Annotated in this window: 51 protein-coding genes and 1 tRNA gene (1 of these 52 cut by a window edge); 26 read left to right on the top strand and 26 right to left on the bottom strand. The window is 70.3% G+C overall.

All coding sequences use genetic code 11. The features are described 5' to 3' along the window. Positions 1-37 precede the first annotated feature (37 nt). From C5E07_RS16195 to serS, 6 genes are all read right to left on the bottom strand, one after another. A complete protein-coding gene (locus C5E07_RS16195) occupies positions 38-1,327 on the bottom strand; it encodes an LCP family protein (RefSeq protein ID WP_104300595.1) in 1,290 nt (429 codons plus the stop codon). A gap of 117 nt (positions 1,328-1,444) precedes the next feature. Then, positions 1,445-2,794, bottom strand: coding sequence for an LCP family protein (locus tag C5E07_RS16190; RefSeq protein ID WP_104300593.1), 1,350 nt, complete (start codon positions 2,792-2,794; stop codon positions 1,445-1,447). Between the two features lie 29 nt (positions 2,795-2,823). Further along, positions 2,824-2,911, bottom strand: a tRNA-Ser gene (locus C5E07_RS16185). A gap of 100 nt (positions 2,912-3,011) precedes the next feature. Next, positions 3,012-4,469: an LssY C-terminal domain-containing protein gene (locus C5E07_RS19235; RefSeq protein ID WP_104342092.1), complete on the bottom strand. Its 1,458-nt coding sequence runs from the start codon at positions 4,467-4,469 to the stop codon at positions 3,012-3,014. Between the two features lie 8 nt (positions 4,470-4,477). Continuing rightward, complete coding sequence (locus C5E07_RS16175; protein ID WP_194686498.1) at positions 4,478-5,314, bottom strand: HAD family hydrolase; 837 nt, start codon at positions 5,312-5,314, stop codon at positions 4,478-4,480. Further along, complete coding sequence (serS, locus tag C5E07_RS16170; RefSeq protein ID WP_104300591.1) at positions 5,311-6,576, bottom strand: serine--tRNA ligase; 1,266 nt, start codon at positions 6,574-6,576, stop codon at positions 5,311-5,313. Before serS ends, C5E07_RS16175 begins: the two co-directional genes overlap by 4 nt. Before the next feature lie 85 nt (positions 6,577-6,661). Between serS and C5E07_RS16165 the strand changes: the two genes are divergently transcribed. From C5E07_RS16165 to C5E07_RS16155, 3 genes are all read left to right on the top strand, one after another. Beyond that, on the top strand, positions 6,662-7,828 hold the full coding sequence (locus tag C5E07_RS16165; protein WP_104244317.1) for a diacylglycerol kinase family protein: 1,167 nt from the start codon (positions 6,662-6,664) through the stop codon (positions 7,826-7,828). Positions 7,829-7,992: 164 nt separating this feature from the next. Next, a complete protein-coding gene (locus C5E07_RS16160; protein WP_104244315.1) occupies positions 7,993-8,241 on the top strand; it encodes a helix-turn-helix domain-containing protein in 249 nt (82 codons plus the stop codon). Between the two features lie 67 nt (positions 8,242-8,308). Next, complete coding sequence (locus C5E07_RS16155) at positions 8,309-8,623, top strand: DUF6907 domain-containing protein (protein ID WP_104300589.1); 315 nt, start codon at positions 8,309-8,311, stop codon at positions 8,621-8,623. Here C5E07_RS16155 and C5E07_RS16150 read toward each other — a convergent pair. Continuing rightward, positions 8,620-8,946 (bottom strand): hypothetical protein, encoded by a 327-nt coding sequence (locus C5E07_RS16150; RefSeq protein WP_104300587.1) that lies wholly within the window; start codon positions 8,944-8,946, stop codon positions 8,620-8,622. The genes C5E07_RS16155 and C5E07_RS16150 overlap by 4 nt on opposite strands. Positions 8,947-9,191: 245 nt before the next feature. Here C5E07_RS16150 and C5E07_RS16145 point away from each other — a divergent pair, with 245 nt between their 5' ends. After that, on the top strand, positions 9,192-9,515 hold the full coding sequence (locus C5E07_RS16145; protein ID WP_104300585.1) for a DUF6907 domain-containing protein: 324 nt from the start codon (positions 9,192-9,194) through the stop codon (positions 9,513-9,515). On the opposite strand, the gene pheA is transcribed toward C5E07_RS16145, so the two are convergent. Further along, the gene (gene pheA / locus C5E07_RS16140; protein ID WP_104300583.1) at positions 9,512-10,459 is read right to left on the bottom strand and encodes a prephenate dehydratase; all 948 of its coding nucleotides are present in this window, start codon (positions 10,457-10,459) and stop codon (positions 9,512-9,514) included. The two genes, C5E07_RS16145 and pheA, sit on opposite strands and share 4 nt — an antisense overlap. 67 nt (positions 10,460-10,526) lie before the next feature. Here pheA and pgm point away from each other — a divergent pair, with 67 nt between their 5' ends. Next, positions 10,527-12,155 carry a phosphoglucomutase (alpha-D-glucose-1,6-bisphosphate-dependent) gene (pgm, locus tag C5E07_RS16135; RefSeq protein WP_104300670.1) on the top strand — a complete coding sequence of 543 codons (1,629 nt, stop codon included), beginning with the start codon at positions 10,527-10,529 and terminating at the stop codon, positions 12,153-12,155. 102 nt (positions 12,156-12,257) lie between these two features. Here pgm and C5E07_RS16130 read toward each other — a convergent pair whose 3' ends face one another. Continuing rightward, complete coding sequence (locus tag C5E07_RS16130) at positions 12,258-14,582, bottom strand: hypothetical protein (RefSeq protein ID WP_104300580.1); 2,325 nt, start codon at positions 14,580-14,582, stop codon at positions 12,258-12,260. Between the two features lie 267 nt (positions 14,583-14,849). Next, positions 14,850-15,782, bottom strand: a complete 933-nt coding sequence (locus C5E07_RS16125; protein WP_104300578.1) for a M15 family metallopeptidase — start codon at positions 15,780-15,782, stop codon at positions 14,850-14,852. A 147-nt stretch (positions 15,783-15,929) separates the two neighbouring features. Here C5E07_RS16125 and C5E07_RS16120 point away from each other — a divergent pair, with 147 nt between their 5' ends. Continuing rightward, the gene (locus C5E07_RS16120; RefSeq protein ID WP_104244301.1) at positions 15,930-16,217 is read left to right on the top strand and encodes a GNAT family N-acetyltransferase; all 288 of its coding nucleotides are present in this window, start codon (positions 15,930-15,932) and stop codon (positions 16,215-16,217) included. Positions 16,218-16,246: 29 nt separating this feature from the next. On the opposite strand, the gene eccCa is transcribed toward C5E07_RS16120, so the two are convergent. The 5 genes from eccCa to C5E07_RS16095 are packed head-to-tail and all read right to left on the bottom strand — an operon-like array spanning position 16,247 to position 23,724. After that, positions 16,247-20,218 (bottom strand): type VII secretion protein EccCa, encoded by a 3,972-nt coding sequence (gene eccCa / locus C5E07_RS16115; RefSeq protein ID WP_104300576.1) that lies wholly within the window; start codon positions 20,216-20,218, stop codon positions 16,247-16,249. Then, positions 20,215-21,111 carry a hypothetical protein gene (locus C5E07_RS19670; protein ID WP_104300574.1) on the bottom strand — a complete coding sequence of 299 codons (897 nt, stop codon included), beginning with the start codon at positions 21,109-21,111 and terminating at the stop codon, positions 20,215-20,217. Before C5E07_RS19670 ends, eccCa begins: the two co-directional genes overlap by 4 nt. Continuing rightward, positions 21,108-22,442 (bottom strand): EsaB/YukD family protein, encoded by a 1,335-nt coding sequence (locus C5E07_RS16105; RefSeq protein ID WP_104300572.1) that lies wholly within the window; start codon positions 22,440-22,442, stop codon positions 21,108-21,110. The genes C5E07_RS19670 and C5E07_RS16105 overlap by 4 nt, the downstream gene beginning before the upstream one ends. A 47-nt stretch (positions 22,443-22,489) precedes the next feature. Next, a complete protein-coding gene (locus tag C5E07_RS16100; RefSeq protein WP_104244293.1) occupies positions 22,490-22,990 on the bottom strand; it encodes a hypothetical protein in 501 nt (166 codons plus the stop codon). Continuing rightward, positions 22,987-23,724, bottom strand: coding sequence for an FHA domain-containing protein (locus C5E07_RS16095; RefSeq protein WP_104308671.1), 738 nt, complete (start codon positions 23,722-23,724; stop codon positions 22,987-22,989). Before C5E07_RS16095 ends, C5E07_RS16100 begins: the two co-directional genes overlap by 4 nt. 141 nt (positions 23,725-23,865) lie before the next feature. On the opposite strand from C5E07_RS16095, the gene C5E07_RS16090 reads away from it, so the two are divergent. Together C5E07_RS16090 and C5E07_RS16085 are read left to right on the top strand one after the other, a co-directional pair. Next, complete coding sequence (locus C5E07_RS16090; protein WP_104244289.1) at positions 23,866-24,213, top strand: hypothetical protein; 348 nt, start codon at positions 23,866-23,868, stop codon at positions 24,211-24,213. Positions 24,214-24,238: 25 nt separating this feature from the next. Continuing rightward, entirely contained in the window at positions 24,239-24,547 is a 309-nt protein-coding gene (locus C5E07_RS16085; protein ID WP_104244287.1) for a hypothetical protein, read from the top strand. Positions 24,548-24,679: 132 nt separating this feature from the next. Here the strand turns inward: C5E07_RS16085 and C5E07_RS16080 are convergent, their stop codons facing one another. From C5E07_RS16080 to C5E07_RS16060, 5 genes are read right to left on the bottom strand one after another with little or no spacing between them, the layout of a single operon-like run. Next, on the bottom strand, positions 24,680-25,186 hold the full coding sequence (locus tag C5E07_RS16080) for a DUF6301 family protein (RefSeq protein ID WP_104300568.1): 507 nt from the start codon (positions 25,184-25,186) through the stop codon (positions 24,680-24,682). Positions 25,187-25,195: 9 nt separating this feature from the next. Beyond that, positions 25,196-27,637, bottom strand: a complete 2,442-nt coding sequence (locus C5E07_RS19565; RefSeq protein ID WP_181058093.1) for a hypothetical protein — start codon at positions 27,635-27,637, stop codon at positions 25,196-25,198. After that, complete coding sequence (locus tag C5E07_RS16070; RefSeq protein ID WP_104244283.1) at positions 27,634-28,002, bottom strand: DUF6507 family protein; 369 nt, start codon at positions 28,000-28,002, stop codon at positions 27,634-27,636. Before C5E07_RS16070 ends, C5E07_RS19565 begins: the two co-directional genes overlap by 4 nt. Position 28,003: 1 nt before the next feature. Then, complete coding sequence (locus C5E07_RS16065) at positions 28,004-28,339, bottom strand: hypothetical protein (RefSeq protein WP_104300566.1); 336 nt, start codon at positions 28,337-28,339, stop codon at positions 28,004-28,006. A 2-nt stretch (positions 28,340-28,341) separates the two neighbouring features. Then, positions 28,342-29,439 carry a DUF6177 family protein gene (locus tag C5E07_RS16060; RefSeq protein ID WP_104300564.1) on the bottom strand — a complete coding sequence of 366 codons (1,098 nt, stop codon included), beginning with the start codon at positions 29,437-29,439 and terminating at the stop codon, positions 28,342-28,344. Between the two features lie 311 nt (positions 29,440-29,750). On the opposite strand from C5E07_RS16060, the gene C5E07_RS16055 reads away from it, so the two are divergent. From C5E07_RS16055 to C5E07_RS15970, 18 genes are read left to right on the top strand one after another with little or no spacing between them, the layout of a single operon-like run. Continuing rightward, the gene (locus C5E07_RS16055) at positions 29,751-30,050 is read left to right on the top strand and encodes a phosphopantetheine-binding protein (RefSeq protein ID WP_104300562.1); all 300 of its coding nucleotides are present in this window, start codon (positions 29,751-29,753) and stop codon (positions 30,048-30,050) included. 28 nt (positions 30,051-30,078) lie between these two features. Further along, a complete protein-coding gene (locus C5E07_RS16050; RefSeq protein ID WP_104300560.1) occupies positions 30,079-31,293 on the top strand; it encodes a beta-ketoacyl-[acyl-carrier-protein] synthase family protein in 1,215 nt (404 codons plus the stop codon). Continuing rightward, positions 31,290-32,243 (top strand): hypothetical protein, encoded by a 954-nt coding sequence (locus tag C5E07_RS16045; protein ID WP_146080621.1) that lies wholly within the window; start codon positions 31,290-31,292, stop codon positions 32,241-32,243. Before C5E07_RS16050 ends, C5E07_RS16045 begins: the two co-directional genes overlap by 4 nt. Beyond that, a complete protein-coding gene (locus tag C5E07_RS16040) occupies positions 32,240-33,298 on the top strand; it encodes a DUF4872 domain-containing protein (protein WP_104300556.1) in 1,059 nt (352 codons plus the stop codon). Before C5E07_RS16045 ends, C5E07_RS16040 begins: the two co-directional genes overlap by 4 nt. Next, positions 33,295-33,921, top strand: coding sequence for a 4'-phosphopantetheinyl transferase superfamily protein (locus C5E07_RS16035; RefSeq protein WP_104300554.1), 627 nt, complete (start codon positions 33,295-33,297; stop codon positions 33,919-33,921). The genes C5E07_RS16040 and C5E07_RS16035 overlap by 4 nt, the downstream gene beginning before the upstream one ends. After that, complete coding sequence (locus tag C5E07_RS16030) at positions 33,918-35,108, top strand: FtsX-like permease family protein (RefSeq protein WP_104300552.1); 1,191 nt, start codon at positions 33,918-33,920, stop codon at positions 35,106-35,108. The genes C5E07_RS16035 and C5E07_RS16030 overlap by 4 nt, the downstream gene beginning before the upstream one ends. Beyond that, on the top strand, positions 35,105-35,578 hold the full coding sequence (locus C5E07_RS16025) for a thioesterase family protein (RefSeq protein ID WP_104300550.1): 474 nt from the start codon (positions 35,105-35,107) through the stop codon (positions 35,576-35,578). Before C5E07_RS16030 ends, C5E07_RS16025 begins: the two co-directional genes overlap by 4 nt. Beyond that, the gene (locus tag C5E07_RS16020; RefSeq protein WP_104300548.1) at positions 35,565-37,004 is read left to right on the top strand and encodes an NAD(P)/FAD-dependent oxidoreductase; all 1,440 of its coding nucleotides are present in this window, start codon (positions 35,565-35,567) and stop codon (positions 37,002-37,004) included. The genes C5E07_RS16025 and C5E07_RS16020 overlap by 14 nt, the downstream gene beginning before the upstream one ends. Then, on the top strand, positions 37,001-38,122 hold the full coding sequence (locus C5E07_RS16015; protein WP_104300546.1) for a beta-ketoacyl synthase N-terminal-like domain-containing protein: 1,122 nt from the start codon (positions 37,001-37,003) through the stop codon (positions 38,120-38,122). The genes C5E07_RS16020 and C5E07_RS16015 overlap by 4 nt, the downstream gene beginning before the upstream one ends. Further along, positions 38,119-38,880 (top strand): 3-oxoacyl-ACP reductase FabG, encoded by a 762-nt coding sequence (gene fabG, locus C5E07_RS16010; protein WP_104300544.1) that lies wholly within the window; start codon positions 38,119-38,121, stop codon positions 38,878-38,880. Before C5E07_RS16015 ends, fabG begins: the two co-directional genes overlap by 4 nt. Positions 38,881-38,915: 35 nt before the next feature. Beyond that, positions 38,916-39,320, top strand: a complete 405-nt coding sequence (fabZ, locus tag C5E07_RS16005) for a 3-hydroxyacyl-ACP dehydratase FabZ (RefSeq protein WP_374953207.1) — start codon at positions 38,916-38,918, stop codon at positions 39,318-39,320. Beyond that, entirely contained in the window at positions 39,317-39,982 is a 666-nt protein-coding gene (locus tag C5E07_RS16000; protein ID WP_104300540.1) for an ABC transporter ATP-binding protein, read from the top strand. The genes fabZ and C5E07_RS16000 overlap by 4 nt, the downstream gene beginning before the upstream one ends. After that, the gene (locus C5E07_RS15995) at positions 39,979-40,695 is read left to right on the top strand and encodes a flavodoxin family protein (protein WP_104300538.1); all 717 of its coding nucleotides are present in this window, start codon (positions 39,979-39,981) and stop codon (positions 40,693-40,695) included. The genes C5E07_RS16000 and C5E07_RS15995 overlap by 4 nt, the downstream gene beginning before the upstream one ends. After that, positions 40,679-41,965, top strand: a complete 1,287-nt coding sequence (locus C5E07_RS15990; protein ID WP_104300536.1) for an ABC transporter permease — start codon at positions 40,679-40,681, stop codon at positions 41,963-41,965. Before C5E07_RS15995 ends, C5E07_RS15990 begins: the two co-directional genes overlap by 17 nt. Further along, a complete protein-coding gene (locus tag C5E07_RS15985; protein WP_104300534.1) occupies positions 41,962-43,437 on the top strand; it encodes a carotenoid oxygenase family protein in 1,476 nt (491 codons plus the stop codon). The genes C5E07_RS15990 and C5E07_RS15985 overlap by 4 nt, the downstream gene beginning before the upstream one ends. Next, entirely contained in the window at positions 43,428-44,327 is a 900-nt protein-coding gene (locus tag C5E07_RS15980; protein WP_104300532.1) for an ABC transporter ATP-binding protein, read from the top strand. The genes C5E07_RS15985 and C5E07_RS15980 overlap by 10 nt, the downstream gene beginning before the upstream one ends. Further along, the gene (locus C5E07_RS15975) at positions 44,324-45,202 is read left to right on the top strand and encodes an ABC transporter permease (protein ID WP_104300530.1); all 879 of its coding nucleotides are present in this window, start codon (positions 44,324-44,326) and stop codon (positions 45,200-45,202) included. Before C5E07_RS15980 ends, C5E07_RS15975 begins: the two co-directional genes overlap by 4 nt. After that, positions 45,199-47,256, top strand: a complete 2,058-nt coding sequence (locus tag C5E07_RS15970) for a GNAT family N-acetyltransferase (RefSeq protein ID WP_104300528.1) — start codon at positions 45,199-45,201, stop codon at positions 47,254-47,256. Before C5E07_RS15975 ends, C5E07_RS15970 begins: the two co-directional genes overlap by 4 nt. A 19-nt stretch (positions 47,257-47,275) precedes the next feature. Here C5E07_RS15970 and C5E07_RS15965 read toward each other — a convergent pair whose 3' ends face one another. The 6 genes from C5E07_RS15965 to C5E07_RS15940 form a co-directional block, all read right to left on the bottom strand. Beyond that, positions 47,276-48,325, bottom strand: a complete 1,050-nt coding sequence (locus C5E07_RS15965; protein WP_104300526.1) for a lipoate--protein ligase family protein — start codon at positions 48,323-48,325, stop codon at positions 47,276-47,278. A 385-nt stretch (positions 48,326-48,710) separates the two neighbouring features. Beyond that, positions 48,711-49,676: an alpha/beta fold hydrolase gene (locus C5E07_RS15960; RefSeq protein ID WP_104300524.1), complete on the bottom strand. Its 966-nt coding sequence runs from the start codon at positions 49,674-49,676 to the stop codon at positions 48,711-48,713. Positions 49,677-49,678: 2 nt separating this feature from the next. Further along, positions 49,679-50,527, bottom strand: a complete 849-nt coding sequence (locus C5E07_RS15955; RefSeq protein WP_104300522.1) for a transglutaminase family protein — start codon at positions 50,525-50,527, stop codon at positions 49,679-49,681. Further along, positions 50,524-51,465 carry an alpha-E domain-containing protein gene (locus tag C5E07_RS15950; RefSeq protein WP_104244235.1) on the bottom strand — a complete coding sequence of 314 codons (942 nt, stop codon included), beginning with the start codon at positions 51,463-51,465 and terminating at the stop codon, positions 50,524-50,526. Before C5E07_RS15950 ends, C5E07_RS15955 begins: the two co-directional genes overlap by 4 nt. Then, entirely contained in the window at positions 51,459-53,249 is a 1,791-nt protein-coding gene (locus C5E07_RS15945) for a circularly permuted type 2 ATP-grasp protein (RefSeq protein ID WP_104244233.1), read from the bottom strand. Before C5E07_RS15945 ends, C5E07_RS15950 begins: the two co-directional genes overlap by 7 nt. 397 nt (positions 53,250-53,646) lie before the next feature. Beyond that, positions 53,647-53,698 carry the final stretch of an FAD-binding oxidoreductase gene (locus tag C5E07_RS15940; RefSeq protein ID WP_104300520.1) on the bottom strand. The gene runs 1,346 nt beyond the window's last position, so 52 of the gene's 1,398 nt are visible here — the last part of the coding sequence; the start codon falls outside the window, past its right edge; it ends in the stop codon at positions 53,647-53,649.

The following is a 53,698-nucleotide window of genomic DNA, read 5'->3' as shown; positions in this document are numbered from 1 at the left end:
GAGGGGGGCGGGCGGAGGGCGCGGGCGCGGGCGCTAGCTAGCCGAAGAGGGTCGTCGGGTTCGAGCAGGACTCCTGGTCGGCGGCCTGGCCCGCGAAGGTGGGCGCGGGGGTCGCGACGGGGGCGTTCGGGTCGACGGGCGCATCCGTCGATGCGTCCTCGCCGGTCGTGCCATCGCCGGCGGTCCCGTCGTCGGCGACCGCGCCCTCATCGCCCGGCGCGCCCGCCACGGACAGCGGCTGGTCTGCCGCCAGCAGCTCCCACATGGCCGTCGCATCCGGCTCCAGCGGAATGACCCGCGAACCGTCGTAGTCGCCTGTCGGCAGCTGCACGAACGAGATCTTCGACAGGTCGACCTTGTTGAGCGCCGTAGCCATGCCCATGAGGGTCGGCACGTCCGCGAGCGACTTCGTCATCTTCATGTTCTGCGTCGCCGCGACCCCGAGTCCGTACAGCTTGGTCGGGTTCGCGAGCGTGCCAGCGCTCTTCACCTCGCGGATGAGGGACGAGAGGAACACCTGCTGGTTCGCGATGCGCTGCAGGTCGCTGCCACCCACGCCGTGGCGGGTGCGGAGGAACTTCAGCGCATCCTCGCCCTGCAGCGAGTAGTTGCCCGGCTGCAGGTAGAGGCCGACGTAGTCGTCGCTGATCTCGTTCGCCACGCACACGTCGACGCCGCCGACGGCGTTCGACATCTCGATGACCCCGAGGAACTGCACCATCGCGGCGTACGGGATGTCGAGGCCGCTCATCGCCTCGACGGTCTCGACGACGCAGCCCATGCCGCCCTCGCCGAGGATGCTGTTCATGGGGACCTCGTAGCGCTCCTCCATCTGCACCCCCTCGTCGTTGGTGCACGCCGGCTGGTCGACCATCGTGTCGCGAGGGATGCTGACGACGGAGGCGTGCGTGCGGTCCGCCGAGACGTGCAGCAGCATGTTCACGTCGTTGAGCACCCCGGAGGCCGCCTCGTCGCCTTCCCCGTACTCGGCGCCCTGACCCGTGCGGTCGTCGCTGCCGACGAGGAGGATGTTGAAGCCGCCCTCGATCTCGTCGAACGCGACGGGCGGCTCATCCCCGCCCGGGTCCGGCAGCAGCTGCAGGTTGCCGCCGAGGTTCGCCGCTGCGATCCCGCCGATCGCGAGCACGCTCACGAGCGCCGCGGAGAGCGCGACGAGCAGCCCCTTGCCGAGCGAGCGAGCGGCGGAGGTGACGGGCAGGCGGCCATGCTGGGCGACCCCACCCCGCGCATCCGGGTGCAGGATGCCATCGTCACCGGCACGGTCGAAGCGCTGGGCGCTGCTTCCCCGTCGTCGAGAAGTCGTCACAGGTGCGGGCCTCCCCCGGAGCGTACGTCGAGTTCGTCAGCATAGAGCGCGCGAACATGGATCTCCTGACCCCGCGCAGGATGCCAGCAGACGCGGGTGGTCAGGAAGCGTCGATGATCAGAACAGCGACGAGCTCGCGTTGGAGCATGACTCCTCGTCGGCCCGCTGGCCCGCGAGCGTGGGCTGCGGCACGGCGCTCGTCGGCGGCGTCTCGACCGGCAGCCCCGTGGCGGGGTCGACGGGGATACCCGTCGCCGGGTCGATGGGGAAGCCGGTCGTCGGGTCGATCTCCCAGCCCGTGGCCGGGTCGATGGAGACCGTCGCGCTCGGGTCAGCCGGCGTCTCGGTGGGCTCTGGCGCGCCCGCGACCTCCAGCGACTGGTCGGTGCGCAGCAGCTCCCACATCGCGGAGGCGTCCGGCTCGAGTGGCTGCACGCGCGCCGAGTCGTACGCCGCGGTCGGCAGCTGCACGAAGGTGATCTTGTCGAGGGGCACCTGCGAGAGCGCCATCGCCATGCTGACGAGCGTGTTCGGGTCGGTCAGCGAGCTCGACATGGTCATGTTCTGCGTCGCCGCGACGCCCAGGCCGTACAGCTTGACGGGGTTCGTGAGCGTTCCAGCGCTCTTCACCTCGCGGATGAGCGCTGACAGGAACACCTGCTGGTTCGCGATGCGGGTCAGGTCGCTGCCGTCGCCCACGCCGTGGCGGGTGCGGAGGAACTTCAGCGCATCCTCGCCCTGCAGCGTGTAGTCGCCCGGCTGCAGGTACAGGCCGACGTAGTCGTCGCTGATCTCGTTCGCGACGCACACGTCGACGCCGCCGACGGCGTTCGACATCTCGATGACGCCGCGGAACTTCACCATCGCCGCGTAGGGGATCTCGATGCCGCTCATCGCCTCGACCGTCGACACGACGCAGTTCATGCCGCCCTCGCCGAGGATGCTGTTCATGGGGACCTCGGAGGCCTCTTCCATTGCAACGCCCTGGTCGTTGGTGCAGGCCGGCTGGTTCACGATCGTGTCGCGCGGGATGCTGACGACGGACGCACTCGAGCGGTCCTCCGCGATGTGCAGCAGCATGTTCACGTCGTTGAGCACGCCGTCCGCGTCGGCTTCTCCCTCGCCGAACTCCGCGCCCTGACCGGTTCGGTCGTCACTGCCGACGAGCAGCACGTTGATGCCGCCCTCGATCTCGGCGAAGCTCGCCGGCTCCTCCGAGCCGGACGGGTCGGCGATGTCGAAGGTCGTGACCTTCGACTGCAGGTTGATCCAGGCGAGCGCACCGACGAACATGACGCTGACGAGTGCGACGCAGAGGGCGATCGTCCCGGTCTTGACGACCGAGTTCGTGGGCGTCGTCACGTGCTGCTTGCCGTGGCGCGCAGAGGTCACCTTCGGGGTCTCCTCCTGCACGCCCTTGCCCGGAACGTAGCCGCGCCGAGCGCGGGATGGTCCGGGATGCGTCACAGGCGGTGTTCCTCACGTCAGGGGATTGGTGGCGGAGGGCGTGGGATTCGAACCCACGAGACATTGCTGCCCACTGGTTTTCAAGACCAGCTCCATCGGCCGCTCGGACAGCCCTCCAGAAGTGCTCAGACAACGATTCAGTATCGTTTTCGAGCTCTTCGCGTGTCCATGGTAACCGAAAGTGAAATATCTGGTTACCCGGACGTTCGACGCAGACTCACGGACGCTGCCGCGAGTACTGACGCGCCGGCTTCCCTGACAGAGCCAGCAAGGACAGGATATCCAGAGCGGTGAACGCGAGGGTAGTGCTGAACCTGATTTCCTCATCTCCTGCCCACCAGCCGCCGAACTGCAGGGCGATCGACCCGGCCGCGTAGAGCAGCAGCGTGATGCGGGCCCAGTTCACACCACGCAGCACGAGGATGCCGAGCAGCAGCGTCGAGGAGACGACGATCCCGCCCACGACCATGCTGGCGATCCAGGCCGGCTCCGCGAGGGCCGTCGCGTCCGTCCCCGAGAGCTCGGCATCCGTCAGCACCTCGCGCATGCCGTCCGGCCCGATGAGCGCCAGCACGCCGAAGAAGAGCAGAGCGAGCAGCGCGCGACCGAAGACGACGATCGCGCCGAACGTGATGGTGATGGGGCGCCCATGCCGGCGCACCTCCTCGGCGACCGAGCTCTCGACGGGGCTCGAGGTGCTCATGGCCTCGAAGGCGGCACGCTTCTTCGTCGAGCGCGCCGATGGCACCGAGCGCGCCGGGAGAGTCGAGTCGCGGGGAGCGGATTCGAGGCGATCTGCGGGAGCACCGCTGGCCGAGGGCAGAAGCACGGGCTCGGGGACGGTCAGCGGCGCATCGGAGGTGCTCGGCAGCTGCAGCACCGGCAGGTTGCCGTCGGTGCGGATCGAGTCGCCGCCGCCGTTGCGCGAGTGGTAGCCCGTCGAGAAGTCCTTGAGCACCGCGACGGACGCCCGAGGCGTGCCCTCGAGCACTGTGGCGACGATGTGGTCGCGCTCGATATCGGTGTCGGCGTCGATCTTGTGCGTCACCTGCAGCGTGAAGAGCGAGAAGCCGACAGCACGGTCGAAGGTGCCGGCCGCGAGCCAGTCGACCCGGGTGCCGCCGGGCAGCAGCCAGCCGTCCGGGCACTTCCAGAAGCGCACGTGATGCCGCTTCGCCGGGTTGCCTGCGACCTCCTGCTGGTACGCGAAGTCCTGCTGCCGACCGAAGAGGAACAGCGGGCTGACCGGCGCCTCGTGATAGCTGCGGCGGGTGACCGTCGAGGAGATGATGCCGAGGCTCGTGCGCAGCGAGATGTCGTCGGCTCGCGTCCAGCCGGCGGCGCGCATCGCATCATGCAGCTCGGCCTCGTGTCCGAGCAGCCCCAGGTTGATGGGGTCGCCGAGCAGGCCGTCGCTGGTCCGCGCCCTGCCGATGAAGTAGTCGGGCACGTACACGGTCGTCAGGATGCGGTGGATGCGCGGCAGGACGAGGTACGCGAGCAGGCCCCAGAAGGCGAGCAGCAGGAGGATCCCCCACCAGCCGACCTGGAACGAGTCGTCGGCGACGAGCACCGCGAGCCAGATCGCGGCGAGTCCCGCGAAGACGAAGAAGAAGCCGTCGAGCGCTTGGCCGATGGCGGCGAGCGGGCGCCTCCGCGGCACGTCGACGGTCATGCCGTCGCCTAGCTGAGCCTGCTCAGTGCCACGCCGAGTCCGTCGTGCGCGAAGTCCGGCGCCAGCACCGTGCCAGCGTCGATGACCTCCTGCGGGGCGTCGCCCATGGCGATGGCCGTGCCGCCGTTGGACGCCCACTGCAGCATCTCGATGTCGTTGCGCCCGTCGCCGGCGACCACGACCCGGTCCATCGGGATGCCGAGCTCGCGGCGCACCCGCTCGAGCGCTGTCCCCTTGTTGACGCCCTCCGGCGCGATGTCGAGCCACGCGGTCCAGCCGACGGAGTAGCTGACCTCGTGCAGACCGAGACGCTCGATGACCGCCGTGAACTCCTCGATCGAATGGTCAGGGGAGATGACGACAAGTCGCGTCGCCTCGGCGTTGAGGAGCCCCTCGAAGGGAACCTCCTCGCCGCGCGCCTCGAAGCTCCCGTCGGGGAAGTGCCCGCTGTACTTGAACACACCCTGCGGGTCCTCGACCGCGAACATCGCGTTCTCCAGCGCTCCCCGCAGGCTGACGAGCACTTCGGTGGGGTCGAACGTCTCGATCCAGCGCGTCGCGTACCCGCCCTGCGCGACCGCGTCGCGCTCGAGCGTCATGGCGCCGTTCGCGGACACGTGGAACTGCGAGTCGAGGCCGAGCCGCTCGGCGATGGGTCGCGTGTCCGCCCAGCTGCGGCCGGTGGCGAGCATGACCTCGTGGCCCGCGGCCTGCAGCCGGCGAACCTGCTCGAACGTCGCGTCCGGGATCGCACCGTCGATGCCGAGGATCGTGCCGTCGATGTCGAGCGCGACGAGCATCCGCCCGCCCGCAGCGCCCTGCTCTGGCAGGTTCACCGCGCTCACTTGACGGGCTCCATGACCTCGAGGCCGCCGAGGTAGGGACGCAGCGGCTCGGGGATGACCACCGACCCGTCGGCGCGCTGGTGCGTCTCGAGCAGCGCCACGAGCCAGCGCGTCGTCGCGAGCGTGCCGTTGAGGGTCGCCGCCGGCGCGGTCTTGCCGGACTCGGTGCGATACCTCGTCGACAGGCGACGGGCCTGGTACGTCGTGCAGTTCGAGGTCGAGGTGAGCTCGCGGTACGCATCCTGCGTCGGAACCCACGCCTCGACGTCGAACTTGCGAGCCGCCGAGGAGCCGAGGTCGCCGGCGGCGGTGTCGATGACGCGGTAGCTCAGGCCGAGCGACTGCAGCACCTCCTCCTGCCAGCCGAGGAGCCGCTCGTGCTCCGCCTCCGCGTCCTCCGGCTTCGCATAGACGAACATCTCGAGCTTGTTGAACTGGTGCACGCGGATGATGCCGCGCGTGTCCTTGCCGTGCGAACCGGCCTCGCGGCGGTAGCAGGTCGACCAGCCGGCGTAGCGCATCGGCGCTGCCTCGATGTCGATGATCTCGTCGGAGTGGTAGCCCGCGAGCGCCACCTCGCTGGTGCCCGTCAGGTAGAGGTCGTCGTCCTGCAGGTGGTACACCTCGTCGGCGTGCTCGCCGAGGAAGCCAGTGCCGCGCATGATCTCCGGCTTCACGAGCGTCGGCGTCGTGAGCATCACGAAGCCGTTGCGGATCGCGACATCGAGCGCATACGTCATGAGGGCCAGCTCGAGGCGGGCACCGATGCCGCGCAGGAAGTAGAACCGAGCGCCGGAGACCTTCGCCCCGCGCTGCATGTCGATCGCCCCGAGCAGCTCCCCCAGCTCGAGATGATCGCGCGGCTCGAAGTCGAACGCCGGGCGCTCGCCCACCGTCTTGAGGACCTCGAAGTTCTCCTCGCCACCAGCCGGCACGCCCTCGATGACGACGTTCTGGATGCGCCCGATGGCCGCATCCGCAGCCGCGCTCGCCTCGTTCGCGGCCTGGCTCGCCGCCTTGACGCTCACCGCCAGGTCCTTCACCGAGGCGAGGATCGCCGGCTTCTCCTCCTTGCTGGCCTTCGCGACCAGCTTGGAGGCGGCATTCTGCTCGGCGCGCAGCCGCTCGAACTCGGAGATCGCAGACCTGCGAGCAGCGTCAGCCTCGAGCGCCGCATCGACCGTCGAGGGGTCGTTGCCGCGCGAGATCTGAGAGCGCTTGAGGAGGTCGGGCTGGTCACGGAGAAGCTGGGCGTCGATCACGGTCCAAGCCTAGTCGTCGAGGGTGCCGCGAGCAGAGGAGCGCGTTCGCCGCAGACGCACACCGCCGCTGACTTAGGCTCACTGCATGCCGCATACCGCCCGACAGGGTTCAGACAAGCTCGCCGCCATCGTCGTCAACCCAGTGAAGGTCGATACAGAAGCCCTCCGCGCAGCCGCGGCCGAGAGCGCGGAACGGTACGGCTGGCCGGAGCCCCTGTGGTTCGAGACGACCGCGGACGACCCCGGAGCCGGGCAGACGAAGGAGGCCATCGAAGCTGGCGCGACGATGGTCATCGCCGCCGGGGGCGATGGAACCGTTCGACTCGTCGCCGAGACCCTGGCGGGCACGGACGTCGCACTCGGCGTGGTCCCGGGCGGAACCGGCAACCTCCTCGCGCGCAACATCGGCATCGAGGTCGCGGGAGGCGTGACCGACACGGTGTCCGAGATGGTGCAGAACGCATCCACTCTCCTACCCGGCGCGAAGCCCTCGACGCTCCCCATGACGACGCTCGCCCGAGCCGTCGAAGTCGCCTTCGGCGGTGTGGATGCGCGCATCGACGTCGGCTGGGCCGCCGTCGAACGCGAAGACAAGACCCGCGAGCGCATGGCGTTCACCGTCATGGGCGGCGTCGGCGTCGACGCCGGCATGATCGCGAATACCTCGGAGGACCTGAAGAAGAAGGTCGGCTGGGTCGCGTACCTCGGCGGCATCGCCCGCTCCGTCGCCAACGGACCGAACTTCCACCTGCGTCTCCGCGTCGACGGCAAGACGCATGCGCGGTCGCTCCGGGCGGCCACCGTCATGGTCGGCAACTGCGGGCTCATGCCGGGCGGGCTCCACCTGCTGCCCGACGCCGAGATCGACGATGGCAGGCTCGACCTCGCCATCATGCGCCCCAATGGCCTGATCGGCTGGCTGCAGATCTACGGCCGCCTCGTCGTGCAGTCCGGCATCATGCGGCGCACCGATGTCGGCAGGCGCATCCTCCTCGAGGGCCGAAAGCACGTGCGCGCCCTCACCTACGCGCAGGTCGAGGAGGTCACCTTCCGCCTCGACTCCGGCCCGGAGGAGTTCGAGGTCGACGGGGATGCGGCGGGGCAGATCACCGCTGCGCGCATCTGGATCGAGCCTGCCAGCCTCACGGTGCGCACCCCGAAGCCCATGCCCGAGAACGAGGGGCTCCGCACCCTCGCGCGTCGCCTCGGCATCACCGGACCTGAGAACAGCCCGAGCCGGCCGTCGCTCTAGGGACGACACGCCCGAACCCCGCATCGAGGGGCCCGGACCGCGCGTACCGCAGCTCACTTGTCTCACGGACCGCCGCGTTTCGCTTGACCCTGGTTCGTTCGGGGCAGAGAATGCTACTTATAACTCTGTAGACTCATGAGTAGCGGCATTCCATCATTTGGGGCATGGTCGGTGAACTCCAGCGAAGCGTGGGCAAGAACATCCGTCGAATCCGCCTCTCGCGCGGTATCAGCCAGGAGGCGCTCGGCGACGTCGTGGGGCTGCACCGCACCTACATCGGATCCGTCGAGCGCGGCGAGCGCAACATCACGCTGCAGACTCTCGAGGGCATGGCGGAACTCCTCGGCGTGCCGCCGATGGACCTCCTTGCCGACGCAGGCGACACCGGGCCGACGGCACCGCCGGTCGCCTAGCTCCACGCCTCAGCATCCGGGTCTGCTCGACGCCAATCCGCTGACTCGCGAACACCTGGAGCGACCGATGAAGCACCCCACCGGCACCACCCTTTGCCCCACCTGGTGCGTCTCGCTGCACCTCGACGGCGAGACGCTGCACTACGGCGAGAGTCTTGCCATCGAGCTCCTGCAGCGACCGACCTCCGCGGAGCTTCGCTTCCGACCCGAGGTCCCAGCCACCCCGACGACGCTCGAGCTGGTCACGCACCGGGAGGCGGGAGAATCGGAGACCTGGGTGGCGGTCCTGCGCGACGGGGCAGCCGTCCTCGACCTCACCGCGGCCAGCGCCGCACGCCTCGGCAGCACCCTGCAGGCGCTCGCCAAGGACACCAGCGCCTAGCGCGTGTCTGACACTCCCTCGTTCGAGTCGACGCCGCCGTCGCTCCCCGCGGCGTCCGCGTCATCCGCGTCCTCGGCGTGCCCACGCCGACGCATCCAGACGACGAAGGCGATGAGCAGCACGATGATGAGCGTCGAGAGGACCGCGATCGTGACGATGGCCGCCTGGGGAACAGACTGCACGGTCGCCGTCTGAGCTGTCCCGATCTCGATGGCGTGCGCCGTCGCGGGCTCCCAGGAGACGAGCACGGCGGCGAGGGCTGCTGCGACGAGCAGGCACGCGGTGCGCAGCAGACGCCTCAGGCGCTGAGTGGTGGGCGACATGGCTGTCTCTCCTCCAGACACGAGAATGCACGCGACCCCAGGCCGGGGCGGGCACCCAAGTCTCTCAGAGGCGACCGCTCGGGACCTGGACCTCGCGACGCGGACCCGGGCGCCCGGTCGGGCGCGAAACGTCGGTGGTCGCCTCTACGGTGTCCGGACAGACCGAGTACGCCACACGCGACGACTCTCCCGGCTGTGCCGGACCGGGAGCGCCATCGTCGCACGCAAGCAGGGAGACCCCGCGCATGACCACGACATCCGGCACGCAGCGATGCCCAGAATGGTGCGTCGCACTGCACCTCGACACCGACGAGACCCTGCACTACAGCCTCAGCCGCGAGGTGTCGGTCGTGTCGCGAAGGCCCGACCACGAATCCCCCGGCGGGCGACAGCACGCCTTCGCGGTCGACCCGCTTGTGCTCGTGCAGCATCAGGAGGCACACGAGCGCGTCTCGTGGCTCGCACTCCTCCTCCACGGCGGGCCCGTCCTCGACATCACCGTCGACAGCGCCCGACGCCTCGCGGCGAGCCTGCTCGAGAGCTGCGGTCCCGATCCCGGCTCGCGCTAGCCGCGCAGAGAGTTCAGCCAGTCGACCGCTTCCCCGAAGTGCTCGTCGCCCCACTTGGGGTCGACGACGACCGGCTTCCGGTCGGCACGCGGATACGAGCCGAGGAAGATGACGTGCGGACTGAACCGGCGAAGCCCGAGCAGCGCATCCGCCACCCTCGCATCGTCGATGTGGCCGTCGAGGTCGAGCACGAAGCGATAGGAGCCGATGCGGTCGGGCAGCGGACGCGAGGTGATCATCGACAGGTTCACACCGCGAGTCGCGAACTGCTCCAGCATGACCATGAGCGATCCCGGGAACTCCTCGGGCAGCTCCACGATGAGGCTCGTCTTGTCGGCGCCCGTCCTGGCGGGCAGCTCGCGGCTCAGGCTGACGAGCGCGAAGCGCGTGCGCGCCATCTTGTTGTCCTGGATGTCCTCGGAGAGCACCGAGACGTCGAAGCGGCCCTCGACCCCCCGCGGCGCGATCGCGGCGTCGATGTCACCCCGCTCATCGAAGAGCGCATTGACGCTGGCGATGTTCGAGTTCGCGGCGACGTGCTCGTGGCCCGGGACGTGGGCGTGCAGCCACCTCCGGCACTGCCCGTACGCCACCGGATGCGCGGAGACGGTGCGGACATCCTCGAGACGGGTTCCGGGGCGCACCACGAGGCTGAAGGAGATGGAGACCTCGTACTCCCCCGCGATCCGGAGCCCCGGAATCGTGGCGAGCGCATCCTGCGACGCCGTGACCCCACCCTCGATGCTGTTCTCGATCGCGATCATCGCCGCGACGCTGCGCCCCGTCGTCACGTCGGCAAGCGCCTCGCCGACGTTGCTCACCGGCCGCCAGATCTGCCCCCGGGCCGCCTCGACCTGGCCGAGCGCAGCCTCCGTGAAGGTGCCCGCCGGCCCGAGGTAGGAGTACGTCTCTCGCTCATCTGGCACGGCACTGGCTTCGGTCATGGAGATCAGCCTATGCCGATGCTCGACTTCCTCCCCACGAGACACCTCGCGGTGCCAGACTGTGGACATGCACGATCGCGCTGGCAGCCTCGCCCTTGAATCTGACCTCATCGATCTCGACGCACTCATCGCTGCGTACGCCGAGAAGATCCCCGACCCCGCCGTCTCGACGCAACGCGTCGCGTTCGGCACGAGCGGCCACCGCGGCTCGAGCCTCACCTCGTCCTTCAACGAGACCCACATCCTCGCCATCACGCAGGCCATCGTCGAGTATCGCGAGGCGCAGGGCATCACGGGTCCGCTCTTCATCGGCCGCGACACGCACGGGCTCAGCGAGCCGGCCGAGCGCAGCGCCCTCGAGGTGCTCGTCGGCAACGGCGTCACCGTGCTCGCCGACCTCGACGACGAATGGGTGCCGACCCCGGCGCTGTCCCACGCGATCATCCGCTACAACGCGGACCCGGCCAACACCGAGCAGGCCGACGGCATCGTCGTCACCCCGAGCCACAACCCTCCCCAGGACGGCGGCTTCAAGTACAACCCCCCGCACGGCGGGCCGGCTGACAGCGACGCGACGGGCTGGATCGCGAATCGAGCGAACGAGCTCATCGAAGCGGGCCTCGACGGTGTGAAGCGCGGCACTCCGGACACGAGCAACGTGGGCCGCCACGACTTCAAGGGCGACTACGTGCGCGACCTGAAGAACATCATCGACGTCGACGCCATCAAGCGCAAGGGCGTGCGCATCGGCGCAGACCCCCTTGGCGGCGCGAGCGTGCGCTACTGGCAGGCCATCGCAGACGAGTACGACCTCGATCTCACCGTCGTGAACCCGGACGTGGATGCGCGCTGGCCGTTCATGACGCTCGACTGGGACGGCAAGATCCGCATGGACCCGTCGTCGCAGTCCGCGATGGCCTCCGTGCTCGCGCGCCGCCACGACTACGACATCCTGACCGGGAACGATGCAGACGCGGACCGCCACGGCATCGTCACCCCGGACGCGGGCCTCATGAACCCCAACCACTACCTGGCCGTGGCCATCGACTACCTGTGCGCGCACCGCCCCGAATGGTCGGTGACGGCAGGCATCGGCAAGACGCTCGTGTCGAGCACCATGATCGACTTCGTCGCCGCCTCGCTCGGTCGCACGCTCGTCGAGGTGCCCGTCGGCTTCAAGTGGTTCGTGCCCGGCCTCATCGACGGCTCGATCGTGTTCGGCGGCGAGGAATCCGCAGGGGCCTCGTTCCTCCGCAAGGACGGCACCGTCTGGACCACCGACAAGGACGGCATCCTGCTCGCCCTCCTGGCGGCCGAGATCATCGCCGTCACGGGAAAGACCCCGTCGCAGCGCTACGAGGAGCTCGTCGCGGAGTTCGGCCGCCCCGCCTACGAGCGAGTCGACGCCCCGGCCACGCCGGCGCAGAAGTCCGTGCTCGGCAAGCTCGACGGCGACGCCATCTCCGCGGTCGAGGTCGCCGGCGACCCCATCACGGCGCGCCTCAGCCACGCCCCAGGCAACGGTGCGGCGATCGGCGGGGTGAAGGTCACGACCGCCAACGCGTGGTTCGCCGCCCGCCCATCCGGCACCGAGGACGTGTACAAGATCTACGCCGAATCGTTCAAGGGGCCAGAGCACCTGAAGCTCGTGCAGGCGGAGGCCAAGGCGATCGTCGACGCGGCGCTGGGCTCCTAGCAGCGCGTCCTCGCACGAAGAACGCTGCCTGCGTCTCGCACCTCCGGTCAAGCTCGGGAGGTGCGGACGCAGGCAGCGTTCTTCGTCGTGCCGTGCGGGCCGCTACTGCCCTGCCGCTGGGGTCGGGTTCGTCGCGCTCAGGCGTCCGGCCTGACCGACTCCCGCCGAGTACTCGACGCTGACGATGTCACCAGATGCGTTGAAGCAGGTCACGCCGGTCTCGAACGTGATCTCGCACACGAACTCGCCGAGCGCCACGGGTGAGTCGTAGGGCTGTACGACGGCGCCCTCGGTCGGGATGTCGTCCGTGAGGCAGGGGAACGTGTAGCCGTTCGAGTCGAGACCGACCACGACGCCCGTCGCTCCCGCCTCGCAGGCCTGTTCCGGGACCTCGAAGCCAACCGTGTACTGCTGGCAGGTGACACCCGTCTCCGGGGTGATCTGGCAGCGGATGTTGCCGGTCTCGCTCGTGAACGTGACCGGGGCGAAGTTGGGGTCGGCAACGGCGGCGGGGACGGCGGGCGTCGTCGGATCCTCGGTCGCTGGCTGTTCCTGCGCAGTCTCACTCGCTGTCGGCTCGTCGCGGTTCGCGCCGACGACATTGCCGATCATGATGGCGGACAGGATGAGCAGGATCGAGCCGACCACCGAGAGCGCGATGACGCCGAGACGGCGACGGTTGCGGTTGTCGAGGCCGCGGACGGCCGCTCCCATGCGACCGCCGCCACCGCCGTTGCCGCCGCCGAGGGCCGCCCCGACCCGATCGAACGGGTTGCGGTCGGAGGGCTCGAGGTCTGGCCCGTCGCCGACCGGTCCGGCGGAGGTGGGTGCGGGAGACCTGGGCGGGGCTCCCGCCGGGGCGGCAGACGCCGTGGCGGCCTGAGCGGGCCGGCGAGACGCGCGCGCTCCGGCGGATGCGGGCGCCGACGGCTGCTCGCTTGCGTCGTCTTCGTCGAACCAGCTCGAGAGGAGTTCCCTGGCCGGGTCCTCTTCGCGCTGGCCATCGTCGGACCGCGGCGGCCGCGTCGTGCCTCGCTCGGAGGGCAGTGATGGAGCAGCCCCAGCAACTGCGGCTCCGGCGGCGGTCGCAGCTGCGGTGCCAGCGGCTGCCTGCCGATCGCGGTCGTCAGCAGGGGCGTGGTCGAACTCCTGGCTCGCACCCTGTCGCGGCAGCGCGCGAGTCCGCGGTTCGGCGTCTGGCGCGTGCTCGGCCACGGGTGGCTGTGGGGCCTGGGGCGCCTGCGGGGCGGATGGCGCTGGCGGGATCTGCGCAGCTGGCGTGGCTGGCGCGCCGAAGAGATCGGCCGCATCCTGCCGCTCGGACTCTCGTGCGCCTCCGAAGCTCTCCCGGGTTCGCGAGGGCAGCGGCACGATGCCGGTCTGCTCGAAGTCGCGGGAGACGATGGGGCGATCCGAGTCGTCCAGGACGCTGCCGTCGCTGCGCTCTCCGGCGAGGAGCTCATCGAAGGCGCTGCTCTCCGCGGGTGCTGCGCGCGGCGGCTCGCCCGGCACGACTGCAGGCCCGCTCGGGAAGACAGGGGCTGCGGATGCGCCCCGCAGGGGGTCGCCGGTCGCCGGCATCGGCGGCGAAGACGGGACCACCCTCGGCGCGGGAGCAGCTGGTGGGTCGGCGCGGAAGGACGGGATCCTGGGGCTGCTCGCGGGAGCCTGCGGCTCGGCCGTCGTGGCCTCGCGCGGCCCCGCGTTCGCGGGTGCTGCCGGCGTGGAGTCCTCGGCCTGCGCCGGTGGGCGGCCGAACTGCGGCGCCGCGCTTGTCGGCACTGCGGCAGGGGGTGCTGCGGGCTCGACTGGCGCAGCGGGGACTGCGGGTGCTGCGGGTGCTGCGGGTTCGGCGGGTGCCGAGGCCACGGGAGCCGGGTCGCCAGTGCCCTCGAGGCCGGAGAACCAGCTCGGGACCTGGCCTCGGGCCTCGTCGTCGCTGCCAGAGGATCCGGTCGGACCGGCGGCGCGCGTCGGCGTGCTCATGGGAAGCACATCGAACTCCGTGGTCGGCGGCTCGAAGGCGAACGCGTCGCGAACCGGCCCCGTAGCGCCCGGCGCCGCTGGAGCATCCGCCGCGGCAGGCGTCGATGCGGGCGTCGGCTCCTCGACGGGGGGCTCGACCGCTGTGGGAACGGCCGGCTTCCTCGGGACCGCGGGGGTCGGGGGAGAGAAGGGCTCAGCTGCGACCGGGTTCGGGGCGACGATGTCGCGCTCACCCGTGGCACGCAGGTCGGGGTTGAACCGGCGGCGCGAGCGGAGGTACGACTGCGGTTCCGGGGCAGCCGACTCGGCGTCGTCAGCCTCGTCGTCGTCAGCCTCCGGTGCGCTCGGCGACGCGGCCTTCGGCCGGTACCGTGCGAAGAAGTCGTCGCCGTCGCTCGACGGTGGAGCCGCCTGCTGCGCTTCCTCGCGAGCACGACCCACCACCTCGGAGGGCGGAGTGGGCGCGGAGGCGTTCCAGCGGAACCCCCCAGCACCGATATCCGCGGGACGGCGAGGCGCCGCGTTGCTGCCTTCGCCCTCAGTGGCGCGAGGACGCGCGACCGTCAGCTTGGTACCGCACTCGGCACAGAATCTCTGTCCGACCTGCGCTTCGGCACCACACGTGGGGCACGTTGCCATCTCGACCTCCTGGTCTTGGAGTGCTTCTGCTTCCAAAGCTCTGGCAGAACTCTACCGAGCATCGTCTTCTCAGTAGCCCGGTGCCGCGGGAGCGGCAAGGAATTCCTCGTACGTCGTCGCGCCGGCCGCCTGCATCGCGGCCGATGTCTCGGCGCCCACGTAGCGGTAGTGCCAGGGCTCGAACTCGTATCCGGTGGTCGCGGTGGCTCCGTCGGGGAAGCGCAGGATGAACCCGAACCGGTGCGCGTTGGCAGCGAGCCACTGCCCACCGGCGGTCGTCGAGAAGCACTGCTCGAGGACGCAGCCCTCTCCCTGTGAGGAGATGTCTGCGGCGAGCCCCGTCTGGTGCTCGCTGTAGCCGGGCCGGGCCGAGGTGAGGTCGGCGGCTTCCTGCCCCAACTCGGCGACGTAGCCGGTGTACAGCTCCGTCTGCAGCCCGTAGTCGCGGTACCCGCTGGTCATGTCGAGGGTGAGGCCGGCTTCGGCGCTGGCCGCCGCGAACATGGTCTGCACTGCGGTTGCCGCTTCCGAGCGGAGCGAGTGGCCGTTGGCGGAGGGGACGCCGATGTCGGACATCGCCACGAGATCGCCCGGCGCATAATCGGCCGGGGAAAGCGGGGTCTGCTTGTTGACGAGCACCGTGATGCTGTTGGGGTCCGTGATGTTCAGGGCCGCCGCAGGGGGCTGCGTCTCCGTCGGGGTGGGGTCTGCCGTCGGGGTGGACTCCGGCGTCGGTGTCGAGGTCGCCGAGGCAGATGGGGTCGCGGGCGGCGTCGTGGATGCGATCGTCGGCACGTTCGCATCCCCGTTCGATGCCGCGGTGACCGCCCAGTAGACGAAGCCGCCGCCGAGCAGGACGACCACGGCCAGCGCCGCCGCTGCGATCTTCCTGTTGCGGCGAACCCGCGCGGAGACTCCCCGCTTGGTGCGCTCCGTCCGCTCAGCGCGCTCAGCACGACGCCCCTGATCGTCGGGTGCTTGGCCCTGCTGCTCCTCAGTCACCGGTCAACCCTCGCACAGCCTTGCGCACGCGCCCCAGGGGCTGGCCGAGTGGCGCGGATACGAGGGACGGCCTCGCCGCGAGCGGCGCACGGGACTGGCACAGCCGACATCGAGGTGGCTGTTCGCGGCACGGCGTACCCTCTGGCCATGTCAAACACCGTCCAGCACCAGCAGGATCGCTCGCGCTTCGCCCTCAACGACGGCGACGGCAACGAACTCGGCTACCTGAGCTACGTCACGACGGCCGATGCGATCGTCATCGACCACACCGTCGTCGACCCCGCCTACCAGGGGCAGGGTCTCGCCGCCGTCCTGACGGATGCGGCGCTCACGGCCCTCGGCGAGCAGTCGGCCCTCACGATCGTGCCGCAGTGCCCGTACGTCGCCTCGTTCATCCGCAAGAACCCCGAGTTCCAGGCCCTCACCACTCGCTGACCTCGGCGGGTCGGGGCAAGGCGGAGGGGTCAGAGGGCCTCGGGGAGGTTCGCGAGCTGCACGACCGCGGGTGCCTCGCCGCGGCGCAGGTACTTGCCGCGCCCAGGGGGCATCCGCTCGGCGTAGACGCGAGGCGCGATCTGGCCCTCGCTGCGGTCGCCGGAGAGCAGCAGCAGCGCACCGCCCGTGTCGCGCGTGCTCTGGAGGAACGGCGCGTACATGGCCCTCGTCGAGCCGGCCACCGGCCTCGTCACGACGATGTGGATGCCAAGGTCCCGGGCCGCGGGCAGGTGCGGCACGAGCGCGCCGAGCGGGTCAGTGCCACCCGCCGCGACGATGTCGTAGTCGTCGACGAGCAGCACGACCCTCGGCGTCTTGCGCAGCTGCTCGGCGGTGCGTCCGGGACGCTCGGCGAGCTCGCTCGCGATGGAGGCGGCGAGCCCACTGGCCTGGGCGGCCGATCTGGCGTGCGCCGCGAGGTACTCCTCGGGGATGACGCTCGGCACCTTGCCACGCGGATCGACGACCGCGATGGCGAGCTCGTCCGGCGTGAACCGCTCGACGAGCCCCTTCGCGATGACGCGCAGCGCCGTCGACTTGCCGCTCTTCGCGTCCCCGAGCACAACCAGGTGCTGGTCGGAGTCGAGGAAATCCCAGAGGGCGCTGTCCATGGTGTCCTGTCGGAGCCCCAGGGGCACGGCCGTCGGCTCGTCGGCGGCATCCGGGAGCGTCGACGGGTCGATGGTGTTCGGCAGGAGGCGGATGGGGGCCGCCGCTGGCCCGCTCCAGGACTCCGCGGCGCGAGCCGCGAGTTCCTCGAGAGCCTCGCCGACCTGGTCGGGGTCGACCGCTTCGAGCGCCGGGAGGGCGAACTGGGCGAGCGTCTTCGCGTCGGTGAGGGCGCGCCCACGGGAGTCGGGCGGCACGGACTTCGCGAGCTTCCGGTCGATGGCGGAGTCGGCGGGGTCGTTGAGGCGCAGTTCGATGCGCGTGCCGAAGAGCGACTGGTGGGCCATGCGCAGCTCGCTCCAGCGACCGAGCGTCACGACGAGGTGGATGCCGTAGCTGGAGGCCTGCAGCATGAGCTTCGTGAAGGGGCCGTCGAGGTGCTCGAAGTCCTGACGGAGCGCGCCGTATCCGTCGACGAGCAGCACGATGTCGGCGGTCGGGAGCTCCGGCAGCTTGCCGGCTGCGTGCATGGCCCGCAGCTGCGCCGTGCTGTCGATGCTGTGGCGCTTGAACAGCTCCTCGCGCATGCGGAGCATGGCGGTGAGCTCCTCGACGAGGCGCACGAGGCGAGAGTCGTCGCCCCGAGCGGCGACACCGCCGACGTGCGGGAACGCTTCGAGCCTGCGCAGTCCACCACCCGTGAGGTCCATGCCGTAGATGCCGACGGCCCCCGGCGACCCGCTCAGCGCGAGGGAGGCCGCGATCGTGCGAAGCGCGGTGCTTCGCCCCGATTGCGGCCCGCCGATGATGGCGATGTGGCCGCCGGACTTGGTGAGGTCGAGCACCCAGGGTTCCTGGCGCTGGTTCGCGGGCTCGTCCTCGACGCCGACGACGATGCGTAGCGGATGCCCGTCGCTCGGGTCGGCGAGGGAGGTGGCGCCGGCGATCGTCGGCTCGGCGGCGGGCCCGGATCCGGCGGCGAAGGCGTCGCCCAGCGAGATGCGCTCGGCGAGTGGCGGCAGCCACACCGGCCGGACCTTGTGCGGCCGGTCGAGCTGCGCGACGAGGTCGTCGATGAGGGTGCGCCGCGTCTCCGGCGCACGCAGCACGAGCGGCGCATCCGGGTCTCCCCCGCTCTCGATGCCGTTGTAGGCGGGGACCTCGACGATGCGCGGATGCTCGTCGTCGGAGGCAGGGCGCGCCTCGGCGACCTCGTCGACCGGCCCGGAGACGTAGCCGGCGTGGAAGCGCTGGTAGACGCTCGTGTCGACCTTCAGGTAGCCGTAGCCGGGGATTGGCGGCAGGTGGAACGCATCGTTGGAGCCGAGGACCACCTGGGACTCCGCCTCGCTGAAGGTGCGCAGGCCGAGGCGGTAGGAGAGGTAGGTGTCGAGTCCCCGCAGCTTCCCGCCCTCGATGCGCTGGCTCGAGAGGAGGAGGTGGACGCCGATGGAGCGACCGATGCGGCCGATCTGCAGGAAGAGGTCGATGAAGTCGGGTTCGGCGGTGAGGAGCTCGCCGAACTCGTCGATGACGACGAACAGGTGCGGCATGGGCGCCAGCTCAGGGCGGGTGCGCCGCAGCTCGCGGTAGTGGGAGATCGAGGGCGACGAGTCGGCGCTCTTGAGGAGCTGCTGGCGGCGCACGACCTCACCCTGCAGGGAGGCCTTGGCGCGGACCGTGAGCTGCGGGTCGTCAGCGAGGTTGTCGATGAGGCCGGCCAGGTGCGGCAGGCCTTCGAACGGGGCGAAGGCGGCACCGCCCTTGTAGTCGACGAGGATCATCGCGAGGTCTTCCGGCGGGTGGGAGACGGCGAGCGACAGGATGAGGGTGCGCAGCATCTCGGACTTGCCGGACCCGGTGGCTCCGATGCAGATGCCGTGCGGGCCCATGCCCTGCTGCGCGCTCTCCTTGAGGTCGAGGTGCACGGGTCGCCCTTGGTCGTTGACGCCGAACGCGACGCGGAGGAACTCCGCTGGCTGCCGTGGCGCCCAGACGCGGTCGAGGGAGACGGGCCTGTCGAGGGGCACGCCCAGGATCTCGGCGATGTCGGCGGCTGGGCCCTCGTCGTCGCGAGCGCCCGCCGCCGCGAAGGTGCGCTTCGCGGCGAGGGTCCTGGCGAGGCCGTCGAAGGCGGTCGCGGTGAGCTCGTCGGCGTCGAACTGCACCGTCCGCTGTCCGCTGCCGCCGGCATCGTGGGTGAGGCGCGCGGCCCCGTCCGCGTCGAGCTCGATGCGGACGTCGACGTCGTCGGGCTCGTCGAGGCGATCGTCGATGAGGTGGATGACGGTGACGCCGATCTCGCTCGGCGTGTAGCTGCGGTCGGGCAGCTGCAACGGTCGGGCGGGCTCTCCGTGGCGGTCGTCGATGACGACGAGGCTGGTCAGCGCGGTGGCCTTGCCGCCCCGGCGCCTCGCGGCGGCCGCCGTCTGCGTGCGGTCGAGGAGCTCGCTGCCGAGCACGGCGGCGAGCTGCCGCAGCTCGGGGGCGACGCGACGCGCGGGCACGGGCCCGTCGAACAGCCGGGGGTTCTGCGCGTGCGGCAGCAGGTCGAAGCCCCGCCAGTCGTCGCCGCGATCTGGGGCGAAGGCGGCGGCGAGCTGCACGTCGTCGGGCAGCTGGTGGCTTGCGAGCTGGGCGACGAGGCCGCGGGCGAGGGGCACGGTCCGCTCCCGCGGCCCGATGACGGCGACGACGGATGCGCCGCGAAGGTCAGCTATGGCGGGCATGCCGGGGATCTCGCTGTGCGTCTCGGCGAGCAGCTGCGCTTCGCGGAGCAGGATGGGGTCGGCGGGCTCGGTGGGCGAATCCTCGGCGGCCACCGCGAGCTGGAACCACGGCACGGTCGCCGTTCCCACGCGCGCCTGCAGGTGGTCGGCGTCGCCTCTGCGGCGGTCCCAGAGGCGCGCGGGGTCGTGCACAAGGGAGGCGAGCCCGCTGCGGTCGGGGTGCACGAGCCTCGCGGCCCGCACCGCATCCGTCGCCTCGTCACGCAGCTCGCTGCGCTGCCGTTCGAGGTAGTCGAGGTAGCGCTTGCGGCGGAGGCGGAGCGCGCGCCCGGCGCGGCCCCGCGCGGAGACGGCGAAGCCGACGCCCGAGACGATCGCGACGACGAACACGATGCCCGCGATGAAGAGGAACAGCGGCTGCCCGTTGCGCATGACGACCATCATCGTCACGGAGGTGAGGGCGCCGACGACCGGCAGGAGGAACTGGAACGGCGTCGCGCTCGCCTCGTCGCTGAGCGTGGGGGGCGAGGCGAGCTGCCTCGCCTCGGGCCTGGGCGCGGGGAAGACCGTTCGTGTGGGGCGGTGGGCGTCACGGATGCTCACGGTCGCGCTCCTGGTCGGTCGGCGTGGGGTGCTGGCGGGAACACTTGGGCGGGTGCGGGGACGTGCGGGGGCGCCGACGGCGGGACCTGCGGCGGGACCTGCGGCGGAGCCTGACTGGCCTGGGCCGGGGCCGGGACGCGAGGCGGAGCTTGGGGCGGGGCCTGGGGCGTGGGGGCAGGCACAGGAACAGGAGCAGGCGGCACCGCGATGCCCGCGGCGGCGTCGATGACCCTGGCGCCGAGGCGCAGCATCCGCACGCCGTCGAGACCGCGCGCCGCGCCCGCTCCCAGCGCCCGGTCGTGCCGCACGAGCACCGCGGGGAACGGCAGCCTGCTGACGAGCCTCTCGGTGGCGAGGCCGGCCCTCCGATGCACGTCGACGGCGACAAGCACGACGCGTGTGCGCTCGCCGATGGCGGCGGCGATGTCCAGGGCGTGCTGGATGCTCGCGCGCTCGGCGGTCGTCACGAGGCAGAGCACGTGAGAATGCTCGGCGAGGTCGCGGATGCGTGCGAGCGGGGAGGTACCCCAGTCGGTGACGGTGAGGTCGTACCGGTCGCTCGAGGCGCGGTGCAGCCGCCACCACGCCTCGACGTCCGCCGGCCACTCGGTCGGGGCGAGCTCGAGGGCCTCGACGCTCGTGCCCTCGAGGCCGCGCTCCGGTCGTGGGCTGGGACCCTGCGCGCTGACAAAGCGGACCCGGTTGTTTCTCGCGGAGGAGAGGAAGCGCGCGAGCTCGACGGCGACGGTCGTGCATCCCGAGCCCGGAACCAGCGAGGCGACGCCGACACGTCGCCGGAGCGCGAGGGGCACGGCTGCCCGCTCGCGCAGGTCCTGCAGCTCGGCCGCGCCGCGAGCCGTGAGCGCCTGCCTGAACCCGTCGAGGCGACTCAACGGAAGGCCTCGAGGAGGTCGGCGAAGACGCCGAACGAGCCGAGCGCGAGGGGCACGACCGTGAGCACGACAAGCAGCTCGAGGATGTCCGCCCATCTCCTGAGCTTCGCGGCGACGACCTCGCTGGGCTCCCACGCCGCGACGACGACGGCGACGAGCGCAGCGACGCCCGCGATGAGCGCCTTCCCCTCGTCGCTGACGAGCGTCGTCGAGAGCAGCCACAGCGCGGTCGGCACCGCGGCAGCCAGCAGGAGGGCGATGCGCGGCGGCGCGAGGGGGAACGTCCGCATGCGGAGCAGCGCGATGACGGCGAGCGACGCGGCGAGTCCCTGCCGCCACGGGTCCTGCGAGAGCAGCAGCTCGGAGAGCGAGAGGATCGCGACGGCCGACACCGCGATGACGGTCCAGGTGAGCTGCGCGAACGACTCCGCGATCGCCGCCCGGACATCCGACGTCGTGGCGCGCGCGCCGCGCATGATGCGGTCGTCGTAGGCGGTGAGCCCGCTCAGCGAGAGCGCCGCGCCGGGGAGGAGACCGAGCACAGCGACGCTCATCACCGCGGCGAACACGGCCACGCCACCGCGGTCGAAGCCCGCCAGGTCGACGAAGAACAGCCCGGCGCTGAGCAGCAGCCCGACCCCAGCCCCGTACCTCGCGGAGGTCCGCTGGAAGCCGACACCCCAGACGAGGCCGAGCACGAACCATGCCGCCATCGCCGCGACGAGCACGACGGTCGGCAGCGCGTCCCAGCCGCCCTCGCGGCCACTCGCCGCACCGATCTCGGCGGCAAGGCCGAAAGCGGCGGGCACGGCGAGGCCGAGCGCAGCGCTCGCCACCCCAGCCACCGCGGCCCGCTGGCCGGACCGCGCCAGACCCGCGCCAGCGGCGGCGAGCAGCGCGACCGCGGCGAGCATCCACTCGGCGGGCAGCGCGAACGCGCTCCTGACCCAGAACCCGGCTCCAGCGGCGGCGAGACCGGCGGCCACCGCGAGCACGGAACGTGTGTGCGCCTGCGTCCAGGCGTCCCGCCTCGCAGCGCCAGCCTCGGTGATGGCGTCCGTGATGTCGATGACCTCCGGCGCCTGCGGAGCATCATCCACGGTCGTGACCCGCAGCAGTGCCCCAGGCCGCACGCCCTGCTCTTCGAGGGTCGCGTCGAAGTCGAGGGATACGCCCGTCAGTGTCGTCAGCGTCAGCACGGCGCCCCCGCTCGGGGTCTCCTCGAGGAGCTCGAGCACGTGCGGCAGGAGCACCCCGACGGGCTCGCTGTTCGGGAGTGCGAGCTCGGCCTTGCGCTCGCTGCCGATGACGGTGAGTCGCGTGTACGACACTCAGTGCTCCTCAGGGGTCGTGCGACGGGTGGTCATCCGGAGGCCGCTCACTCGACGACCGTCAGCGTCTGCGGGTCGATCGTGATGCCGCTCGTCGGGTTCGTGTAGTAGCCCGTCGCGGGGTCGATGTACCAGCCGATCCTCGTGTCGATGAGCTTGCCCTCCGGGTCGGTGGCGTAGCCGGTCACGGGGTCGACGACGAACCCCGTCCGTGGGTCCGTGTACTCGCCCGTCGCCTGATCGAGGAGGAAGCCCGTGGCCTCATCCTTGACGACCGTGCCGCCGGGCAGCACGGGGTTCGCGGCGGCTGCGGCCTGGAACGCGGAGATCGCCTCCTGCTGCTTCCGGTCCTCGAGGAGGTTCACGACGAAGCTCGTGCCGAGGCACGCGCAGCAGATGACGGCCCCGAGGATGACCGAGCCGAGCAGTCGCCCCACGTTGGTGTTGACCGACCGCCGCGTCGCCTGCGGTCCGTGCGCGAGCGCGCCCAGCATCCGCTCGCGGTGGGCGCGAGTCGTGTCGATGAGGGTACGGTCGGTGTCGCTCATGCCGCCACCCCCGATCCTGCGATGTTCGCGCCGGGCCGTCCGAGACGCACGCGCCGCGACCCGAGGGCGAGCACGGTGCCGAAGGGAACCGTGATGGCGGTCTCCGGCTGGAGCCGCCTCGGGTCGCCGCCGGCGAAGGCCCACGTGCCGCCGATGCTGCCGAGGTCGGTGACCAGCACGCCATCGAAGTTCGGCTCGAGGCGCACGTGCGTCGGCGCGAGACTCCGCGAGAAGTCGGGGACCGCCACGGGCCGCTGCCCCCTCGAGGTGGCCTGCGGCGCACGACCCACGATGATGACGCCGCGCACGACGTGACGCGAGCCGTCGTCGAAGTGCAGCTCCAGGTCCGGGCTCGAGAAGCGCTGGGGAACACGCGTGGGCGGTGCGAGCTCGATGGGAGCCGGCATCAGCTCGAGCGGGTCGAGGCCTCCGCGGATGTCGAGCGTCATACGCGCGCCGGCAAGCGGTCGCGCGGGCATCCCCGTCGAGCGCGCGACGGTGCGCAGGCCGAGCAGCGCGTGGCCAGGGCTCGTGCCGAGGGCCGACCGCAGCCACCACCAGAGGCCGAGCATCAGAAGAGCCGCGGATGCTCCGACAAGCGCGGCGAACGCGCCGCTGATCCGCGCGGCCAAGAGCGACAGGCCAGCCACGAGGACGAGTCCGAGCGCGACATCGACCACGACCGACCAGGCGCGCTGGCGGGTCGCCGCTGGGAGATCGGCCTGTTTCCACACGAGTGGCAAGGCTAGTCGGACGAACCTGACCCCGGGAGGGGAGAACTCCCCTCGAAAAAGTTGGACGAGGGCGGTGCGATCATGCTGAACTGACGTCTCCGGAGGACAACGCGCGCCGACCGCGGTGCTGGAGAGGATGCCATGAAGTTCGCAATGGAAGACCAGACACTGGTCACGCTCGGGAACAAGTCGCAGACCGAATCGGACGACCTCGGCGAGCTCGTCAAGCAGCTCTTCGATGCTGCAGAGCCGCTCGCGTCCACCTTCAACGGACCGGCGAAGGCCAGCTTCAACAACTTCAAGGCCAAGACGGACGACATCTCGAACGCCCTCAACTCGGCGCTCGCCGGCATCGTCACGTCGATCAGCGGCCAGAACAAGGCGTTCGTCGCTGCCGCCGATGACGGCGCGGCAACCCACGAGGCGTCGTCGAACTCGACCGACTTCAGCTCCGAGTCCTTCCTGTCGCGCATCCGCCCGCAGGCCTAGCCTTCCCGAGAACCGGAGAACACGCATGTTCACGAACCAGATGGACCGCAACGACTACAACATCGGCTCCTCCGAGGCGACGCAGGCGAACTTCGAGCAGGTCGCCGCACGCCTCGAGTCGGCACTCGACCGCCGCGACGCCGACGTCAAGCAGGCCATGGCCGACTACCAGGCGGACGGCGTCTCCGAGGAGTACGCGCACCTCGAGCAGCAGTGGAACTCCGCCGGCCAGCAGGTGCGCGACGTGATCGCCGCCATCCGCAACTCGCTCGTCGAGAACGACGACGTCGCACGCCGCGCCCTGTCGGCTGCGCGCGCCTCGATCCCAAGCTAGGCCGCGCCTCCCGTGCTCGGCCGAGTTTCCGCTCGGCAGAGCACGGGACGCCCGCACCCAAGACGGCGGCACGCTTCACGCGTGCCGCCGTCTTCTGTCGTCTCGGGTCGCTGCGCAGTGCGCAGCGGGCTGCTACCGGTTGTCGTCGGCGGTGCCCGGATTGCGGCTCGGGTCGATACCGAGACGCTCCTCGACGCGTTCGATATCGGCGAAGCGCTGGTCCTGGACCACGAGGAGCACCTTCTTCGGCACCGACTTCAGCCAGATGCGTCCGCCGTTGCCCAGCTCCCAGTAGGGGTCTCCCTGCTGCTGGCCCGACGGGGCCCCGAGCTGCGAGTGCACCGCGTCGCGAAGGGCGCTCGCCGCCTGAGAGAGGGCCGCCGAGTCGTCGCTCTTGTCGCTCGCGGCGATCGTGATCTGCGAGACCGCCTCGTCGGCGACCAGCGACCGCACGGTCGGGAGGCTCACGGGGTAGCCGGAGCGATGCTGGATGCCGCTCGACGTCTCAAGCTTCGGCTGCCAGCCGAGTTCCTCAGCCAGCGCCGCGTAGCCGTCGCGACCGAGCGGCCACTCGACCGCGTCGAAGGCCGCGCAGACCGCCCGCACCTGTTCGTCTGTCGCGCGCGAGAGTGCATCCATGGGCTGATCCTATCGAGGCAGGCCGAGGTTCAGCTCGGCAGGGTTGAGGCCGAGCCTCTGGACGGAGATGCTGCCACCCGGGCTCGCCTTGACGAGCTGGTAGTCGACCCTGACCGAGCCGTCGGCCAGGCCCGCGGCGAGGGCCGGATTGTCGCGGAGGTACGCGGCGAGGTTGGCGTCGTTGCGGAACACATCGTTGAAGTACAGCGTGGACCCCTGAGCCGCGCGGCTGCCATTCGGCAGCACGGTGCCGTCGGACAGCGTCGTGCCGTCTGGGAGGATCCGGCCCGTCGTGCTGAGGCGCGCGCTGCCGCCCTTCGCCTCGGCGACGATGAGCGTCTGCGTTCCGTCCTCGCCGACGCGCAGACCGATCTGATCGAACGTCCCGGGGCCAGCCCCGTCGCCGTCGACCACAACCGTTCCGCCCTGCGTGGCGATCGCGTCGCGTGCCGCCTGGTCGCCCATCTGCTCGGATGCGCCCACCTGCGCCCCGAAGGCCTCGCGCTCGGCGCTGGCCGCGACCTCGAGGTCGGCGATCGCCTGCGCCGCGGCGGCGTGCTCCTCCGGCGGCAGGTCCAGCTCATCGAGCTGGTCGTTGAGCTCGTCGATGGTCGCCATGATGTTCTTCTTGTTGAGCGCCCCGCCGTCGACATCGACCGTGAGATCGAGGTCGTTCAGGGCTTCGAGCTGCTCGTTGCGGGTCTCGAGCGCCTCATGCCGGATCGCCTCCTGCTCGGAGCGCGTGCTGTGGTGCCCGTCGAAGTCCGCCGAGCGGTCGACGCCGATGTCCGTCGGAGTGCGGTGCGCGGAGTGCGGGTCGATGCTCGAGGGCTCCACGCCGGGCGAGTTGACCGGAGCGCCCGTCCGCGGGGACTCGCCGCCAGGCGCATCGCCGCCAGGCACAGCCGAACCCGGCCCATCCGGTGCGTGCGCAGGCGGTGGGTCGAAAGTGGGCGCGGTCGGCGACCCCGGGCCGGTGCCCGGGAGGGTTCCGGTGCCAGGCACGGCGCCCGTTCCCGGGACAGTTCCAGTTCCGGGGACAGCTCCGGTGCCCGGCACGGTCCCTGTTCCCGGCACAGTTCCAGTTCCCGGCACAGCTCCCGTTCCCGGGAGGCTTGTCGAGCCGGGCGCCTCGAGGCCGAACGCGTTCGACACGGGAGGGACCCCTCTCGTGGGAGCGAGCGCATCCACGATCCCGGTCGCCCCGACGTACGGCGTGATGCGCAGGCCGTCCGGCGAGAACCGGATGCCCCGCGTCGCGAGACCGACGGCAAGCGAGCCGCCGGGGATGGCGAAGTCGGCGGCGAAGGCACCGGCACGCGTCACGATCGAGCCGACCCGGCCCGCCGTCGAGACGCCCTTGGCGATGTTCGCCCCTGGGATGAAGAACGTGCCGATGTTCGCGAGCGTCTCGGTGCCCGTCGCGACGGCGTCCTCCTCCCAGGCGTGGAAGCCGTTCTCTCCTGCCAGCGCAGCCTGGTGGTCCCAGCCGATGAGGCTCCCCCAGCCGGTCGCGGCGACGTTCACGCGATCGTCGAACCACTGATCGGCCTCCGATCCCGGAGCGACGAGCTTCACGGCCCAGGTCGTCGGCGACAGCACGACGGCCGTCGAGAGGGCGAAGTTGCCAAGCCCTCCCCAGGCCGCGCCCGCCTTGTCCCAGCCCCACTCGCCGGAGACGGGGTCGCGGCCGATGAGCGACGCCGCGCCCGTCCACGTGCCGTGCCAGAAATTGCCGGCGCCGTGCGCGACCGACTCGGAGCAGTTGCGGTCCTCGTCGGCCGGGTAGCCCCAGGGCAGCTCTGTCGACGCCATGATCGCCTCGGCGGTGATGGCCTCGTCTTCCGTGACGTAGCTGCCCGTGCTGAGCGTCTCGAGCCCGGCAGCGCAAGTCGTCGCGGCGGCGGAGACGGTCTCGATGATCGCGGCGTACTCGGCGAGCAGCTCCTCGTTCTTGTCCCGCGCGGGGCCGTGCTCGGTCCACGAGATGTGCTCGGTCTTGTCGCCCAGCTTCGTGATGTCGGTCGTCGCCCACTCCCACGACAGCCCGTGCGCATCCCACACCGTGACGTTGTAGCCCCGGAGCGCCTCCTGCCGGAAGGCGGCGGCTCGATCCTCGAGGTCCTTGAGCGTCGTCTTGACGCCCTCGAGCTCCTCAGCGTAGGTGCGCAGGTAGCCGGCCGCGCTCGAGAAGCTCGTCTCGACGTCGGAGGCCGCGTTGGTCGCCGGCGAGATCGCCGCGTACACGGACTCCTGCTCTGGGGCCTGGTACGAGGCCCCGATGCCCGCCCAGGTCGTGCTGATCGTCGACACCTTCTCGACGAGGCCGCTCCCCATGCCCTCGAGCGAGGTCGCCGAGCCCTCGATGACCGAGGTGTCGAGGTCCGCGCTCTTGCAGACGAACGCAGACGGGTCGATGAGGCCGTCCCCGGTGCAGACTTCGATCGTCATGCGTCCCCCTGGTATCCGTGCTGCTCGAAGAAGCTGAAGTCGCCGTTCGAGCCGTCGGCAATGGCACCCTGGAACTCGAGCGCCATCTGCTCCTGCCCGTTGTTGTAGGCGTAGACGGCGTTGGCGACACCCGCGACGCTCGCGTTCACGGTGTTGCCGACCGCGGTGACATTCGACTGCTGCTCCGTGAGCAGCCCGGCGAGTGCCTCGGAGACTCCGGCGGTGATGCCGCCGCCCCACGCGACCCCGGCCATGACGCCGTTCATGCCGGCCTCCGTGATGACGGTCGCGAGCTCACCCTGCGTGGCCTGCACGCTCGTGAGCACGCCCTGCACGCCGGTCGGATCGATCTTCCAGTCGGACACGTCACACCCTCTCTGTCACTGAGCCGCCGATCGCCGACGCGAGCCGCTCGGCGAGCTCACGCCCTTGCTGTGCCGCGCCCCTCGGCACGGTCACCTCCGTCCAGAGCCCGAACGCGGCGGGCGGGTGCGCCAGCGCCGCGGCCGCGCTCGTCGCGTCCACGATCGGCTGGCTCTCGAAGAGCGTGAGCAGCGATGCGCCGTCGCCGTCGACGGCGTGGCGGACCGCGCCTCCCTCGAACGAGATGAGCTGCCCTTCCGGATGCGTGTCCGCGATGGCGCGCGCGACGACCTCGTCGCTCGGCGCCACCTCACTCAGCAGGACCAGTTCGATCGGCATGCTCAGCTCCTCCCGACCTTGGTGTCGCCCGTGGCGAACTCGAGGGCGAGTGCGGACGCGAGGCGCTCCTGGTCGAGGTCGGAGGCGAACGCACGCAGCTGGTGCCACAGCGGGTCGCCACCGGAGAGGCGGACGACGAGCGCAGGAGCCCGGCGGAGGCCGACGGTCGTGACGTCGTGTCGCTCGGCGAGCGCCTCGACGTCGACCGCGAGGTCGCGGACGGCGCGGGCGCCGAGAAGGACAGCCAATGGCTGCTCTGGCCTGCGTACGCCTGGGAGCCGCCCGGAGGAGCCAGCTCGCTCTTCGACCTCGCCGCAGGACAGGAGCGCGACGTTCACGCGTGCCCGCTCTGCCAGCGCCTGCAGGGTGTCGAGGACTCGCGGATGCGCGGCGAGCGCACCGCCTGGCACGTTGGCGAGCGGGGAGAGCTCCGCGTCGCGGATCGGCACGGTGCCCCGCACGTGCTCGAGCAGTCCCGTCTTGGTCCGGGACGCTGCGAGGCTCACGACCGCACCGTCGTCACCGGATGCGTAGTGGCGCTCGGTGACGGGCATCTGCCGCCGCATCGACTCGGTGACGGCAGCATGAGACCAGCGCCCGGCGAGCGGTTCGACCACACCCCACCGTTCGAGCCCGGTCCCGCCGAGACCAGCGACGAGCTGGTCGGCGACACCACCGATCAGGGTGCGCTCGTCGGCGCGGTCTCGCACGTACACGTCGAAGACGAACGAGGGGACGGTGTGCTCGCGAAGGCGAGAGAGCGTCGGGTGCGCTTCTGGCACTCGGTCGGCCCTTGGCGCCCAGAAGTCGCCGAAGCTGGAGATGCGTGTTCCCCGGAAGGCGTCGAACATCGCTCCCCCGAAGGAGACGGCCCAGTAGCCTCCTGCCGCCTGGAACGCATCCGCGACGAAGGTGGAGACGTGCGCGTGGTCGGTGGTGACGAGAACGGGCCGGAGTCGTGCGGCGTGGGCATCCATGAGGAAGCGCTGCAACGGCCTGGAGAGCGTCACGCGCTCCGCCGACGCCCAGTAGACCGTGTAGCCGCCGCCGGCCCCGTCAGCACCTCGCTCGTCGGAGAGCGGGTCGATGAACGCGGTCACGCGGTCACCTCCTGGCAGGCTCTGGCCTTGCTGAGCTGGCACGGCACTTGGGACTGGTGCGGCACTTGGGAACCTCCGGGGCACTCGGACGAATCGCCAGATTATCTGCAGAACGGCGACACCCGAAGGGCAGTTCTCCCCTGCCGATCGACCGCCCCATGCGAACACCGCCACCGCCGCGCGGCTGCCCCGCACAGCGCGGCCTCCTCCACAGCCACGAAGCCGGGTTTGTTACTCGAGATTCTTCCTGCTACTGTCCGGAGTGCTACTTAAACGTAGCCTCCTGGGCGGCGGACAAGAAGGAATCCATCATGGCGAACACTGACCTCGAGCGCGACATCATCGCGGCGATCGTTGCCCGGCTGGGCTTGGAGATCGAAACGGCCGACGTCGACGTCGACGCGCCGATCTTCGCCGCCCTGGCCGAGGGGACCGAGTTCGAGGAGAGTTCCCTGAACCTCGATTCCATCGATATCCTCGAGGTCGTCCTCGCCCTCGGCAGCACGTTCGACGTGGAGCTGCCGGACGACCAGCCTGAGATCTTCGGCTCCGTGCGGGCCATCGCCGCCTATATCCGCGAGCCGCGTCCCCTCGACGCGAGCACGTCCTAGCCTGCGTCGCCCGACGGCTGGTCCGGCAGTGCGCATCCTCATCACCGGCGTCGGGCTGCTCAGCCCGATCGGCAACAGCTTCACGGAATTCAGCGACTCGCTTCGGAACGGCGACTCAGGTTTCGCGCCGATCACGGCCTTCGACACCACCGAGTTCCCCTACGACCGAGGCGCGACCATCAGAGAGCTGCCCGACGCGTTCGCGGCATTCGTCGCGAACCGACCAGGATGGGAGACGGCCCAGCACTACGGAGCATTCTGCGCGAGCCGCGCCCTCGCAGACGCCGGCCTGTCCTCCGAAGATCTCGACCCGTTTCGCACTGCGGTGGTCGTCGCCTCGTCGAACGCCGGCGTCGAGACCAACCAGGCATACGCGGAGCAGTCGCTGGCGGGAACTCTCGAGACGGGGGCGACCATCGTGCGGACGCCGGGGACCGTCGCGGCGTCGATACGATCCGAGTTCGGGCTCCGCGGCTCCCAGGCATCCGTGTCGACAGCCTGTGCCGCAGGAAGCAACTCCGTCGGACTCGCCTGCGACCTCATCGCCGCCGGGCACGCCGACCTGGCGCTCGCCGGCGGCGCCGAACCGTTCTCGATGCTCTCCTACTCCGGTTTCACGCTGCTCAAGTCGTTGACGCACGACGCGCTCCGGCCGTTCGATGAGCTCCGAGACGGCACCGGGCTCGGCGAGGCCGCCTGCATGTTCGTGCTCGAGTCCGAGGCGTCGGCCCTCGCACGAGGCGCGAGCGTCTACGGCGAGGTCGCAGGGTACGGGCTCTCCGACGACGCGCACCACGCGACGGCTCCCGACCCGAGCGGACGAGGGGCGGAGCTCGCGATCCGACAGTGCCTCGAGCAGGCGGGCGTGCTGCCCGCCGACGTCGACTACGTCAACGCGCACGGCACAGGCACGCGGTACAACGACGTCATGGAGCTGACCGCGCTGCGGAGCGTCTTCGGCGACGGGCTCCGCGCCATCCCCGTGAGCTCGACGAAGCCGCTGCACGGCCACACGCTCAGCTGCGCGGGCAGCATCGAGCTGCTCGCCTGCCTCGCCGCGATGGACGGCGACTTCGTACCGGGGAACTTCGGCCTCCGAGAGGCCATGAGCGGCTTCGAAGACCTCGAGCTGCCGACGCGCACCCTCGAGGATCACCGCGTGGACGTCGCCATCTCCACCTCGTTCGGCTTCGGCGGCAACAACACCTGCATCGCCGTGCGCAGCTTCCTGCCGCCGGCATGATGGCCCACGTTCAGCCGGTGGGCTCCGCCGTCGCGGCCTCCGAGATCAGGGCCTCCGAGATCAGGGCCTCCGAGATCGCAGAGGTCGCGCACCCCGTCATCGCACCAGCACAGCTCGTCTTCGGCCACCTCGGCATCGAGATCGAGCCAGTGGCGGTCTGCGCCATGGCCTCCACGTTCCGCTACGTCCGGCCCATCGCCGACGGTCGAGACGAGTTCGGTGGGCTGGAGGCCGCCTTCGACCTGTTCGAAGCCGCGGGGTTCAACTGCGAGCAGTTCCGCACCGCAGACAGCGCGCAGTTCCTCGAAGCCGCACGGCGCGAGCATGCGCTGACGGAGCGACGCTGGCGAGCGGCGCCCATGTACGCCATCCACCCGGAGACGGATCCGGCGACGGGTTCGAGGGTCCTCCTCCCCGTCGCACTCAGCGAGTTCGACGCCGCGTCGGTCCGCGTCACGTCGATCTACGCCGACCGCTCGCTCAGCTACCGCGAGCTGAGCAGCGCGTCCCTGACGTCCTGGGGGTACGCCGCGCCGGTCCCCTCCCTCAGGGCGATCATCGCGCCGAGCCGATTCTCGTTCGCACGGCGGGCCGCGCGTTCCCTCGGCCTCGCGCTCCAGCGCATGCGGGTCGCGGAGGACGGGCTGTCCATGCTGTCGGACTGGCTGGCCACGCGCCCCAGCCGGGGCGACGTCGCCGCCTACCGCCACCGACTCCGCGCGGTCTCCTGCGGCGACAGCAGCTACGGGCGCGCACGCCTCGTCGACGCCCTCGACACCTACGGCGGTGCCAACGCGCACGACGCCACGAGGCTGGGTTTCCTTCGGTCCGCTGGACTGCACCGGGCATTCCTCGACGGCGACGACACCGCGCTCACCGCGATCGTCGCGGTCGAACGAGCCGCCCTCGAGACGGTCCGCGTCTGGCGAGCAGCGGAGACCGAGTCGTGAACCTCACCGCGCGCACGACGTGGCCCGAGACCTACCGACGCGGGTCGCACTGCTTCTCCACCATGCTCTCGAACGTCTTCCAGGGCACCGGGTTCGACCTCGACGAGGGGCTCTGCTTCGTCATCGGCGGCGGTTTCGGGTTCCTCTTCCACCGTGAGGAGAGCACCTGCTACGTCAACGCGCGCATGCACGACCTCGAGCACTTCTTCGCGCGGCGCACGGGCTCGCGCATCGAGTTCCTCTCGCATCCGGACGCGCACACGATGACCGAGCGCGCACGGGAATGGTCGGAGCAGGGGCTCCTCCCCTACCTGTACTGCGAGGCGCGCGAGCTCCCGAGCTTCGCGGGCGTCCTCCCCTGGGACGAGGTCCATGCGTTCGGCGAGCACGCGCTTCCCGTCAGGGCCGTCCTGCCGAACGGCGACCTGATCTGCAACGACTACCTCTGGTCGACACCGGTCGAGGTGTCCGCCGCGAGCGCGGCGGCCGCGGCCTCGATGCCGAGCGATGGGTCCCTGCTCATGGCGGCGCCGGCGCGGAAGTTTGCCGTCGGGCGAATCGTTCCGCCGAGGCTCGTCCCCGACCTCGACGAGGTGCTGATCGTCTCCCTCGCGGAGAGCGCCGAGCTGTTCCTCAACCCCGCCAACAACACGCAGGGAGAACGGGCGCTGAAGGCATTCGAACGCGAGCTGTCCTCCATGCCCGACGTGCTCACGACCCAGCAGATGCGGGGAGAGCTGCTGTCGATCTCGACCATGCTCGAGAAGATCGGGACCGGCGGCGGCGCCGGTCGGCACCTCTTCTCACGTGGGCTGCGCGCAAGCGCGCGGCACCTCGGACACGGCGACCTCGACCCGATCGCCGACAAGTACGCGAGCCTCGGACGAGGATGGCGTGCGTTCGCGAGGGCACTCCGCGCCCATGCCGGGGCCGAAGACCCGAGAGACGGCTGGGGTGACCTCGTCTCTCGGATGCGCGAACTGCGCCGCGCGGAACTCGAGGCCGTCTCCCGGCTCTCATCGCTCGCCGACTGCCTCCTCCGAGGCACCTCGTGATCGCGGTCAGCTGGCTGGACCGGGCGGAGATGCGACGCGCAGCGGCGCCGACCGGTGGCTGGCTGCTGCGCCGAGCCGCGGGCCGTGCACTCCTGACCGAGACCCTCGCGGAGTTCGGCGTGCACGATGCGCGGGTGACCAGGCGGTCTCCCGAGAAGCCCCGGCTCGAGACGAGCGGGCTCCACTTCTCGACGTCGCATTCGGGCGAGCTGTCCGTCTGCGCGGTCGCCCGCGAGCCCATCGGCATCGACCTCGAAGCCGTCGGCTCACCCAGAGAGCACCGGCTGCACCGTGAGCTGCCGTCGCTGCGGTCGGGGTTCTTCACCCCCGCAGAACGCCGAGAGATCGCGACGTCACCGGCTCGGCTGCTCGAGATCTTCGTCCTCAAGGAGTCCTGGGGCAAGCGCGCAGGGCGCGGGCTCGGCATCGGGTTCGGCGCTTTCGACGAAGCCGCACTGCGCGCGTCTCACCCGGATGTCGAGTTCACGCGCCTCACCATCCCTGGTGCCGTCTGCATCCTGGCCCACCCCGTGGGCAGCGAGATCACGGTCCTCCGGCGCACCCCGACCGCTGTCCAGCTCGCCGCCGCGGCAGCCACCGATCGAAAGGAACGAGCCGCATGATCAGACTGGCGCTGCACGACGTCGTCCACTACCGGCGCGAAGCAGCAGGCGTGGTGAGCCAGGTGGCCATCGGCATCGCGCTCTTCGTCATCGCGCTGTCCTTCGTCGGCTCCATCGGTCAGAACGCCGACCGGCTCGTCTTCGGGAGCGTCGGGGCGACGTGGCTCGTCGAGCCGAGCGCCGACAGCGGCGGCGCCCTCAGCTTCGACGCAGCGACCGCGGAGCGCTTCTCGTCCGCGATCGACGCGGAATCCGTGCGGCCCCGGCTGCAGCTCACCGCGAACGTCTCGAACCCGAACGGCTCGAGCGCACGCCCCGAGCGCGCATCGGTGAGCCTCATCGGCGCCGATCTCTCCGCGGAACCGCAGCTCGCCGAGAACCTCGGACTCCCACCGGAGCGCATCGGCACGCAGCACATCGAACTCCATGAGAAGACCGCGAGCCGCCTCGGGGTCACGGCGGGAGACGAGGTCAGCATCTCCGTTGCCGGCGCCGAGATCACCTACACCGTCGACGACGTCGTCACCCCAGACACCCCGAGCTTCGTCATGGAGAGCTGGGCGATCGTCGACCGAGACAGCCTCGCCGAGCGTGTGCATGGCGACCCGGACAGCGTCAACGCGATCCTCGTCGACGCCGCTGACGACGAGTCGGCGCGAGTCGAGATCACAACCGCCGCCGCCGCGCTGGGCACCCCGACCACGGTGTCCTCCTGGTCGGAGACGAGCTGGTCGGCTCTCATGCTCGGCCCGAAGATCTGGGGCATCCTCCTGGTGTCCGTCTTCACGTTCACCTACGTCGTCATCTGCATCGGCCTCACCTCGCTCATCTACTCGGCCATGCTCTCCCGCGTCGGCGATCTCGCCGTGCTGAAAGCCGTCGGAGCACGCGGTGGGACGCTGCGGCGGATGTACCTCGCGGAGGTGGTCGCCCAGTTCATCGTCGGATACGCCATCGGCGCCCTCATCGCCACCGCCACGGTCGCCGTCGTGAACCTCCTTGAGGTCTCCTCCACCGACTCGGCCTTCGCATTCGCCGTCGGCTCGACGAAGCTCCACCTCGACCCGAGCTGGTGGGCATTCGCCGCCCCCTTCGCCATCGGCCTCACGTTGACCGTGGCAGTGCTCTGGTTCCCGGTCCATGGGGTGTCGAAGCAGCCCGCGCTCACCTTGCTGGAGCTCCGATGAGCGGCCGCAGCGTGAACGAGACCCGGTTCTCCGTGCGCTTCAGCGAGACCGACATGGCCGGCGTCTTCCACCACAGCAACCTGTTCACCTGGTTCGAGGTCGGACGCTTCGCGCTCATCGACGAGCTCACCCGCGGCGGGAGCCTGCTCGAACTCGAGGGGGACACGCTCTTCGTCCCCGTCACCAAGACGCGAGTCTCGTTCCTCGGCCTCGGACGCTTCGGCGACGAGCTCCGCCTCGAGACCTTCCTGAAGCCGCAGGCGACCACGAAGCTCGTCTTCTACTACCGCCTCACTCAGGTGCGCGACGGCAGCCCCGTGGCGATCGGCCTGACCGAGCACGTCGTGCTCCGGGGCACCAACCGGTTCCTCTTCAGGTGGCCGGAGTCGACGAGGCACCGCATGGACAGCTTCTTCGCGGAGCACCCGCACACGGTCACCGACGGAAGGGAATTCGATGCCAGGCTCTGAGTGCATCGTCGTCGGCAGCGGCATGGCCGGTCTCGTCGCGGCGGCCCGCCTCACGGCGCACGGTCACCACGTCACCGTCCTCGAGCAGCGCGAGCAGGCTGGCGGCTACTTCGGTGGGTTCCGGAACGACGCCGGCGACCACTTCGACCTCGCCGTCTCGCACCTGCTCGGCGGCCACCCCGGAGGGGCACTCCACACCCTGCTCCACGAGCTCGACGTCGAGCACGCCGTGCACCTCGAACCCGTCGACATCGCCGACGTCATGGTCATCGGAGATCGACGCGTCACCCTGCCGACCGGCCTCGACCGGCTCCAGACGAGCCTCGGAGTCCAGTTCCCGGAGTCCACGGACGACCTGGCGGCGTTCTTCGGCTTCATGCGCCAGTTCCTCGGCGACGACGGCGGCTCCGAGGACAAAGGCCGGTTCATGATGCGGAACTACCGGCGGGGCTTCGAGGAGTTCTGCACGGCCACCGTCGCCGACCCGCTGCTGCGCACAGCGCTTGCCATGCGCATCCAGTGCGACGAGTCGTCGCTCATGATCATGGCCGGGTTCTTCACCGAGTGCTACGCGAAGGGGATGGTCTCCCTCCGAGGAGGCATGCGCACGCTCGTCGACGCCCTGGTCGGGTACATCACCGAGTCGGGCGGCGAGGTGCTGCTCGGCGCGGAGGTCACCGCCATCCTCGCCGCCGACGGAGTCGCGCATGGCGTGCGGCTCGCGGACGGCTCGACGAGAGCAGGAGACGTCGTCCTCTACAACGGCGACGTCTTCGCGCTCGAGACGATGCTGGCCGAGCACGGAGGCACGGGCATCGCCGTCGAGGGGCGACGACGTGGGCACTCCTCGCTGAGCCTGTTCCTCACGCTCGAGGGCGCCGACCTCTCACGGTTCGCGGGCGCCGCCCGCCACTACCTCACGGACACCGACGACGTGTTCGAGACCTATCGGGTGCTCGAGACCGGCAGGCTGCCGCACCACCCGGTGATCAAGCTGCACTTCCCGAGCCGCATCGACCCCTCCCTGGCGGCACCGGGCCGAGACCTCCTGCGCGTGGAGGTCGACATGTACCACGACGACGACGCCCACGACGAGGCCTTCTACGTCGAGTACGCGCAGGTTGTCGAAGGTCTCGTCGCGAGGCGCCTGGTGCCAGAGCTGCGCGAGCACTGCGTGTACCGCAGGGTCGCGACCCCGCTCGACTACCTGCGCTGGTTCGGGCACCGAGGCGGATCGGCGACGGGCTGGGCTCACGACGTCGACAACTACCTGGTGCGCCGGATCAGCCAGCGCACCGGCCTGCAGAACACCTTCATCACCGGCCAGTGGGGCGAGTACGGATCGGGCCTCCCGCAGCTGATCGCATCCGCAGCGAGATCCATTTCCCTCGCAGAGAACTGGCTGAGAAAGCGAGCACAGCAATGACAGCACCCACGCTCATCACCGGCTTCGGGGCGATCTCGCCGCTCGGCCTGCGCCTCGAGGACCACGCGGCGTCCGCCGGCGCGCTCGACCGATTCGGCTGGGCCTTCGCCGACATCGACGAAGCCGAGCGCCTCGCGTCCCGCTCGACGACGCAGCACGGACACGAGACCCGGCCGATTCCGGAGGGCTTCAGCATCACGGACTACGTGAAGCCCGTTGGGCTCCGCCGCAAGAAGCGCTTCAGCCAGATCGCCATGGCGGCCGCCACCGTCGCCTTCACCTCGGCCCGCCTCGGCGAACGGCCAGCCGACCTCGAGCGAGTCGGCGTGGTCACCGGCACCGAGTACGGGCCGCAGCGAGTCGTCAGCGAGTACCTCAACGGTCTCCTCGGCGGCGGGCTCCAGCAGGCGAGTCCCGGGCTCTTCACGCAGACCGTCTACAACGTGGCCAACGGCCAGGCGAGCCTCGCCCTCGGCCTCAAGGGGGCCAACTCGACCCTCGTCGGCGGGTCAGCGCTTGCCTACGCCGAGCTGCTGCTCGCCTCCGGCAAGGCGGATGCGCTGCTCGCCATCTCCCTCGACGAGACCAACCAGATCATGACCGAGTACTTCGACCGCGTCTTCGAGCACCCCAGAGGGGTCGCCTTCACCTTCGCCACGGGGGAAGCGGCAGCCGTCGTCGTCCTGGAGTCGGCCCGGTCGGCCGAGGCACGCGGTGCGACGCCGCTCGCGACGCTCCTGAGCACAGCCTCGGCTTCGGCGGCAGGCGCAGGCGTCAGCTACCTGGACTGGCAGCCAGACGACACGACCATCGAGCATTCGATGCGGCAGGCGCTCGAACGCGCGAACCTCACCATCGACGAGGTCGACACGGTCGTCGGCACCGCGAACGGCCTCGAGGGCCTCACGCGGAGCGAGCTCTCGGCCATCCGCGCCATCGGCCACCGCGGCAGCGTGCTGCTGCCGCGACTCGCGACCGGCGAGTGCTTCGGCGGCAACGAGGCCCTCGCCCACGTCATCGGCTTGCAGGCATCCGCGCCTGGCTCGAGCATCCTCACGACCGTGGCGACCGTCAACGGCGGCGTGACCTCGACGATCACCCGGAAGGCGGCAGCATGAACGCCCATCGTCACCCCGAAGGCACGACCCGCGTCTGCGTCACCGGCGCGACCCGCGGAATCGGCCTCGCCATCGCGGAGCGCTTCCTGCACAGCGGGGCTCGCGTCGCCGTGAACTACCGCAGCGCTCGGAGCGAGACCATGTCGGTGCTCGAAGACCTCCAACAGCGCTACCCGGGCCAGGTGCTGCCGGTCAAGGCGGACGTCTCCTCCTTCGCCGAGGTGAAGGCCATGTTCGCCGAGATCAAGACCGCGTGGGGTGGGCTCGACGTGCAGGTCAACAACGCTGGCCACGCGAAGGACGGGTACGCGCTCATGATGAGCGAGGAGTCCTGGCGATCGGTGGTCGACACCGACCTGTCCGGGACCTTCTCCTGCTCGAGGCAGGCAGCCTGGCTGATGGCCGCCGCCAAGCACGGGACCATCGTGAACATCGCCTCCGTGAGCGCCCTCACGAGCCCCATCGGGCAGGCCAACTACGCGGCCGCGAAAGCCGGCGTCATCGCCCTCACCAAGACCCTCGCGAAGGAACTCGCGACGTTCGGGATCCGGGTGAACGCAGTCGCTCCCGGCTTCATCGACACCGACATGCTCGACTCGCTGCCGCAGCCGACGCGCGACGACTACCTGAAGCTCATCCCCATGGCCCGCTTCGGGCGGGCGGAGGAGATCGCGGACGTCGTCCAGTTCCTCGCGGGGCCGAGCGCCTCCTACATCAACGGGCACTGCCTGGTCGCCGATGGCGGGCTCACGGCATGAGTGGCATGAGTGGCGCCACGACCACGCGCGACCTCATGGCGAGGCTCCCCCACCGGTACCCGTTCCTCCTGCTCGACAGGATCGAGGAGCTCGATCCCGGAACCTCGGTTCGCGCGATCAAGAACGTCACGGTCAACGAGCCGCACTTCGCGGGCCACTTCCCAGGGAACCCGATCATGCCCGGGGTCCTGATCCTCGAGGCGATGGCCCAGGCAGGAGGCCAGCTGTTCGACATCGGGGATCGGCTCTGCGTCCTCGCTCGGATCGACACCGTCCGCTTCCGGAACGCCGTGGTCCCCGGCGACCGACTCATCCTCGACGCACGGGCGATCGCGACGCTCGCCTCCATGGGGAAGGTCAAGGCGACCGCGACCGTCGACGACCGCATCGTCGCGAGCGCCGACATCACCTACAGCTTCCTCGAAGGACGTACCGCATGATCACGACGCATGACCTGACCAAGACCTACGGCGAGGGCACGAGCGAGGTGCGCGCGAACCGCGGCATCTCCCTCGAGATCGCGGCCGGCGAGTTCGTCGTGCTCGCGGGCCCCTCCGGATCGGGCAAGACCACCCTGCTCAACCTCATCGGGGGACTCGACACGGCGACCTCGGGCTCGATCAGGGTCAACGGCGCTGAGCTGACCCGCCTCTCGCCTCGCGAGCTCTCCGACTTCCGCCGCGATCAGATCGGCTACGTGTTCCAGAAGTCGAACCTCGTCGGCTCCCTGTCCGTCTACGAGAACGCGGTCCTGCAGCTCCGGGTCCAGGGCCGGCTCACGCGAGGAGCGGCGGCCAGGACCCGCGAGCTGCTCGCCGCAGTCGGCCTCGGCGACAAGCTCACGGCGCTTCCACGGCAGCTGTCGGGAGGCCAGCAGCAGCGCGCTGCCATCATCCGCGCCGTCACGAGCGGAACCGCGGTGGTCGTCGCGGACGAGCCGACGGCGAGCCTCGACGGGCGCAACGCTGACGGGGTCCTCGACCTCCTGCGCCTGCTCAACGAACGGGACGGCACGACGATCGTCGTCTCATCCCATGACGACCGAGTCCTGGCAGCGGGGAGACGCATCGTGCACCTCGTCGATGGGCGGCTCGCGGCGTGAAGATCCTCGCCATCCACTCCAGCCCGCGGCCGAGGAACCTCAGCCACACGGCGGTGATGCTCGGAGCCTCCCGCGCCTACCTCGCCGAGCGGCGCCCTGCCTGGCGGTACGAGGAGACCGCGCTGTGGAACCTGGAGATCACGACGTGCGACGGCAACGGCCGCTGCTTCCGTCGAGATGGCTGCACGTTCGTCGACGACGCGGAGACCCTGATCGACGCGATGCTCGCCGCGGACGGCGTCATCCTCGCGAGCCCGAACTACTGCGCGAACGTCAACTCGACGATGATGCGCTTCATCGAGCGGACGACGCGCCTGAGCCACCGGCAGCTCCTGGCGGGCAAGGGGGCACTCGCGATGTCGACGTCCGCGAGTCCGTTCGATGCCCCGTACGCGGCCGAGTACCTCAGGCGAGTACTCGGGAGCTACGGTGCCAGCGTCGTCGACGTCTGCAACATCGGCAGCCCCATGATCGTGTTCGACTACGGCGACACCGCGGCGGGCAAGGCCATGCGGACATCCCTCGACGCCTTCATCTCGGCCGTCGAATCGCCGAGCGAGCACGTGCCAGAAGAGACCTTCGGCGTCGACATCCGGAGATCGCTTCGCGAGCACCCGGAGGTCGCGAAGCGGCTCTTCCGCAGCGACGAGCGGTACTTCGCGGAGCAGGACCGAACGACGAAGGAGAGGGCGACGGATGACGCGAGCCACTGACCCAGAGCCTGCCGAGCGCCCCGGATCGCCGGCGAGGGGCGAGACGCGAGGGCAGGGCGCGAGCCTCGACCTGCGCTACAAGCTCCACATGGCGGTGTCCATGATCCGCGCGAACCCCCGCAACGCCCGGACGTTCACGAGCGTCTCCGTCGCGACCTTCGGACTGCTGCTCTCGTTCGCGGCGATCACCGCGATGGGCACCATGATGACGCAGTCAGCCAGCGACATCATCAGCGGCGACGTCTCCGCATTCGCAGACGGGTACGAGTACTCGATGCTCAACCCCGAGTCCGACGTCGTCACCTACATCCCGGACGCCGAGTCCGCGGTGCAACGCGTCGCGGGAGCCGAGGGCGTCGAGCAGGTGCGGCCGCGCCTCACGGCCGGCGCGAGCATGACGGCCGAGGCACAGGATGCCGGGGTCGTCCTCGTCGGCTCGGACGTCGCCGCGGAGGGCTACGAGATCGTCGCAGGGCAGGCGCCCGCGGGCGCCGCGCAGGTCTGCATCAACATCGCGCAGCGGGACGAGCTCGGCATCGACATCGGCACGAGCGTGCTCCTCTCGGTCGCCGGCGCGCCCGTCGATGCCGGTCCCGTCACCGCCGACGTCGTCTGCGTGTACGACAACAGCCGATTCGGGCTCTTCCGCTCCAGCTCCGTGGTCATGGACATCGCCGGCATGCAGGAGATCCTGGACCGGCCAGACGCCATCACGCAGATGCTCATCACCCTCGACCCGGGTGTGGACCCCGCGACAGCGGCGGCCTCCCTCGGCGCTGACGCTCCTGGGCTGCAGTTCCTCACGTCGAAGGAGACGGCCGGGCTGATCTTCACGGTCCTCGCCGCGCAGCAGGCGATCATGTGGGCGCTCGTGATCGTCGCGGCGCTCATCTGCGCGGTCCTCATCGGCAACGTCGTCGCGTTCTCGCTGCGTCGCGACCGGCGCGAACTCGCGACGATGCGGACGATGGGCTTCAGCGCGAGGGACCTCGAGACGGTGTACGCCATGCAGGTCCTGCTCATCGGGCTCGGGATGGTGATCATCGGCACTGTCGCGGCCATCGTCGCCGTCGCGATCGCAGGCGCCGTCGGCATCCCGATCGGAGAGGGGCAGCAGCTGTTCGGGGGCGACACGCTCCGACCCTCGCTGAAGGCCTCGGACGTCCTGCTCACCGGAGCACTCATGATCGCCGCGCAGCAGGCGGCGAACGCGCTCGCCGCCCGGAAGCTGCTCTCCCGCTCACCGGTGCAGATGGCGGAAGCCGCATGAGGAACACGGGTGCTCGCTCCCCGTTCCGGAAGGGGTCGTTCGCCCCGGTCGCCGAGGAGGTGACCGCCTTCGATCTGGCGGTGACCGGATCCATCCCGACCGACCTCGACGGCCGGTACCTCCGCAACGGGCCCAATCCGATCGGCGTCGAGCACGCGAGGTTCCACTACTTCCTCGGCGCCGGCATGATCCACGGCGTGCGCCTCAGGGACGGCCGCGCCGAGTGGTACCGCAACCGCTGGGTCCGGCAGAGCCCCGTCACGCGAACGCTCGGCGAACCCCGACGCGCGTACGCGGTGCTCGGCGGCGTCGACACCGCCTCGAACATCAACGTCGTCGGGCACGCTGGCAGGATCCTGTCCCTCGGCGAAGGCGGGACGCTCCCGTTCGAGCTCGACGCGAGCCTCGAGACGGTGGGCCCGTACGACTTCGACGGTACGCTGCGGGCCGGCCTGTCCGCGCATCCCAAGACGGACCCGGAAACCGGTGACCTCCATACGGTCGGCTACTTCTCCGGGTCGCCCTCCGTCGAGTACTGCGTCGTGTCCGCGCGCGGTCAGCTGGTCCGCTCGCAGTCGATCGAGCTGCCCACAGCCACGATGATGCACGACTTCGCGCTCACGAGCGAGCACGTGATCCTCTTCGACCTGCCCGCCAAGTTCAGCGCGCTGGCCGCCGCCGCCGGAGACCCCTTCCCGTTCAGATGGAGCTCGGCGGCGAAGGCGCGCCTCGGCGTCCTGTCCCGAGGCGACGAGCGCGCAGACGTGACGTGGTTCGACATCGACCCCGTCTGGATCTACCACACGGTCAACGCCTTCGAGGCGGACAACGTCATCACCCTCGACGCCATCACGCACCCCTCCATGTTCGCCACGCGTCGCGGTTCCATCGAAGGCCACGGCACCCCGTCGCTGGAGCGATTCACGCTCGACCTCACCCGCGGAACCGTGGTCCGGCGTCGACTCGACGACACCCCGCAGGAGTTCCCGCGCATCGACGACCGCCGCTCCGGCCGCCGGAACCGCTTCGCCTACACGTCAAGCGCCGGCGAGCTCGTCGCGACCTGGCGGACCGGGCCGAGAGAGCTCGACGACGTCCCAGACTCGCAGTTCGACAACGTGCTGTTCAAGCACGACCTGGACCGCGGCTCCGCGCAGGCGCGGCGGCTCGGCACGGATGCGGCAGTCGGCGAGGCGATCTTCGTCGCGCGAGCCGGGAGTACCGAGGAGGACGACGGCTACCTGCTCTGCTACGTCCACAACCCGCAGCGGAACGCCAGCGACCTCCTGATCCTGAGCGCTCAGGACTTCGGCGGCGACGAGCTCGCACGCATCCACCTCCCCGCGCGGATCCCGCTGGGGCTGCACGGCAGCTGGATCCCCGCCCACGACGACGGCCCGCAGGCGGGGCCGGACCGCCGCGAGCATCACACGGCCATGGCGCGAAGCACGAAGGAGAACTGGTGTCGGTAGAGGTCGAGAGACTCAGCAAGACGTACGGCGAGCTCGTCGCAGTGGACGAGCTGTCGCTCTCCGTCCCCGGAGGCTCGGTCTTCGCCTTCCTCGGGGAGAACGGCGCAGGCAAGTCCACGACCATCGGGTGCATCACGACGACGCTCACGCCCACCTCGGGCACGATCACCGTCAACGGCTTCGACGTGCAGACGGAAGCGCAGCGGGTGAAGCGCACCATCGGAGCCGTCTTCCAGTCGTCCCTGCTCGACCCCCTCCTGACCGTGCGGGAGAACCTCGAGATCCGGGCGGGCTTCTACGGTCTCAGCAAAAGGGAGACCAGAACCCGCACGGCCGAGCTCGCAGGCCTCGTCGGCATCGAGCCCATCCTGGACCGACGGTACGGCCCCCTCTCCGGCGGGCAGCGGCGCCGGGCGGACATCGCGCGGGCACTCATGCACCGACCGACCGTGCTGTTCCTCGACGAACCCACCGCCGGACTCGACCCGCAGTCGCGAGAGCTCATCTGGTCGACGATCCACGACATCCGCCGAGACCAGGGCACCACCATCTTCCTCACCACCCACTACATGGAGGAGACGGAGAACGCCGACGAGGTGTGCGTCATCGACAAGGGGCGGATCGTCGCCGCAGGCACACCGGCTCAGCTTCGCGCCCAGTTCAGCTCGAGCGTGCTGACGCTCCGCCTCGACGACCCCGCGGAAGCCCTCCGCCTCTGCGCGGCCTCCGGCATCGACGTGCGCCGAGAGGGCGACGACCTCCGGGTCACCGTCTCGTCATCGACGGAGGCGCTCGACCTCCTGAGTCGCCTCCGAGTCCGAGACTTCGAGTTCCGACACGGCACCATGGACGACGTCTTCCTCGCCCTCCTCAAGGGGGTCGCCGCATGAGCAGCATCTGGCTCCTCACGGGACGCAACCTCCGTCTGTTCTTCCGAGACCGGATCGGCGTCTTCTTCTCGCTGCTGTCCGCGATCATCCTGATCGCGCTCTACGCGCTCTTCCTCGGCGGACTGCAGGTCGACATCCTCCGCACCACGTTCCCGCAGGCCGCCGACGCCGACGTGCGCTGGTTCGTCGACTCGTGGGTCTTCGCGGGCATCACGATGATCACCACCCTCACGACCGCCATCGCCGGACTCGGTGTCTTCGTCGACGACAACGTCACCGGTCGCTTCCGGGACTTCATGGTGTCGCCCCTCCGACGCTCCCAGGTGGTGCTGGGCTACCTCATCGCAGGATTCATCATCTCCGTGATCATGACCACGGTCATCATCGTGATCGGCCAGCTCTACCTGCTCACGCAGGGGCACCCGCCCCTGACACCGGGCAACCTCGGGACGACCTTCGCCTTCGTCCTCCTCTCGAGCGCGACCTTCTCAGGTCTCGGCGCCTTCATCGTCACCTTCCTGAAGACGGCCGGCGCCTTCACCGCGGTGTCCACCGTCATCGGGTCGCTCATCGGTTTCTTCTCCGGCGCGTACGTGCCAGCCGGCACGCTCCCGGCCGGAGTCGTCACGATGATCAACACGCTGCCGTTCGCCCAGGCCGCCATGCTCATCCGGCGTCCGTACACCGAGCAGGCAGCCAGCGCCCTGGCCGGCGGCGACCAAGCCGCGCTCGACGGGCTCCGGGACTTCTACGGGATGACCGCGAGCGTCGGCACGCTCGAGCTGACCGCGAGCATCGCGAGCCTCGCCCTCGCCGCCGTCTTCGCGCTCTTCCTGGGCCTCGGCGTGTGGCGCCTCTCCGCGAAGATCCGATGACCACCAGGATCAGACCCTTCGACGCCGCGACGGACGCAGAGCGGGTCGCCCGCTTCATCAACGACCACGGGAGCGGGCCCGTCGTGACGGGACTGCCGCTGGACGGCGCATCCCTGCTCGCGAGCATCCAGGAGACCGGGGTGCGCCTCCTCCTCGTGGCGGAGAGCCGAGACACGATCGTCGGCACCCTCGGCTACGCGCGCATGTCCGGACGCCGGGTGGCGCCAGAAGGCCACCTCTTCGCCGTCATGTTCGTCGTCGAGCGCACCCTGCGAGGCGGCTTCCTCGTCGGCGAGCTGTTCACCGAGTCCTTCCGACGCTTCCCCTCGCTCGCCCTGCGCACACTGCGGCTCGAGGTCGACCCCGCCAACCAGCGAGCGTTCCCGCTCTACGTGCGCGTCGGCTTCCGCAACGTCTCCTCCCCGAGGCCGGACGAAGACGGCTACCTGGAACTCGTGAACCACCTCCCTGGGATCTCGTCGGCCCTGGTCCCCGGAGAGGCCGGCCTCGTGGGCCCGAGCGCGCCAGGATCAGAGACACGATCGCTGCGGGAGGCTCGGGCGGAGTCGCTCACCGGCGGTGTCCGCATCGACCGAGCCGGGCGGACCGTCATCGACTACAGACTGCGCATCGGCACGAACCGGATCGAGGCGGTCGTGGACGGCCAGACGGGCGAACTCGTCTCCGGGAGCGTCGACGGCGACCCAGCCGAGATTTCGGATGCGGAACTCGCCCCTCTCTCCCGAGCCGCGCATCCGCCGCTTCGCCACGAGCTCGGCGGGTTCAGCGCCGAGCTGGACGTCGAGACGGGCGCCCTGACCGTTCGGCACAGGGACCGGCTCGGCCCGCTGCTCGTCGATGCGTTCCCCGTCTGCGGTGACACCCCGGCAGGCGTGCGGCGGCCCGCGGCCACGCGGGTGAGCGTCAGCCAGCACGGCGGCACGTGGACCACCACCTCGGAGCACCTCACCCGCGTCGTCAGCTTCCGGCGCGGGAGCATCGAGCTCACCGTCACGCAGAACTGCGGCCACCTCCTCACCGCCTCCCCCTGGAGCGGGTTCCGCGACGCCGAGCTGACCATCGCTGCGCGCGGACGCGACGAGCGCTCGGCCCACGTCGTGCGCGGGATCTGGCCTCCCGAGGCCACCGACTTCGAACCCGCCGTCGGCGCTGCGCACACGTACGAAGCGTTCGGCATGCGGGCGAGCTGGCACGAGAAGCACAGCGGAATCGGCATCGACGTGACCGGGCTCACCTCGGGCGCCTGGCGAGTCGAAGGACCGCACCTGGCGCGAATCACCGGCCGCGGCACCATCGCCTACCGCGTCGATCTCCGCGACGGGCAGCAGCCGCGGATGCCCGTGGCGGCGCAGACGCCGACGCCTCGGCCTCGGCCTCGGCCCCTACCTCTACCTCGGCGGCTATGGACGCGAGCCGCACACGAGGCCGGCGTCCTCACTCCCGCGAGCGGCCTCGACGTGTCAGCCGCGACGGGCCTCCACGCCTGGCGGCACCGCGGCATCCACGTGCTGGACTCCTCCCAGCCACGCAGTCGCTCCATCGGGCCCCTCTACCGCCTGCCAGCAGCAGCCTGGGTCGCGAGCCTCCGCGACCGGACGACGCCAGACCACGGCGTCGAGTGGGCGCCGCACGACGCCAGCTTCACCCTCGACGGCGCCAGCGCAGGCGAACGACGCTGGGGCGTTCAGCCGAACGCCGACTTCTCAGCAATCGACATCTCCCTGAGCGATCCGACAGGAGCACCCGGCACCGACGAGCTCGCAGTCTTCGTCTACGTGCCGGCGACCGCCCAGCACATCGACCTCGGCGACGGGCCGGACGCGAAGCGCCTGAGCATCGCGGGGCCGCCCTGGCGCACCTGGACGCGGGCGTTCCGGTTCCCGACCCCAGCCGGCGACGTGCTGGTCGAGCCCAGGGACGGGGACCACGCGGAGGTGCTCCTCCGGGCCGGACCGGCCGGTGTGCTCGCGACATGCCTCGCGCGCCCAGCCGGCGAGGAACGTCGCGCCCGCTGGCGCCTCACCCTCCTCTGACGAGGCACGCTCCCGCAGGCTACGGAACCCGGTGCGTCCACTCCCGCGAAGCGAACTTCGACTGCGCCAGCTCGCGCGCACGCGCCAGCTCGTCCTCGGTGAGCTCACCCGGCGTGCCGCCGTAATGTTCCACGAACGTCTGCTTGAAATGGTCGATGATCGCCGAACGCTCGAGTCCCGTCTGCGAGCGGAGCGGGCTCACCCGCTTGTTCGCGGACTGTGTGCCCTTGTCGCTCAGCTTCTCCCGGCCGATGCGCAGCACCTCCGTCATGCGGTCGCCGTCGATGTCGTAGCTGAGCGTCGCGTGGTGCAGCACCGCACCCGAGCCGAGCCGCTTCTGCGCCGCCCCGCCGATCTTCCCCGACGGGCTCGCGATGTCGTTGAGCGGCTCATACCTCGCGTTGATGCCCAGGCCGTGCAGCGCATCCAGCACCCACGAGTCGAGGAACGCGTACGACTCCGCGAACGACATGCCATGCACCAGATCGCTCGGCACGTACAGCGAGTACGTCACCACCGAACCGGCCTCCATGAACATGGCCCCGCCGCCCGTGATGCGCCGCACCAGCTGCACCCCGTACTTGTCGAGGTTCTTCTGGTCGACCTCGTTCTTCACCGACTGGAACGAGCCGAGCACGACCGCCGTCTCATCCCACTCCCACAGCCGCAGCGTCGCCGGCCGACGACCGGCGCCGACCTCCTCCGTCAGCACCTGGTCGAGCGCGACGTGCTCGCGGGGCGACAGGGGGCCCGGATGCAGGATCTGCCAGTCGTACGCGCGCCAGTCCCTGGCGCCGAGGACGGCACGGCGCACGACCACGCCGACCGCCTCCGGCGTGACGCCGAGCAGTGTCGCGTTCTCCCGCAGGCCGTCCCGAACCGCCGCCGAGATGTCCTCCGCCGACGAATCGGCGGCGAGCCCCCGCAGCGCGCTGTTGATGTCGTCGAGCGCCTCATCGGGCTCGAGGAAGAAATCGCCGGCGAGGTGCGGATCGACGATGCGACCGCCCTCCACCTCGAGGTCGACTGTGACGAGCTTCCCGCCAGGAACCTTGTACTCACCGTGCATGAGAGCACTCTACGGCGCTCCGCTCGCACCTGCCCTCCGCCCGCCACCGCCACCGTCGTCGCCACCGCCACCTCCCGCCTCCGCCGTCGCCACCGCCGAATAGGTCGGTTTCACCCCACCACGCCCCCGAAAACGGGGCGAAAACGCCCCATCCGCGCACACCCGGCCGCCGCCTGCCTCCGCGCGCCATCGCCACCGCCACCGCCAAATGGGTCGGTTTAGCCCCTCCGCGGCCCGGAAGACGGGGCGAAAACGCCCCATTTGGCGGTGGGGCAGGCAGGCAGGCAGGCGGAGGTGCCGGTGCGCGGGCAGGTCGGCACGCAGGCGGGCGGGCGGATGCGCAGGCTCGCGGGCAGTCGAGCGCGCGCGGGCAGGGCGCTCGGGGTCAGGCGGGGAGCGGGATGCGGGTGTCCAGCCAGGCGACGATGTCGGCGATGACCTCGTCGCGGTTCAGCTCGTTGAGGAGCTCGTGGCGCGCCTCCGGGTAGATCCTGAGCGTCACATCGCTCAGCTTCGACCGCTTCCGGTACAGCCTTGCGAGCGCGCGTGGCCCCCGCTCGCCGTATCCGATCGAATCCTCCGACCCGGCCATGATCAGCACCGGCACGTCGTCGAGCTTGCCGGAGGCGGCCCGAGGCGGGATGTGCGCCAGCTGCAGCGCACCCCGCGCCAACCACACGGGCATCTTCGCGATGTCGAAGCACAGCTCGTCGTACGCGAACGCGCGGCGAGCATCCGGGTTGCGGCTCAACCAGAGCAGGCCGGTCTCGTCCGGCTCGAAGCGCTTGTTCAGATTCCCGGCGTTGATGAAGCCCGGCACCGCGAGTGTCGTCCCGGTCAGGATGCACGCGGAGAAGAACGCCGAGTCGTGGGCGAGCAGCTGCTGCGCGAGCAGCGAACCCCACGAATGCCCCTGCAGGATGAGCGGCAGCTTCGGGTACCGATCCCGCACCCACGCGGAGATGTCCTCGAGCGCCTCGAGCGCGGCCCGGTTCTCGGTCGCGGGAAGCACCGACAGCCCGTGCGCGCCGAGGCCCGTCTGCCCGTGGCCGAGATGATCGTGCGCGACGACCGCGTAGCCGGCCGCGACCAGATCGCGCGCGTACGCGTCGTAGCGCATCGCGTGCTCGCCCGAGCCGTGCGACAGGTGGATGACGCCTCGCGGCGACTCGCACGCCCACTCGTAGACGTGCACGTCGATGCCATGACCGACCGGCACGACGAACGAGGCCGGGGCGCCGGACGGGTCGGGCTTCGGGGCCGCTGGGCCGCGCGCATCCGCCCGCCCCTGCGAGCCGCCGTGCGACCCGCCGGCGGAACCGCCCTGCGAACCCGTGCCCGACCCCGTCATTGCTACGCCTCTCGAGTGATATCGACCTTCACGAACAGCTGCGAGGAGAACGGGCCCGCGTACACGCCGCGCAGCGGAGGCACGTCGTTGTAGTCGCGGCCACGGCCCACGAGCACGTGGCGCTCGCCGATCGGGATGTCGTTGGTGGGGTCCCAGCCGCGCCACTCGCCGTCCCAGTACTCGATCCACGCGTGGGACTCGCCGCTGACCGTCTCGCCGATCTCGGCGTTCGGCCGCGGGTGCAGGTAGCCGGACACATAGATCGCCGGGATTCCCGCCGCACGGAGCGCGCCGAGTGCGATGTGCGAAATGTCCTGGCACACGCCGCGCTTGTGCTCCCACGCCTCGGCCGCCGTCGTGCGCACACCCGTCACGCCGCCCTCGTAGGCGACAGCCTCGTACACGAGGTGGAGGATCTCCATCGCGGTGGACGCGGGTCCGGCGTTGGCGCCCTTCACCTCAGCGGCGAGCGCCTTCACGTCCTCTGGCGGCATCGTGAGGCGCGTCTGCGCCGTCTGCTCCACGAGCTCGACGCTGCGCAGCCGCTCCCGGGCGAGCTCGTCCCAGCTGAGCGACAGCTGACCCGCCTCGGGCCGCTGGCGCACCTCGACGAGGCTCGACGCGGTCAGCGACAGCTCCGAGTGCGGGTTGAGCACCTCGAACGCCGTCACCTTCGTGCCCCAGTAGTCGGAGTAGTTGTGCGTCGACGAATGCGGCGTGACATCGAGGTGCCCGAACAGCACGAACTGGCCGTTGTTGGCCATCGGCAGCATGCGGGCCTCGTTGTACGAGGTCGTGACGTCGCCCTCGTACCGGAAACCGGTGGAGTGGCGGATGCGGATGCGGCTCATGAGTTGTCTCCCACCCAGCTCGGTGCCGTGATCGACGGGAAGTAGCGCTGACGGATCGCCTCGGAAGCCCGGGAGACCGCGTCCTGCACACCATCCATGTAGCGGGGCAGGTCGGCCAGCGTGTCGTGGATGGGGCGGTACTCGAGGTCAGAGGAGATCTGCCCGAGGAGCCGCTGGGCCTGGTCGGTGACGCCGACGCGGCCACCGCGCTCGTGGCGCGGCTGGATGTCGTAGAGGCTCGAGAGGGCCGTCGACACCGAGTACTGGATCGACCGCGGGAACAGGCGGTCGAGCAGCAGGAACTCCGCGGCGTTGGCCGCCGACGGCATGCCGTGGTACGTGCGCAGGTACGACTCGTACGCACCGCACGAGCGGAGGATCGTCGTCCACGACGCCCCGGAGGCCTCGGTGAGCGAACGCGTCGCGAGCAGCCGCGCCGTCATGTCGGCACGCTCCAGGGAACGCCCCAGCATCATGAACTGGTATGCGTCGTCACGGCTCGCCGCCGAGTTCACGACACCGACCGCGAGCGCCGAACGCTCGCGAACCCACGCGAACAGGTCGTGCACCTTCTCCTGCCGCACGCTGAACGGCATGCGCGAGTACGTGGCGTTGAGGCACTCCCACAGCTCCGTCGACACGATCTCGCGAGCACGGCGAGCGTTCTCGCGGGCCGCGTTCACCGAGTAGGCGATGGATGCGGGCTGCGAGCGGTCGACCGCGAGGAGGTTCAGGACGTCCGAGCGGGTGAGCTCCGTGTCGGGGTGCACATCCGCCGCCCCCATGACGCTGAGGAGCGAGCGGCAGGCCGTCGCCTCATCGACCCACGGGTCTTCGAGGAGCAGCTGCAGGTGCACGTCCAGGATGCGGGCGGTGCCGTCGGCACGCTCCACATAGCGGCCGATCCAGAAGAGCGACTCGGCGATACGGCTCAGCATGCGTCCGTTCCCTTCGGGTTCTTGCCGGCGGATGCGGCTGCCGGCGACGCTTCAGCGCGCGCCTGCTGCTGTTGCTGCACCTGCTCTGACTGTGAATGCGAGTGCGATTGGGCTTGCGGCTGACGGCCCTGCGTCTGCTGCTGCACCTGCTGCTGGTCGCCGCGCTTCGGGGCGTCCTGCGGCATGTGGTCCTGGCGGTGCGGGATGACGCGCAGCACGCCCGTCACGGGGTGCGGCGTCTCCGACACGTCGGCCTGGTCGTCGAGGAGCTCCTCGACGCCGTGCGGCTGCGGCTTGGAGAAGCTCCGCTCGGCGCCGACCACCCACGTGTCCTTCGACCCGCCGCCCTGGCTGGAGTTCACGACCAGCTGTCCCTCCGGGAGGGCGACGCGAGTGAGGCCACCCGGCAGCACCCACACGTCGTGGCCGTCGTTGATGGCGAACGGGCGGAGGTCCGCGTGGCGCGGCCGCATCCCGTCGTCGACGAGCGTCGGGATGGTCGAGAGCTGCACGACGGGCTGCGCGATCCAGCCGCGCGGGTCGGCGAGCAGCCGAACCCGCATCTCGTCGAGCTCCGTCTTCGAGGCGCTCGGCCCGATCATGAGGCCCTTGCCGCCCGAGCCGTCGACCGGCTTCACGACGAGTTCGTCGAGGCGGTCGAGCACCTCCTCGAGCGCGTCCGGCTCCTCGAGGCGCCACGTGTCGACGTTCGGCAGGATCGCCTCCTCCGACAGGTAGTAGCGGATGAGGTCGGGCATGTACGTGTACACGAGCTTGTCGTCGGCGACGCCGTTGCCGACCGCGTTCGCGATCGTGACGTTGCCGAGGCGCGCCGCCATCATGAGGCCGGGCGAGCCGAGCATCGAGTCGCGGCGGAACTGCAGCGGGTCGAGGTAGTCGTCGTCGACGCGGCGGTAGATGACGTCGACGCGCTGCGGGCCGGCCGTGGTGCGCATCCACACCCGACCGCCCGAGCAGAACAGGTCGCGGCCCTCGACGAGCTCGACGCCCATGAGGCGCGCGAGCAGCGTGTGCTCGAAGTACGCGGAGTTGTAGACGCCGGGAGTGAGGACGACGACCGTCGGGTCCTCGATGCCGTCTGGGGCGGAGGCCCGAAGCGCCCCGAGGAGGCGGTTCGGGTAGTCGCCGACCGGGCGGACGCGCATGCGCGAGAACAGCTCAGGGAGCGTCTGCGCCATGGCACGGCGGTTCGAGATGACGTAGGAGACGCCGGACGGGACGCGCACGTTGTCTTCGAGCACGCGCATCTCGCCGTGCTCGTCGCGGATCAGGTCGATGCCCGACACGTGGATGCGCACACCGTTGGCCGTGCGGATGCCCTTCGCGACCCGGTGGTAGTGCACCGAGGAGGCGATGAGGCTCGCGGGGATGACGCCGTCCGCGATGGCCCGCTGGTCGCCGTACACGTCGTCGAGGAACGCCTCGAGGGCACGGACGCGCTGCTTGATGCCGGCTTCCGTCTTCTGCCACTCGGCGCGCTCGATGACGCGCGGGACCACGTCGAGCGGGAACGGGCGCTCCTCGCCGGCGAAGTCGAACGTGACGCCCTGGGCGAGGTACGAGTCGGCGAGCGAGTCGGAGCGGTGCCGGATCTGCTCCTGCGTCATCCCCGAGAGGACGTCGTAGAGATCTCGGTACGTGCGCCGCGGATCGAGCTCGCCCTCTGGCGCCTCCCCCATGAACATCTCGTCGAATGGCGGCGACAGCGCCGCTTGGGATTGCCTGGTCAGAGCCTGGCTGTAGCCGTCGAAGAGGTCACCCATGCCCCGAGACTAGTGGACGCAATGTGACGCGCTTGTTTCGCGGAGCGCTCGCCTGGACGGCACGCCCGGGGTCCCGCAGAATTTCCCGTCAATCGAGCAGTTTCCTGGGGCGGCGCGCGTCCGACTTGCGTGATCGTTCCGGCCGAGCTCGCCTCCCGAGGCGGCGAAGCGGCCAATCATCACGGATGTTGGCCAGGGCAAGGCGGGCGCGCGTCCGTGCGCGGACGGGTGGCGTCCGCCTGCCGCACGCATCCTCCCGTCCGACGCGCCGTTTCAGGGTGGGTTCCACGCCTGCAGATGGCTTGCATCCCATCCCGAAGCGTGGAACTCATCTCGAAACCTGACCGCGTGGGCTGCAGAGCCGCAGACGTGAGCGGCCGGACGGCGCGCCGCCCCGCTACTCGGCGAAGACCTTGCCAGGGTTCAGGAGCCCCTTCGGGTCGAAGAGG

The organism is Pseudoclavibacter sp. RFBJ3, from assembly GCF_002931375.1.
Classification (GTDB): domain Bacteria; phylum Actinomycetota; class Actinomycetes; order Actinomycetales; family Microbacteriaceae; genus Pseudoclavibacter.
Note: the sequence above shows the minus strand (reverse complement) of the source record. Positions and strands in the feature narration are given on the sequence as shown.

Excerpts from the sequence above, each read along its gene's own strand:
- C5E07_RS19235 (WP_104342092.1), bottom strand. The coding sequence starts at position 4,469 with ATGACCGTCGACGTGCCGCGGAGGCGCCCGCTCGCCGCCATCGGCCAA.
- C5E07_RS16165 (WP_104244317.1), top strand. The coding sequence starts at position 6,662 with ATGCCGCATACCGCCCGACAGGGTTCAGACAAGCTCGCCGCCATCGTC.
- C5E07_RS16160 (WP_104244315.1), top strand. The coding sequence starts at position 7,993 with ATGGTCGGTGAACTCCAGCGAAGCGTGGGCAAGAACATCCGTCGAATC.
- C5E07_RS16155 (WP_104300589.1), top strand. The coding sequence starts at position 8,309 with ATGAAGCACCCCACCGGCACCACCCTTTGCCCCACCTGGTGCGTCTCG.
- C5E07_RS16150 (WP_104300587.1), bottom strand. The coding sequence starts at position 8,946 with ATGTCGCCCACCACTCAGCGCCTGAGGCGTCTGCTGCGCACCGCGTGC.
- C5E07_RS16145 (WP_104300585.1), top strand. The coding sequence starts at position 9,192 with ATGACCACGACATCCGGCACGCAGCGATGCCCAGAATGGTGCGTCGCA.
- pheA (WP_104300583.1), bottom strand. The coding sequence starts at position 10,459 with ATGACCGAAGCCAGTGCCGTGCCAGATGAGCGAGAGACGTACTCCTAC.
- pgm (WP_104300670.1), top strand. The coding sequence starts at position 10,527 with ATGCACGATCGCGCTGGCAGCCTCGCCCTTGAATCTGACCTCATCGAT.
- C5E07_RS16120 (WP_104244301.1), top strand. The coding sequence starts at position 15,930 with ATGTCAAACACCGTCCAGCACCAGCAGGATCGCTCGCGCTTCGCCCTC.
- C5E07_RS16100 (WP_104244293.1), bottom strand. The coding sequence starts at position 22,990 with ATGAGCGACACCGACCGTACCCTCATCGACACGACTCGCGCCCACCGC.
- C5E07_RS16090 (WP_104244289.1), top strand. The coding sequence starts at position 23,866 with ATGAAGTTCGCAATGGAAGACCAGACACTGGTCACGCTCGGGAACAAG.
- C5E07_RS16085 (WP_104244287.1), top strand. The coding sequence starts at position 24,239 with ATGTTCACGAACCAGATGGACCGCAACGACTACAACATCGGCTCCTCC.
- C5E07_RS16080 (WP_104300568.1), bottom strand. The coding sequence starts at position 25,186 with ATGGATGCACTCTCGCGCGCGACAGACGAACAGGTGCGGGCGGTCTGC.
- C5E07_RS19565 (WP_181058093.1), bottom strand. The coding sequence starts at position 27,637 with ATGACGATCGAAGTCTGCACCGGGGACGGCCTCATCGACCCGTCTGCG.
- C5E07_RS16065 (WP_104300566.1), bottom strand. The coding sequence starts at position 28,339 with ATGCCGATCGAACTGGTCCTGCTGAGTGAGGTGGCGCCGAGCGACGAG.
- C5E07_RS16055 (WP_104300562.1), top strand. The coding sequence starts at position 29,751 with ATGGCGAACACTGACCTCGAGCGCGACATCATCGCGGCGATCGTTGCC.
- C5E07_RS16045 (WP_146080621.1), top strand. The coding sequence starts at position 31,290 with ATGATGGCCCACGTTCAGCCGGTGGGCTCCGCCGTCGCGGCCTCCGAG.
- C5E07_RS16030 (WP_104300552.1), top strand. The coding sequence starts at position 33,918 with ATGATCAGACTGGCGCTGCACGACGTCGTCCACTACCGGCGCGAAGCA.
- C5E07_RS16025 (WP_104300550.1), top strand. The coding sequence starts at position 35,105 with ATGAGCGGCCGCAGCGTGAACGAGACCCGGTTCTCCGTGCGCTTCAGC.
- C5E07_RS16020 (WP_104300548.1), top strand. The coding sequence starts at position 35,565 with ATGCCAGGCTCTGAGTGCATCGTCGTCGGCAGCGGCATGGCCGGTCTC.
- C5E07_RS16015 (WP_104300546.1), top strand. The coding sequence starts at position 37,001 with ATGACAGCACCCACGCTCATCACCGGCTTCGGGGCGATCTCGCCGCTC.
- fabG (WP_104300544.1), top strand. The coding sequence starts at position 38,119 with ATGAACGCCCATCGTCACCCCGAAGGCACGACCCGCGTCTGCGTCACC.
- fabZ (WP_374953207.1), top strand. The coding sequence starts at position 38,916 with ATGGCGAGGCTCCCCCACCGGTACCCGTTCCTCCTGCTCGACAGGATC.
- C5E07_RS16000 (WP_104300540.1), top strand. The coding sequence starts at position 39,317 with ATGATCACGACGCATGACCTGACCAAGACCTACGGCGAGGGCACGAGC.
- C5E07_RS15990 (WP_104300536.1), top strand. The coding sequence starts at position 40,679 with ATGACGCGAGCCACTGACCCAGAGCCTGCCGAGCGCCCCGGATCGCCG.
- C5E07_RS15985 (WP_104300534.1), top strand. The coding sequence starts at position 41,962 with ATGAGGAACACGGGTGCTCGCTCCCCGTTCCGGAAGGGGTCGTTCGCC.
- C5E07_RS15975 (WP_104300530.1), top strand. The coding sequence starts at position 44,324 with ATGAGCAGCATCTGGCTCCTCACGGGACGCAACCTCCGTCTGTTCTTC.
- C5E07_RS15970 (WP_104300528.1), top strand. The coding sequence starts at position 45,199 with ATGACCACCAGGATCAGACCCTTCGACGCCGCGACGGACGCAGAGCGG.
- C5E07_RS15965 (WP_104300526.1), bottom strand. The coding sequence starts at position 48,325 with ATGCACGGTGAGTACAAGGTTCCTGGCGGGAAGCTCGTCACAGTCGAC.
- C5E07_RS15960 (WP_104300524.1), bottom strand. The coding sequence starts at position 49,676 with ATGACGGGGTCGGGCACGGGTTCGCAGGGCGGTTCCGCCGGCGGGTCG.
- C5E07_RS15955 (WP_104300522.1), bottom strand. The coding sequence starts at position 50,527 with ATGAGCCGCATCCGCATCCGCCACTCCACCGGTTTCCGGTACGAGGGC.
- C5E07_RS15950 (WP_104244235.1), bottom strand. The coding sequence starts at position 51,465 with ATGCTGAGCCGTATCGCCGAGTCGCTCTTCTGGATCGGCCGCTATGTG.
- C5E07_RS15945 (WP_104244233.1), bottom strand. The coding sequence starts at position 53,249 with ATGGGTGACCTCTTCGACGGCTACAGCCAGGCTCTGACCAGGCAATCC.